At 52.4% G+C, this 57,671-nt stretch carries 48 protein-coding genes, 2 tRNA genes and 2 pseudogenes; 21 read left to right on the top strand and 31 right to left on the bottom strand.

The genetic code is table 11. From position 1 onward, the window contains the following. Nucleotides 1-242 precede the first annotated feature (242 nt). Nucleotides 243-1,178, top strand: coding sequence for a malate dehydrogenase (locus tag C5O23_RS06125; protein WP_107032066.1), 936 nt, complete (start codon nucleotides 243-245; stop codon nucleotides 1,176-1,178). A gap of 179 nt (nucleotides 1,179-1,357) precedes the next feature. Then, on the top strand, nucleotides 1,358-1,789 hold the full coding sequence (locus C5O23_RS06120) for a thioredoxin family protein (protein WP_107032065.1): 432 nt from the start codon (nucleotides 1,358-1,360) through the stop codon (nucleotides 1,787-1,789). A 170-nt stretch (nucleotides 1,790-1,959) separates the two neighbouring features. Here C5O23_RS06120 and C5O23_RS14645 read toward each other — a convergent pair whose 3' ends face one another. The 5 genes and pseudogenes from C5O23_RS14645 to rlmN form a co-directional block, all read right to left on the bottom strand. Beyond that, complete coding sequence (locus C5O23_RS14645; RefSeq protein ID WP_161553559.1) at nucleotides 1,960-2,181, bottom strand: exo-alpha-sialidase; 222 nt, start codon at nucleotides 2,179-2,181, stop codon at nucleotides 1,960-1,962. Then, nucleotides 2,157-2,678: pseudogene (locus tag C5O23_RS06110) on the bottom strand (alpha-L-rhamnosidase-related protein); the annotation flags it as partial. The pseudogene C5O23_RS06110 and the gene C5O23_RS14645, both read right to left, overlap by 25 nt. Before the next feature lie 147 nt (nucleotides 2,679-2,825). Continuing rightward, a complete protein-coding gene (locus C5O23_RS06105) occupies nucleotides 2,826-4,013 on the bottom strand; it encodes a TlpA family protein disulfide reductase (RefSeq protein WP_107032063.1) in 1,188 nt (395 codons plus the stop codon). Between the two features lie 190 nt (nucleotides 4,014-4,203). Next, nucleotides 4,204-5,802, bottom strand: a complete 1,599-nt coding sequence (gene pckA, locus C5O23_RS06100; RefSeq protein WP_107032062.1) for a phosphoenolpyruvate carboxykinase (ATP) — start codon at nucleotides 5,800-5,802, stop codon at nucleotides 4,204-4,206. Nucleotides 5,803-6,095: 293 nt separating this feature from the next. Beyond that, complete coding sequence (rlmN, locus tag C5O23_RS06095; protein WP_107032097.1) at nucleotides 6,096-7,175, bottom strand: 23S rRNA (adenine(2503)-C(2))-methyltransferase RlmN; 1,080 nt, start codon at nucleotides 7,173-7,175, stop codon at nucleotides 6,096-6,098. Nucleotides 7,176-7,450: 275 nt separating this feature from the next. Between rlmN and C5O23_RS06090 the strand changes: the two genes are divergently transcribed. Further along, nucleotides 7,451-7,527: transfer RNA gene (locus C5O23_RS06090), tRNA-Ala, on the top strand. A 455-nt stretch (nucleotides 7,528-7,982) separates the two neighbouring features. Here the strand turns inward: C5O23_RS06090 and C5O23_RS06085 are convergent. After that, a complete protein-coding gene (locus tag C5O23_RS06085) occupies nucleotides 7,983-9,395 on the bottom strand; it encodes an amidophosphoribosyltransferase (protein ID WP_107032061.1) in 1,413 nt (470 codons plus the stop codon). Between the two features lie 197 nt (nucleotides 9,396-9,592). Between C5O23_RS06085 and C5O23_RS06080 the strand changes: the two genes are divergently transcribed. From C5O23_RS06080 to C5O23_RS06070, 3 genes are all read left to right on the top strand, one after another. Continuing rightward, nucleotides 9,593-10,195, top strand: coding sequence for a Crp/Fnr family transcriptional regulator (locus C5O23_RS06080; protein ID WP_107032060.1), 603 nt, complete (start codon nucleotides 9,593-9,595; stop codon nucleotides 10,193-10,195). 116 nt (nucleotides 10,196-10,311) lie between these two features. After that, on the top strand, nucleotides 10,312-12,117 hold the full coding sequence (locus tag C5O23_RS06075; RefSeq protein WP_107032059.1) for a transglutaminase-like domain-containing protein: 1,806 nt from the start codon (nucleotides 10,312-10,314) through the stop codon (nucleotides 12,115-12,117). A 46-nt stretch (nucleotides 12,118-12,163) separates the two neighbouring features. Further along, a complete protein-coding gene (locus C5O23_RS06070) occupies nucleotides 12,164-14,362 on the top strand; it encodes a DUF3857 domain-containing protein (protein ID WP_107032058.1) in 2,199 nt (732 codons plus the stop codon). Nucleotides 14,363-14,498: 136 nt separating this feature from the next. On the opposite strand, the gene gadC is transcribed toward C5O23_RS06070, so the two are convergent. Together gadC and C5O23_RS06060 are read right to left on the bottom strand one after the other, a co-directional pair. Further along, the gene (gadC, locus tag C5O23_RS06065; protein WP_107032096.1) at nucleotides 14,499-16,118 is read right to left on the bottom strand and encodes a putative glutamine/gamma-aminobutyrate antiporter GadC; all 1,620 of its coding nucleotides are present in this window, start codon (nucleotides 16,116-16,118) and stop codon (nucleotides 14,499-14,501) included. 160 nt (nucleotides 16,119-16,278) lie between these two features. Next, a tRNA-Pro gene (locus C5O23_RS06060) sits at nucleotides 16,279-16,353 on the bottom strand. A gap of 229 nt (nucleotides 16,354-16,582) precedes the next feature. Here C5O23_RS06060 and C5O23_RS06055 point away from each other — a divergent pair. The 8 genes and pseudogenes from C5O23_RS06055 to recA form a co-directional block, all read left to right on the top strand. Continuing rightward, on the top strand, nucleotides 16,583-17,269 hold the full coding sequence (locus tag C5O23_RS06055; RefSeq protein WP_107032057.1) for a tetratricopeptide repeat protein: 687 nt from the start codon (nucleotides 16,583-16,585) through the stop codon (nucleotides 17,267-17,269). Between the two features lie 184 nt (nucleotides 17,270-17,453). Next, nucleotides 17,454-21,386, top strand: coding sequence for a pectinesterase family protein (locus C5O23_RS06050; RefSeq protein WP_161553558.1), 3,933 nt, complete (start codon nucleotides 17,454-17,456; stop codon nucleotides 21,384-21,386). Nucleotides 21,387-21,578: 192 nt separating this feature from the next. After that, complete coding sequence (locus C5O23_RS06045) at nucleotides 21,579-22,532, top strand: phosphoribosylaminoimidazolesuccinocarboxamide synthase (protein ID WP_107032055.1); 954 nt, start codon at nucleotides 21,579-21,581, stop codon at nucleotides 22,530-22,532. Continuing rightward, nucleotides 22,529-23,272 carry a bifunctional demethylmenaquinone methyltransferase/2-methoxy-6-polyprenyl-1,4-benzoquinol methylase UbiE gene (gene ubiE, locus C5O23_RS06040; protein WP_240597705.1) on the top strand — a complete coding sequence of 248 codons (744 nt, stop codon included), beginning with the start codon at nucleotides 22,529-22,531 and terminating at the stop codon, nucleotides 23,270-23,272. The genes C5O23_RS06045 and ubiE overlap by 4 nt, the downstream gene beginning before the upstream one ends. A 53-nt stretch (nucleotides 23,273-23,325) precedes the next feature. Next, on the top strand, nucleotides 23,326-23,655 hold the full coding sequence (locus C5O23_RS06035) for a DUF3467 domain-containing protein (RefSeq protein WP_107032054.1): 330 nt from the start codon (nucleotides 23,326-23,328) through the stop codon (nucleotides 23,653-23,655). Between the two features lie 34 nt (nucleotides 23,656-23,689). Beyond that, nucleotides 23,690-25,165, top strand: a complete 1,476-nt coding sequence (gene cysS, locus C5O23_RS06030; protein ID WP_107032094.1) for a cysteine--tRNA ligase — start codon at nucleotides 23,690-23,692, stop codon at nucleotides 25,163-25,165. Continuing rightward, nucleotides 25,150-26,373 carry a mechanosensitive ion channel family protein gene (locus C5O23_RS06025; protein ID WP_107032053.1) on the top strand — a complete coding sequence of 408 codons (1,224 nt, stop codon included), beginning with the start codon at nucleotides 25,150-25,152 and terminating at the stop codon, nucleotides 26,371-26,373. Before cysS ends, C5O23_RS06025 begins: the two co-directional genes overlap by 16 nt. Before the next feature lie 589 nt (nucleotides 26,374-26,962). Further along, nucleotides 26,963-27,946: pseudogene (recA, locus tag C5O23_RS06020) on the top strand (recombinase RecA); the annotation flags it as partial. A 286-nt stretch (nucleotides 27,947-28,232) separates the two neighbouring features. Here the strand turns inward: recA and metF are convergent. From metF to C5O23_RS05960, 11 genes are all read right to left on the bottom strand, one after another. Then, nucleotides 28,233-29,186 (bottom strand): methylenetetrahydrofolate reductase [NAD(P)H], encoded by a 954-nt coding sequence (gene metF, locus C5O23_RS06015; protein ID WP_107032051.1) that lies wholly within the window; start codon nucleotides 29,184-29,186, stop codon nucleotides 28,233-28,235. A gap of 88 nt (nucleotides 29,187-29,274) precedes the next feature. Further along, complete coding sequence (locus C5O23_RS06010) at nucleotides 29,275-30,552, bottom strand: tetratricopeptide repeat protein (protein ID WP_107032050.1); 1,278 nt, start codon at nucleotides 30,550-30,552, stop codon at nucleotides 29,275-29,277. Nucleotides 30,553-30,808: 256 nt separating this feature from the next. Next, nucleotides 30,809-31,225 carry a hypothetical protein gene (locus C5O23_RS06005; protein ID WP_133166512.1) on the bottom strand — a complete coding sequence of 139 codons (417 nt, stop codon included), beginning with the start codon at nucleotides 31,223-31,225 and terminating at the stop codon, nucleotides 30,809-30,811. A gap of 619 nt (nucleotides 31,226-31,844) precedes the next feature. After that, on the bottom strand, nucleotides 31,845-32,579 hold the full coding sequence (locus C5O23_RS05995) for a hypothetical protein (protein ID WP_133166511.1): 735 nt from the start codon (nucleotides 32,577-32,579) through the stop codon (nucleotides 31,845-31,847). 114 nt (nucleotides 32,580-32,693) lie between these two features. Continuing rightward, a complete protein-coding gene (locus C5O23_RS05990; protein WP_107032046.1) occupies nucleotides 32,694-33,626 on the bottom strand; it encodes a glycosyltransferase family 2 protein in 933 nt (310 codons plus the stop codon). A gap of 36 nt (nucleotides 33,627-33,662) precedes the next feature. Beyond that, nucleotides 33,663-34,652 (bottom strand): glycosyltransferase family 2 protein, encoded by a 990-nt coding sequence (locus C5O23_RS05985; RefSeq protein WP_107032045.1) that lies wholly within the window; start codon nucleotides 34,650-34,652, stop codon nucleotides 33,663-33,665. Nucleotides 34,653-34,675: 23 nt separating this feature from the next. Next, nucleotides 34,676-35,299: a WbqC family protein gene (locus tag C5O23_RS05980; protein WP_107032044.1), complete on the bottom strand. Its 624-nt coding sequence runs from the start codon at nucleotides 35,297-35,299 to the stop codon at nucleotides 34,676-34,678. Beyond that, nucleotides 35,292-36,770: a signal peptidase I gene (lepB, locus tag C5O23_RS05975; protein WP_107032043.1), complete on the bottom strand. Its 1,479-nt coding sequence runs from the start codon at nucleotides 36,768-36,770 to the stop codon at nucleotides 35,292-35,294. The genes C5O23_RS05980 and lepB overlap by 8 nt, the downstream gene beginning before the upstream one ends. 25 nt (nucleotides 36,771-36,795) lie before the next feature. After that, nucleotides 36,796-37,590, bottom strand: a complete 795-nt coding sequence (locus C5O23_RS05970) for a 4-hydroxy-tetrahydrodipicolinate reductase (protein WP_107032042.1) — start codon at nucleotides 37,588-37,590, stop codon at nucleotides 36,796-36,798. 312 nt (nucleotides 37,591-37,902) lie between these two features. Further along, entirely contained in the window at nucleotides 37,903-38,628 is a 726-nt protein-coding gene (locus C5O23_RS05965; protein WP_124075734.1) for a hypothetical protein, read from the bottom strand. An 8-nt stretch (nucleotides 38,629-38,636) separates the two neighbouring features. After that, entirely contained in the window at nucleotides 38,637-39,272 is a 636-nt protein-coding gene (locus C5O23_RS05960; RefSeq protein ID WP_133166510.1) for a hypothetical protein, read from the bottom strand. A gap of 375 nt (nucleotides 39,273-39,647) precedes the next feature. Here C5O23_RS05960 and C5O23_RS05955 point away from each other — a divergent pair, with 375 nt between their 5' ends. The 4 genes from C5O23_RS05955 (at nucleotide 39,648) to C5O23_RS05940 (ending at nucleotide 43,478) form a co-directional block, all read left to right on the top strand. Beyond that, nucleotides 39,648-40,511 (top strand): hypothetical protein, encoded by an 864-nt coding sequence (locus C5O23_RS05955; RefSeq protein WP_107032039.1) that lies wholly within the window; start codon nucleotides 39,648-39,650, stop codon nucleotides 40,509-40,511. A gap of 55 nt (nucleotides 40,512-40,566) precedes the next feature. Continuing rightward, nucleotides 40,567-41,589 carry a hypothetical protein gene (locus C5O23_RS05950; RefSeq protein WP_107032038.1) on the top strand — a complete coding sequence of 341 codons (1,023 nt, stop codon included), beginning with the start codon at nucleotides 40,567-40,569 and terminating at the stop codon, nucleotides 41,587-41,589. Nucleotides 41,590-41,637: 48 nt separating this feature from the next. Next, a complete protein-coding gene (ribH, locus tag C5O23_RS05945; RefSeq protein WP_107032037.1) occupies nucleotides 41,638-42,117 on the top strand; it encodes a 6,7-dimethyl-8-ribityllumazine synthase in 480 nt (159 codons plus the stop codon). Between the two features lie 77 nt (nucleotides 42,118-42,194). Then, nucleotides 42,195-43,478 (top strand): DUF2851 family protein, encoded by a 1,284-nt coding sequence (locus tag C5O23_RS05940; RefSeq protein WP_107032036.1) that lies wholly within the window; start codon nucleotides 42,195-42,197, stop codon nucleotides 43,476-43,478. A 68-nt stretch (nucleotides 43,479-43,546) separates the two neighbouring features. On the opposite strand, the gene C5O23_RS05935 is transcribed toward C5O23_RS05940, so the two are convergent. Then, nucleotides 43,547-44,701 carry an MFS transporter gene (locus tag C5O23_RS05935; protein ID WP_107032035.1) on the bottom strand — a complete coding sequence of 385 codons (1,155 nt, stop codon included), beginning with the start codon at nucleotides 44,699-44,701 and terminating at the stop codon, nucleotides 43,547-43,549. 144 nt (nucleotides 44,702-44,845) lie between these two features. Here C5O23_RS05935 and C5O23_RS05930 point away from each other — a divergent pair, with 144 nt between their 5' ends. Further along, nucleotides 44,846-45,613 carry an EFR1 family ferrodoxin gene (locus C5O23_RS05930; RefSeq protein WP_107032034.1) on the top strand — a complete coding sequence of 256 codons (768 nt, stop codon included), beginning with the start codon at nucleotides 44,846-44,848 and terminating at the stop codon, nucleotides 45,611-45,613. A 212-nt stretch (nucleotides 45,614-45,825) separates the two neighbouring features. Here C5O23_RS05930 and C5O23_RS05925 read toward each other — a convergent pair whose 3' ends face one another. The 9 genes from C5O23_RS05925 to pyrH form a co-directional block, all read right to left on the bottom strand. After that, on the bottom strand, nucleotides 45,826-46,251 hold the full coding sequence (locus tag C5O23_RS05925) for a hypothetical protein (RefSeq protein WP_107032033.1): 426 nt from the start codon (nucleotides 46,249-46,251) through the stop codon (nucleotides 45,826-45,828). Between the two features lie 103 nt (nucleotides 46,252-46,354). Further along, nucleotides 46,355-48,166: an excinuclease ABC subunit UvrC gene (gene uvrC, locus C5O23_RS05920; RefSeq protein ID WP_107032032.1), complete on the bottom strand. Its 1,812-nt coding sequence runs from the start codon at nucleotides 48,164-48,166 to the stop codon at nucleotides 46,355-46,357. 29 nt (nucleotides 48,167-48,195) lie between these two features. Continuing rightward, on the bottom strand, nucleotides 48,196-48,714 hold the full coding sequence (locus C5O23_RS05915; RefSeq protein ID WP_107032031.1) for an adenine phosphoribosyltransferase: 519 nt from the start codon (nucleotides 48,712-48,714) through the stop codon (nucleotides 48,196-48,198). A 65-nt stretch (nucleotides 48,715-48,779) separates the two neighbouring features. After that, nucleotides 48,780-50,660, bottom strand: coding sequence for a tRNA uridine-5-carboxymethylaminomethyl(34) synthesis enzyme MnmG (gene mnmG, locus C5O23_RS05910; protein ID WP_107032030.1), 1,881 nt, complete (start codon nucleotides 50,658-50,660; stop codon nucleotides 48,780-48,782). After that, the gene (gene ybeY / locus C5O23_RS05905) at nucleotides 50,661-51,095 is read right to left on the bottom strand and encodes an rRNA maturation RNase YbeY (RefSeq protein WP_107032029.1); all 435 of its coding nucleotides are present in this window, start codon (nucleotides 51,093-51,095) and stop codon (nucleotides 50,661-50,663) included. Nucleotides 51,096-51,342: 247 nt separating this feature from the next. Next, a complete protein-coding gene (locus C5O23_RS05900; protein WP_107032028.1) occupies nucleotides 51,343-52,260 on the bottom strand; it encodes a S66 peptidase family protein in 918 nt (305 codons plus the stop codon). Further along, nucleotides 52,257-53,036: a radical SAM protein gene (locus tag C5O23_RS05895; RefSeq protein WP_107032027.1), complete on the bottom strand. Its 780-nt coding sequence runs from the start codon at nucleotides 53,034-53,036 to the stop codon at nucleotides 52,257-52,259. The genes C5O23_RS05900 and C5O23_RS05895 overlap by 4 nt, the downstream gene beginning before the upstream one ends. A gap of 260 nt (nucleotides 53,037-53,296) precedes the next feature. Beyond that, nucleotides 53,297-53,854 (bottom strand): ribosome recycling factor, encoded by a 558-nt coding sequence (frr, locus tag C5O23_RS05890; protein ID WP_107032026.1) that lies wholly within the window; start codon nucleotides 53,852-53,854, stop codon nucleotides 53,297-53,299. 101 nt (nucleotides 53,855-53,955) lie between these two features. Beyond that, on the bottom strand, nucleotides 53,956-54,666 hold the full coding sequence (gene pyrH, locus C5O23_RS05885) for a UMP kinase (RefSeq protein ID WP_107032093.1): 711 nt from the start codon (nucleotides 54,664-54,666) through the stop codon (nucleotides 53,956-53,958). A gap of 221 nt (nucleotides 54,667-54,887) precedes the next feature. Here pyrH and C5O23_RS05880 point away from each other — a divergent pair, with 221 nt between their 5' ends. Next, on the top strand, nucleotides 54,888-55,580 hold the full coding sequence (locus C5O23_RS05880; protein WP_205743430.1) for a response regulator transcription factor: 693 nt from the start codon (nucleotides 54,888-54,890) through the stop codon (nucleotides 55,578-55,580). Further along, nucleotides 55,577-56,236: a ribonuclease HII gene (locus C5O23_RS05875; protein ID WP_107032024.1), complete on the top strand. Its 660-nt coding sequence runs from the start codon at nucleotides 55,577-55,579 to the stop codon at nucleotides 56,234-56,236. Before C5O23_RS05880 ends, C5O23_RS05875 begins: the two co-directional genes overlap by 4 nt. An 83-nt stretch (nucleotides 56,237-56,319) precedes the next feature. Here C5O23_RS05875 and C5O23_RS05870 read toward each other — a convergent pair whose 3' ends face one another. Beyond that, nucleotides 56,320-57,081: a glycosyltransferase family 2 protein gene (locus C5O23_RS05870; protein ID WP_107032023.1), complete on the bottom strand. Its 762-nt coding sequence runs from the start codon at nucleotides 57,079-57,081 to the stop codon at nucleotides 56,320-56,322. A gap of 402 nt (nucleotides 57,082-57,483) precedes the next feature. After that, nucleotides 57,484-57,671: hypothetical protein (locus tag C5O23_RS14450; protein ID WP_205743429.1), on the bottom strand; the 188-nt coding region annotated here is incomplete at its 5' end.

Genomic DNA, 57,671 nt, shown 5'->3' with positions numbered 1-57,671 from the left:
GCGGTTAACACTCTTTTAACACAAAAGAGTTAAAATTAACATTATCTCAACCATTCCGGCAAACACAAAGACACCTGGGCTGGTCCGGAATTCGCCGGCTCTCTCCCTGCCGGCATATTAAAGAAATTTTTCATCAATTTATAGCCAAGGGTCGAAATCTTTTCCGTATATTTGCAAAGGATAAATTTCCAACAGCCAATTTTTATCATTCAATTCTATAAATTTCCAAAAATCAATTTCTTATGTCAAAGGTTACAGTTGTAGGCGCCGGTAATGTGGGCGCTACTTGTGCTGACGTGCTCGTAAAGCAGGGCATTGCTGACGAAGTGGTTCTTCTCGACATCAAAGAAGGTGTTGCTGAAGGAAAGGCTATGGACATCATGCAGACCGCCAACATTCTCAACATCAACACCCGCCTGGTAGGTGTCACCAACGATTATGAAATGACTGCCGGTTCTGATGTTGTTGTCATCACCTCCGGTATTCCCCGCAAGCCCGGCATGACCCGCGAAGAACTCATCGGCGTAAACGCAGGCATTGTGAAGTCTGTTACCGATCAGCTCCTCAAGCACTCTCCCAACGCTATCATTGTCTGCATCTCGAACCCGATGGACACCATGACCTACCTCATCCACAAGGTGAGCGGTCTGCCCAAAAACCGCATCATCGGCATGGGCGGTGCTCTTGACAGTGCACGCTTCAAATATTATCTCTCTCTCGGCCTCAACGCCAATCCCAACGAAATCGAAGGCATCGTGATCGGCGGCCACGGCGACACCACAATGATCCCCCTCGTGCGCTATGCCGCTTACCGCGGTGTTCCCGCCACCAACTACCTCCCCGCAGAGCAGCTCGCCAAGATCGCTGCTGACACTATGGTGGGCGGTGCCACTCTCACCAAGCTCCTCGGAACATCTGCATGGTATGCTCCCGGTGCGGCTGGAGCACAGGTTGTCAAGGCCGTTCTCCACAACGAAAAGAAACTCATCAGCTGCTCAGCCCTTCTCGACGGCGAATACGGTGAAAAAGACCTCTGCATCGGTGTTCCCTGTATCCTCGGCAAGGACGGCATCGAAAAAATCGTTGAATTTGACCTCAACGATGAAGAAAAAGACCTCTTCCACAAAAGTGCGGAAGCTGTCCACAAGACAAACGCCGCTCTCGCCGGTGCTCTCTGATAGATTTTCCGGATGGTCTGTGGCCGCTTGAGGCCGCATGACCGGTTCAGAATAAACCGACAGCCCGCACTTCTCTGCCCGCAGGAGCCTCAGCTCTCTGCCGAGCCGCTGAAGTGCGGGCTTTTTATAAACAATTCAAAACAAATGCCACCAGGGCAACCAATCAAACTCTATTGACTATGACATTCAGGCACCTCACTCTCTCCGTCTCTCTCTGCCTTTGCCTCTGCCTTGCAGCCTGCGGGAACAGAGAAAAGTCTTCAGCTTCTCAGTCCGAAGCGACCACCACTGCAGCACCTGCCAAGGATGCTCCGCTTACCGCCATCACTCCCCACGAAACCCTCCCTACCATCATCGACTTCAACGCTGTCTGGTGTGGTCCATGCCAGCGCTTCGCACCCATTTTTGAAGAAGTAGCCAAGGAATATCATGGCAAAGCCATATTCATGTCAGTCGATGTCGACAAATCGTCCGAACTCGCCCGCATGTTTGAGGTCAGCTCCATCCCTCAGCTGACCGTACTGATGCCTGACGGCACGGTCAAATCGGCTGTCGGGTTCATGGAGAAAAGCCAGTTTATAGACTTCATCACCCCTTACCTACCGAAATAACAGGAGTTGTCCCATAGCCGGGTAGCTACGCCTGACGCACGCATGCCCGGAGCCTGACCCGGCAACCTCCATACATATATTATTATAATTCCGGCCCACAGACGCAGACCATTTTCTGCGACCTGCGGACCGGAATAATGTTTTGCAGCCAACTGTTCTGTCTGAACTCCCTACAGATCAATCTGCTTATATGCTACACGCTGACGGCGCCAGGTGTAGACGCAATGCACCTTACCGTCACGGCCCTGGATGATGGCCGGATAGGAATACTGGCTGACCGGCGAATTTTCAAGCGTCAGTTCATGACGCCATGTCTCACCATCGTCACTAACAGCTATGCACAGCGGAGTCCGTCGGCACCGGGTGCTATTCCGGCAAGATGCTCGAAACACCACGGCAGCAGATCGCCGAGCAGCATCACATGATTGCCGCTGTTCATCGACGGCGCGGCCTTGTCGCCGTTCCAGAGTTCCCAGATGGTAGTCGCCCCGTTTTCAGTCATATATCCCCATGACGGATAGCTTTTATTCGTGGCTATCAGATAGGCCACATCAGCAAATCCGTTGTCAGACAATCCCCTCAGCAGCCATGAGATACCTATCACGCCACATGGCACATGGCCATTGTTGCGGGTGATGACATTTGCCACTACCTGCCTGGCCACTTCCCCGCGCAGAGAGTCAGGCACGATGCCGAATGCCATAGGGAGCAGATTGGCGGTAGCAGTGTTGTTGCCATAGTAGACGCTGTCAGGGTAAAGCGGATGGCCGGGCACCGGCGATGTTCCGCGGTGGCATGTCAGGAAGCGGCCGTTAAAGGCCTCCACAGACTTTGAACGCAGTGCATCCCACTCGGCGGCATCTGCTTCACGCCCCTGGTGAAGGGCAAAATCTTTCGCTCAGATTTTAACTATTGTTATGAAACACCCTCTTACTGAAAATCCGCGAGATTTTCACACCGCCAGTCAGCAAACAACCATTCTCAGCATGAGAGCACGGAAGGTAACCTGCTTCCGGCTATCCCCCCACCCCACATTCTAATCGCCGAGGAGTTCTTCAAGATAATCATAAAAATCCTCTCCCTCGCCCCTGAAAGAGCGCAGAACCACTCCGTCAGGATCAATGACAACCTTGGTAGGATAGGCTTTCACATTATATGCGGCTTCGACAGTGCGGTCATCGCTGATCACCTGTGTCCAGGGCATACGGTTCTTTTTCAAGGCGCTTCGCCAGCCTTCTTCCGTGTCAGAGCAGGCTATGCTGACTATATTGAGACGGTCGGCATAGCGTTCATGACACTTTTTCATTCTCGGAATACCTCGGATGCACCATATGCACCACGATCCCCAGAAGTCAATCACGGTATATTTCCCTATCAGCGAATCTGACGAGAAGGTACCACCCTCCGGCTTGCGCAGTCTGAAAGGAGGCATCTGCCGTCCCTGCGCAAGCAGTGCCGCAGGACGGGTTTTGGCGGCCATTCTCTGAAGTGACATCAGCTGCATCACCTTAAGATCCTGCGCGATCTTGCGCCCGAACCGGCCGTCACGGACTTCCGGCTTCAGGTTCTCAATGGCCGCTATCCCCCATCTGTCATCAAGCTGCACAAGACTATAGGCTGCCTCACTTTCAGGATGAGACATGACATAAGCCTCGCGCACAGCCCGGTAACGGTCATTGATCTGCTGTTCGGATTTCTGGCGCCCGCGCAAGAGCGCCACTCTGTCACCCCCGGAGGCAAGCCCGTCATTATATTCCATGACGGCAGCCGCGAGCTCCTCCTGAAAAGGACGCACAAATTCCCTGACCTTGGCCAGATCTTCGTAATATTCACTCCCGCCCACCTTTACTTTATAAAGCTCCTGCTCACGGCGAAGATCTCCCCTTAAAACAAGAGTCTCGTCAGGCACAAAAAATATTGAAAATCCTTTGTTGTCCTTCTCCGGCACAGACTTAAGCCTTATCCGGGCAAGCCAGGCATTTTTCAGAGATGCCGAAAACTCAAAATAACCATCCCTGACCGGCACGCGCTTACGCACCATCTTCCTGTCAGGTTCAAAAGAGATGTATTCGATCAGCAGCACGTCCTTGTCCACTCCATCCAACCGGCCGGACATGACAAAATTATCCTTTCCCCACCCCCTGACAGCCGTCAGCAGCAGAGCGGCGACCACAATTATAATGCGGACCATGCGTCCGACAGTCAGTGTAAAAACTTTATCCATCGTCAGTCGGTCTTCTGTTAGCTTTCTGCAAAAATAATTATTTCCTGCATCCGGGCCAAATCCCAACGGCCATGCCGGTATAACGGATTGTTTAATACCAAGCTATAAAAAACAGTCACGGCCTGCCGGGACCGGCGGGCCGTGACCTTATCAAGTCATTGCTTTCGCGTGAAAGCAAGAGTTATGGTTTTTAGAGCTGGGGGCCAGCAGCAACGAGAGCCTTGCCTGCTTCGTGGCCTTCGAACTTTTTGAAGTTGTTGATGAACATTTCAGCGAGTTTGTCAGCCTTCTTGGTCCATTCTGCGGGATCGGTGTAGGTGTCGCGCGGATCAAGGATCTTGGGATCAACACCGGGGAGTTCGGTAGGAATGGTGAAGTCGAAGATGGGGAGCTGCTTGGTGGGAGCCTTGAGGATAGAACCGTCGAGGATAGCGTCGATGATACCACGGGTGTCGCGGATAGAGATACGCTTGCCAGTACCGTTCCAGCCGGTGTTCACGAGATATGCCTTTGCGCCGCTCTGTTCCATACGCTTAACGAGTTCTTCAGCGTATTTGGTGGGGTGGAGCGAAAGGAAGGCTGCGCCGAAGCATGCAGAGAAAGTGGGAGTAGGCTCAGTGATGCCACGTTCTGTACCGGCGAGCTTGCTGGTGAAGCCTGAGAGGAAGTAGTACTTGGTCTGTTCCGGAGTCAGGATAGAAACGGGAGGAAGCACACCGAATGCGTCAGCCGACAGGAAGATGACGTTCTTTGCGGCAGGACCGCGAGAAGGAACGATGATGTTCTTGATGTGGTTGATGGGGTAGCTTACGCGGGTGTTCTCGGTAACGCTCTTGTCAGTGAAGTCGATCTTGCCGTTAGCGTCAACAGTAACGTTTTCGAGAAGAGCGTCGCGAGTGATAGCGTTGTAGATATCGGGTTCGCTTTCCTTGTCGAGGTTGATGACCTTGGCGTAGCAGCCGCCTTCGTAGTTGAAGACACCGTTGTCGTCCCAGCCGTGTTCGTCGTCACCGATGAGCAGACGCTTCGGATCGGTTGAAAGGGTGGTCTTGCCTGTGCCTGAGAGGCCGAAGAAGATAGCGGTGTTTTCGCCCTGCTTGTCGGTGTTGGCCGAGCAGTGCATTGAAGCGATGCCGCGGAGAGGGTTGTAGTAGTTCATGAGTGAGAACATACCCTTCTTCATCTCGCCGCCATACCAGGTGTTGATGATGAGCTGCATGCGTTCGGTGAGGTTGAAGGCAACGCAGGTTTCAGAGTTGATGCCGAGTTCTTTCCAGTTTTCTACCTTAGCCTTTGATGCGTTGAGAACAACGAAGTCGGGCTTGAAGTTCTTGAGTTCTTCTTCGGTGGGACGGATGAACATGTTGGTCACGAAGTGAGCCTGCCATGCCACTTCCATTACGAAGCGTACAGAAAGACGAGTGTCGGGGTTGGTTCCGCAGAATGCGTCTACAACATAGAGAGGCTTGTCTGAAAGTTCCTTGTCGGCGATTGCCTTGAGGGCTTTCCAGGCTTCGGGAGTGATGGGCTTGTTGTCATTCTTATACTCTTCAGAAGTCCACCAGATTGAGTTTGCGCTGGTTTCGTCCTTCACGAAGAATTTGTCCTTGGGCGAACGGCCGGTGTAGATACCTGTCATCACATTGACAGCACCGAGTTCAGTTTCCTGACCTTTTTCGTAGCCGGTGAGCTCAGGGTTGGTTTCGTCGATGAAAAGCTGATCGTAGCTGGGGTTGTGGATCACCTTCGCACCGGTGATGCCGTACTGGGATAAATCAATTGTACTCATTGTCGTTAAAGTAGAGTGTTTGATATGAAATTGATAATTATTGTTCCTAAAATTGATAATCTTTTAACCTTGAGGAAGGTCCTTTTTATCCGCTTGCAAAGTTACTTACTTTTTTCGGTATAGAGCCGGCAAATTAAAGAAATTTTTCTCTATTAATAATTTTTAATTAAATTGCTGCTTTCAAGGTCTGACAGATAGTCGTTACGCTCTTGCACGCTGTCCATAAGACACAACCTGCGACACCTATGATTGGTTCAGTTATGCACTGGCCCACAAAGCCTTTTTGTTGTTTTTTAACAATTCGCAACCCCTTCTTTTTCCACGGCTCCCTCCTTACCGCTGAGCATACCGCATGCAGCCTCGATGTCCTCGCCGCGCGATGTGCGGATGGTGGCGGTCACGCCGAGCTCATTGAGACGGTCACGGAAACGCTCCATTGTTTCCGTGTCTGCCGTGACATGGTCGAAACCCGGAATAGCATGGAAGCGGATCAGGTTGACACGGCAGTCCACCCCTTTGAGCAAACGCGCCAGCGCATCAGCATGGCGAAGATCGTCGTTCACCCCCCGCCACATTATATATTCGGCCGAAAGCCTGCGCTGATGGGCAAAGTCGTAATTCTTCATCACACCCATCACTCCCGCCACCGGGAAAGCCTTCTCAACCGGCATCAGATCTTCGCGTTCCTGCTTGAACGGCGAGTGGACACTGATGGCCACATGCACCTTGGTCTCGTCAAGCAGCCGGCGCAGACCGTCAAGCTTTCCGATGCTCGACACTGTGATGCGCTTCGGACTCCAGGCCAATCCCCAAGGCGCGGTAAGCACCTCCACCGCTTTCAGAACCTCTTCTATATTGTCCATAGGCTCCCCCATCCCCATGAATACTATGTTTGTAAGCGTCCGGCTCTCCGGAATAGCCATCACCTGATTGATGATGCCTGCAGCCGTGAGATTGCCGTGGAAACCCTGGCGCCCCGTCATGCAGAAGCGGCAGCCCATACGACACCCGGCCTGCGATGACACACACAGAGTGGCCCTCTCGCGGTCGGGAATATAGACTGCCTCAACATCGCGCCCACCGGCACCCCCGTCAAGAAAATCAAAGCCCTCCCCGCGTGTAGCGAAAAGATACTTCACTGTACCGTCGGTCGACCGAGCCTCGGCTATCGGTGCCTGCAGCCCCACACAATAATGCTCTTCAAGCCACTCACGCGAAGCCTTAGGCAGTTCGGTCATCTCGGAAACAGACTGCGAGCGGTTCACATAAAGCCTCCGCGCAATCTGCTTTGCGGCAAAACGGCGGAGTCCGGCCTCAGCGGCCACAGATTCAAGTTCACCAAGAGTCATGCCGATCAACGGCTTGCGGACCATATTCTGCTTTTCCATAAATTCAGAGCATATAAGCAACTCTTTCGAGTTAAAAATTAAACGATAAAAACGTGTTTCCTTCTTGAAAAAACGAGCCGCCTCATCCGGGAAGCGTCATGGAATTGCGCTCAGACACACCATTCCGAGCATTCGAAGCAAGCAGAGACAGCCATTTCAAGGTTGCTTAAGAAGCATTTCGATGCAAAATTACAAAAAAATCCGCCAAAATTTTGCTAAACTCAAAAATACTCCCTATCTTTGCTCCCGCAAAAGTGAAAGGGGTATTAGCTCATCTGGCTAGAGCGCGACACTGGCAGTGTCGAGGTGAGCGGTTCGAGTCCGCTATACTCCACCAAAGCGAATCGAGAATATCGGTTCGCTTTTTTGTTATATCATTATAAATGATTATATTTGACTTTGAATTGAAGGAGCATAGCGAGCTATGTGACTGAGATGAAGAGCCATAGCCGCTTAAAACTTTCGGAGGCGATTGTATTGTCTTTTTGGAAATAGGATATTCCATTTGTAAAAAATTTTATGTTACCTGAGCCTTGGTGTCTCTTTTGCTAAATTGTTGAAGCTCGTCAGTCGCATAGCTCGCTATGCTTCTTCCTCCCTTCCAACAATTTATCTAAAAGATACACCACTCAGATTTTAACTCTTGTTATAAAATACCCTCTAAAAAAAATCAAATAGCGTCAATTTTGCAAAATTGACGCTATTTGATGCTATCCGGTTAAAATGTTCTTGCCCTTGCAGATGGAGAGACTGGCTGTGATCAGATGCTGATGCAGGCGCGAGAATTCTGCATCAGAAGCAGCTGCTGCCGTCGAAGCAGTGGGTGCAGAGCTGACACTTGGGCAATCCGATGGATTTGACAAGGGTTTCGATCGGGTTGAATTTCAGTGATGTCAGTCCGAAACGGTCGCGGATGATGGAGACCATCTTCTCATATTCCGGAGAGCCGGTAGTGGCATATTTGTCAAGATTTGCGTCAGGATCTCCTTCGAGTTCCTGGATCACGCGGCGTGTGATCAGCTCAAGGTCACTCTTTGACGCCGAGAAGCCTACGAAGGGACAGCTGTAGACCAGCGGCGGGCAGGCGATTCGGATGTGTACTTCTTTCGCTCCGTAGTCATAGAGGATCTTGACGTTGTCGCGCAGCTGAGTACCGCGCACAATTGAATCATCGCAAAGCAACACCCGCTTGCCTTCGAGCATGGCACGGTTGGGGATGAGTTTCATTTTGGCTACAAGATCGCGCAGTTCCTGACGGCTAGGGGTGAAACTGCGGGGCCAGGTGGGAGTATATTTGGATATTGCGCGTTTGTAGGGCACTCCCTTTCCGTCAGCATAACCGAGAGCCATTCCGACACCGGAATCGGGGATTCCGCATGCGCAGTCAACCTCCGAGTCATCGGTCTGTCCCATTTCATAGCCCGACTGATAGCGCATGTCTTCGACGTTGCGGCCCTCGTAGCTTGATGTCGGGAAGCCATAGTAGACCCATAGGAAAGAGCATATCTGCATGCGCTCGTTGGGCTTGCGCATCTGCTCAACACCGTCGGCGGTCAGGCGCACGATCTCACCGGGACCGAGATAGCGGTCAATATCGAAGTCGAGATTCGGAAAACTGCTCGACTCGCTGGTAGCGGCAAATGCGCCATCTTTACGGCCGATGACGATCGGAGTGCGGCCCCACTTGTCGCGGGCAGCGATGATGGCTCCGTCATCAGTCAGGAGAAGCATCGAGCATGAGCCCTTGATCTTGTTGAAAACGTTTTCAATACCTTCGGTAAAGTTCCTGCCCTGAATGATAAGCAGAGCTATCAGCTCGGTCTGGTTAGTATTGCCGGAGCTAAGTTCGCCGAAGTGCATATTGCCTTCAAGCAACTCTTTTTCGAGTTCTTTGATGTTGGAGATCTTGGCGACTGTCACTATCGCAAACTTGCCGAGATGTGAATTGATCACTATCGGCTGCGGGTCGGTATCGCTTATGACCCCGATGCCTGCGTTGCCACGGAATTTTCCGAGATCAGATTCGAACTTGGTCCGGAAATAGGTATTTTCCAGATTGTGAATTGACCGGCTGAACTGCCCGTCGGCAGCATCGAAAGTAGCCATACCGGCACGGCGTGTACCCAGATGCGAATTATAGTCCGTACCGTAGAAAAGATCGGTCACGCAGCTTTGTCTGCCTACCGTTCCAAAGAAACCACTCATGGTGTTACAGAGTTTGGCTAAAAATTAAGAACTGTGATAATTATTCTAGCGCAAAGGTACGCATTTTTTCTCAGAGAAACATTATATTTGCATAGTTCAAATCCGGATTCTCATTCCGGCTATGTCAAAGATATTTCACAAACATCTCATGGTATCTCCCCTGTGAGTCATCTCTGGCCGGATATGCCTTTTACCACATGGCTGATCTCAAATTATACGACATCATTGACCTGGAACCGCTGCGCCGTTACATACTGACCAACGGCGAACGCCGCAGCTACCGCCGGCGGCAACACTTCTGCACCCTCAGCCGGCCAGCGCAGGAAATAGGTCTGGTAATTTCCGGCGGATTCGCATTCTCGCGCCCTGACTACAAAGGAGACCGCCAGATACTCTCGCTTGCTTTCACAGATGAAATAATCGGAGCCTACATAACTCCTGATTTTTCACGCCGCTCAGGCTTTGACATCACCGCCATGTGCGATTCTGAAGCAGCGGTGGTCAGCCTTGATGCCATGACTGACTATATCGACCGCGAGCTTCCGGGCTTCCGCCTGCAGTTCACCACAGCCATAGCCACGAGTTTCATGTTGCGCGGCATAGCCTACCGCTGCGAATCTCCCGAATCGCGCTACCTTGAACTGCTCAGACGCCTGCCTCATATCAACGGACAGATGTCAAATACCGCCATCGCATCCTATCTCGGGATAGCCCGCGAGACATTTGTGAGAATGCGCTCCAGACTGAATGCCCAAATAAGAGATTCTGACCAAAACGATGACACAGATCAGAGTTTCTGATCAATTATTCTTCTGCAGGTGTGATTTAAGTCACACTTTTTTTATTTTCTGATGGCTAACTTTGCAGTAGACATCTTCCAGACTTTCTGCAAATAACCAATCAGAGACTCTCCGCTATGCTGAAAAAACTGCTTCCCATCGCCTTACTGCTGACATGCCACACCTTTGCGACACATGCAGCCAAACCCGACGAGAATGTGGTCATTACCTCCGGCATCGAGGAATACCGCTTCGTGCAGGGCAAAAACGGACCTGAGATAAAACACTCCACAACCCTGGAATATCAGGCCACACGACGCTCCGAGCGCATCAGGCCTCACATATTCCACAGCAACATCATCTCCCTCGACAAAGCTTCCGGAGGAAAAGCGCAATACCGCAACGCCAACTCTCCGACCGTATTTCATGATGACAGCAAAGTCTGCTATTTCGACATTCTGCTGGACCGCAAGGACCGCAAGGCCAAAGTGCAGTTCCGGCGCACATTCACTGACGGCGCCCACTTCACCGGAGTGTTTCCCTCCGAGGAATATCCGGTGCGCTCGAAGCAGATCGTTTTCCATATACCTGCATCGCTGCCTGCCATAGAACTCGTCGACCGTCACTTCCCGGCATCAGGAATCACACGCGATGACCGGACCGCACCGGACGGATCACGGACAATCACCTATAACGTCAGCTCTCTCCCTGAAATACCTGATGACACACACCAGCCCTCCGCCCTGTCTGCACTGCCCCACATAATGGTCAGAGGCTACTTCCCTGACTGCGACTCGCTCTACCGCTACCACCGCCCCATGCTCGATGTCGACACCGTGATAGCCGGAGCCAGCGCGACAGTAGCCGGTCTGACAGACGGAGCCAAAGACCGCCTCGAAGCCATAGGCCGGATCTACCGCCATGTGCAGCAAAACATCCGCTATGTGGCATTCGAAGCCGGAGAGGCCGCCTATCGGCCGGACACCCCCGCCGAAGTGATGCGCAAGCGCTACGGCGACTGCAAAGGCATGTCGCTGCTGCTTGCCACCCTTCTCAACCGCGCAGGCATCGAGGCCAGCATAGCCGCCGTGGGCACCGATGTCATACCTTTCCGCATAGCCGAAGCGCCCTCGCTTGCAGCCACAAACCACATGATCTGCATTGTCCCCGACGGCGATTCATGGCTCTTCCTCGACCCGACCCACGAACAGATCTCGGCCCGCCACATCCCGGAATGGATTCGCGGCAAAGACGCCATGATGTTTACTTCTGAGGGCTACCGTATGATAGAAATCCCCTCGACATCACCCGTAGCATCTGCCGATATACTGAATTACAACTACAGGCTGACCCCCGACGGGCTCTCAGGCATAGCCTACAGACACTACTCCGAGGACATGGCCGAACACTTCATCAAGAGCTATGCCGAAGTCCCCGGACAGCACCTCAACGAACTGCTTGCCAAAGCCCTTGTCCCCACACAGAGGGCCGCGGTTCCGGCTGACAGTATCATATACAAAAAGGATACTCCGGGCGAAATCACCTTCTGGGCACCGATACTCAACACTGCGGCGCTCACAGAGGCCGACAACACAATCTATATCGACATGAACACCTCCGGCGATCCTCTGACATCACGCATCGACACCGACGAGCGCCGCAGCGACTACCAGTTTCCCATGACAGGACTGATCAAAAGGCGCACCACAGTCATGATCCCTGAGAATGTCGATGTCACACTCCCCGACAACTACCGCCACGAAGGTCCAATTGCCGACTTCAGCTGCATTTTCAGCCGCGAAGGGCAGAAAATAAACATGACCAAGACCCTCCTGCTGCACACCGCCCGCCTCCCGCTTCAGGAGATCCCGGACTGGAACAAGGCTGTCAGCACCTGGAACGAAGCCTGCAACCAGCAGATCGAGATAAGACTCAGAAACTGATCACCACTGACCGACATATATCATCACATTGCCAATCCGAACCGATATGAAAAAAGTAATTCTCACCACAGTCGCTCTGATAAGCGCCCTACTCTCCTACGCAGACAGCAAGGAGGATTACCGCCGGTTTACCGACACGATCCGCGCGGAAGTCTATGCAATGGAACTCCCGGCCTTCAACGTAAAGGAAATACCTGACAAATACCGCAACGAATCGGCAGTCATCAAAGCCGTCTATGAAGATGTCGATGCCAAGAAAAAGACCGGCTTCGGCCGAATGAGCGGCACTCTGCGCTTCTCACGCAAAGCCCAGGTGCAGGGGTCGCATCTGACGCGTATGCTCATACACGTAAATGACAAAGCCGCGCTTGAAAAATATTCGGAATTCGATTTCAACACCGACAAGAAGACTCGAAACTGGGACGGCTACGCGAAAAACCGCCGCGCTATGGGCGTGCGCCTCATCAAGCCCGACGGCCGCACCGTTGACATCGACACCTCTGAATTCATCGAGGTGGAAGAGGGAAAGAAAGGAGAAAAAAAGAGCCGAAAACTCGCCATCCCCGGACTTGAGACCGGCGATGACATCGACGTGTTCTTCTACACCGAATCGAAACTCCAGAACGTCCACCCCGATCCGATGGTCTTCACCCTTCGCGATGAAGCTCCGATCATGAACTATCGCATCCACTGTGTGGTCGATGACAATCTCACCACACAATACCGCACCCTCAACGGAGCTCCTGATTTCACCGTCAGCCGCGACGAAGACAAGAACTATGTGCTCGACCTCGAAATGACCGACATCCCCAAGGAACCCCGCCTGTGGTACAACTCCGACCAGCAGTCGCCTATGGTCAAAATCCACATCTTCAACCGCCGTAACAGCGACGACTTCACTCCGAGAAGCGCACGCAAAGACGGACTTCACGCAAACCCTGACGCCACACTCATTCAGGAAGACGTCTGGGATGCCAGAAGCTGGTGGATGCAGCCGGGATCAGTCAGCGGCTCCATGCCCCAGGAATATATCCGCGACGGCAAGAAGATCGGCAAGACCTTGCAGAAACTCATGAAAGATGGGAAAATTACGGCGCAGCAGGCCGCTGACTACACCTACAATATATTATGTTATATCTACATCGCCAAACGTGGCGCACTCAACAATTTATCATTCTCAAAGCAGTTCAATTACGACCTTTGCTCCTTCAAAATCCCGCAAGACCCCGGAATCTCTACCCGTGATTCCTATGAACCGCTTGACCAGCTCATCAATCTTAACCACACCTTGGTTTTTGCCAGAGTCAGCGGAGATCAGCCTCGCTACTACTTCCCGCCCGTAGGTGGCATTCTGGCGCCATCTGACCTGCCGCCGTCGCTCCAGGGCCGCAAGGTGCTGATGTGGCGAAAATACAAAGAACGCAAAAAGAACCCGACCACAGATGCTGACTACATAACGCTGCCGATGACAAGCGCGGCCGACAACCGCAACGTCACCTCCGTCGAAGCAACAATTGACGGCACCTCACTCAGCATCAGGCGTGAGGAAGCATACACCGGAGCCACTAAATCCGGCGGCTTCAGAGTGCTCAGCGAAGAAGATATCAACGAGGGCTATAAAGCCTGGCTGAACCGCTACGGTCTGACCGTGGACATCAAAGAAAACAAAAAAGAGGCCGCCGACCGCCAGGAGCGCTATGCCGACGGACGCAACGAGCAAAAAAACGATTTCAAGGAGGAAATCAAAGCATATCACGGAACTGACGCCTCGGAATTCTCATCCGGAAGCGTCACCTCAATCGGCATCGACCCCTCAGATCCGGAACTCAGATACAACATCAGCTATACTATGGACAACCTCGTGAAGCGCGCAGGCAAAAACCTGATCCTCTCAGCCGGAAAACTTATGAGCGGACAGATCGAAGCCCTGCCGTCGGACCGCTGGCGCACAGACGACGTCTATCTCCGCACTCCGCGCGAATACGTCACCCGCATCAGCCTGAAACTTCCTGCCGGCTATAGCGTCAACGCCCGTTCACTCGCAGCTCTTGACACCTCGGTCAGCAACGAGACCGGAGGTTTCACGGTCTGCGCTTCAGCACCTTCGGCCGATCTCGTCAACATCGAGATCACCAAGCGTTACAATGCGCATCTCCTCTCTGCCTCTGACTGGAGCGACCTGCTCAAAGTCCTGGACGCCGCCAACACATGGCAAGGCTCCACTCTGATTCTCGATAAGAAGTAAGAGCCGGACTCCCGCAGCCTCTCCGGGCATCCAAAACTCCTCCGACAGCCCTCTGATCCGCCGCAACGCTCTTCAAGCGCGCTCCGGGTCAGAGGGCCGTTGCTTTTACCCTGACAAAACGCCATGACTGAGGCCGCTACATATGTGGCTCACTGCCGTGGCGGGCTATGGCAACGGTTTCAGCCTCCTCCACCTCCTGCTCGGTAGGCTCATAGCCCGGAACCCACTTCGACACCTGGTTAGGCTTGCGGCCCTCTATCTGCCAGTCAAAAGGATAGAAATGAGCATCAGGATTACGCCATGACGGCTTACGTCTGGCATAGACCACAAGAGGAATGGCGAGGAAAACAGCCACACCGATAATGATTATCCCCACATAAACCACAGGCGACCCAGTAGAGATCTGTGACGGCGGTAGGAAACTCAGCACAAGAGCAAGCAAGGCTCCGAGGATGCCGAGCCCACAGACAATCACCTCACCGGCTTTCCCTCCGGGGACCCTGAATCCCCGCTTGCGGCCCGGAGCCACACGGCGCAGACGGATAAAAGCTCCATAGATCAGCAGCACCATTATCAGATATATAATGGTGGCCATCTGCGACATGATCTGATAGGCCGACTCCACGGTAGGCAGCACAATCAGCACCAGGCAAAGCAGCGACACAAACACACCCTCGATCAAGAGGATCGGCTTGTTGACACCATTTTTGTTCACTGTCTGAAGTGACCGCGGAAGATATCCCGACTGCGCTACGGCCATCAGGCCTGTTGCCGGACCGGTGACAAGAGCACTGATCTGCCCTATCACACCTATCATAATAAGCAGAGCCATCACATTGCCGAGCCAGCTCAGTCCGAACGAAGCCCACAGAGACTTATAAGCCACAAGCAGCGACTGCAGCAGGTCGATGTTGTCTGACGGTATGATGATGCCTATGGCAAGAGTGCCGAGCGCATAGACAGCCACAATCACTATTATAGCGAGAAAAACCGACTTCGGGAAATCTCTCGCCGGATTGCTCATGTCATTGATATGGACAGCCTGAAGCTCCATGCCCGCATAGAACAGAAATATCGAGGCGGCAAGGACTATTGTTCCGGCATTGCCGAAATCAGGGAAAAACGAAACGTCGGTGAGATTGACCTGCTTGCCGAGGCAGACATAGAGAACGGCAAGCACAATCAGCACTGCGCCGGGAATGATGGTGCCCACCAGGCCGCCGCAGGTACTCAGCAGGTTCGCCGAACGCTGTCCGCGGAAGGCGTTGAATGTGGCAATCCAATACATCAGCATCGCTATCACAATAGTGTAGACCTTGTTCGAAGCCAGGGCAGCATCGAAACTTTCAGGCCAGAATATATAGGCTAATGAAGCTGCACCGAACATAAGCACGGTAGGGAACCATATCACTATTGTCTGCCACTCCAGATACATGGCCGTCCAACCCCATCGTGGACCGAAAGCCTCCGACACCCAACGGTAGAGACCTCCGCTCTTGGTATAGGTGGAAGCCAGCTCGGCACACACCAGCGAAAACGGCAGCAGAAACACCAAAGCCGCAAAAAGATAGTAGAATATCGACTGGACGCCATATTTCGCCTCCGACGGCAACCCGCGAAGACTCAGAATCGACGTAACGATCAGGACAGCCATAGCCGCCATAGTGACTGATCCTTTGGCCGTCGATACGATTTTCTTACGTCCTGACGCCGTTACAGGCGATTCATCAGACGTAGTGACAGATTTCTTGTTCATATTCATAAGCCTATTTTTGTATATTCATATCCAGACTTATTTTTTCAACGCACCCGCCTTGGCAAAGGTTTGCATAAGGCCAATGAATCAGCCATCTCACCTATATAAAAAAGCGCAGGCCTCGGATCTTGCGATCTGAAGCCTGCGGCTGAAATGTTCGTCGGGGTGGCGGGATTCGAACTCGCGACCCCCTGCTCCCAAAGCAGGTGCGCTAACCGGACTGCGCTACGCCCCGGAACTATGGGTGCAAAGTTAGACATTATTTTTCAATTGTGCAACCCCTGACACATGTGAACACCAAAAATCAGTGAAGAATCCGACAGACAGCGGTCAAAAATCAGGCTAAAAATTTCATTTATTGGAGAATATGTATTAATTTTGCACTTTGGAACGCGACAACGAGCTAAAAACAAGGCTTTTAGTCGCACCGGAATCTGAATAAATCAAAAACGAATCACATAACAATGGCAAATAACAAGCCCAACAACGAACAGATCCACACCTCTATCGACGAGGTAAACGACACTCTCACCGGCCTCGGCGAAAAGGTGCAGAGCAACCCTAAAATCATCGTATGGTCGTGCATCGCAGTGGCCGCAGTCGTAGCAGCTGTCCTGATCTACGTCTATGCCATCCGCCAGCCCGGACAAAACGCCGCCAACAATGCCCTCGGCCAGGCCGACATGGAACTTCTGATGGGCAACGACTCGATAGCCCTCGCCAAATACCAGCAGGTGGCAGCCGACCACGGCTACTCTGCCGGCAACCTTGCCAACCTCAACGCCGCTATCCTTCTCTACAAGCAGGGCAAATATGAGGACGCGCTCAATCACCTTAAAAATTATGATGCCACAGAATCAATCATCGGCGCCGCTGCAAAATCACTTGAAGGTGACTGCTATGTAAACCTCAAGCAGTATCCCCAGGCCATCGAATGCTACAAGAGCGCAGTGAAGATCTCTGACAACAATCCCCACTACACACCCGCGTTCCTTCTCAAGGAAGCCACAGTGCTCCGCGAACAGAAAGACTACAAGGCTGAAGCCACCGTCTACGAGCAGATCGTAAAGGAATATCCCAACTACGGAGCCGAGATCGGTGTGGACATGCAGAAATATCTCGAACGCGCCAAAGACGCCGCTGCAAAATAAAGCACATCCAGCGCATTCAATTTCAAACAACAATACAGACGCTTGCCCTGCCGACCGGCTAAACACGGTCCTGGGCAAGTGTTTTTTTCAACAGACATCAGGCAATTTATTTAATTATACATCAGACACCAATTATAATCCGACACCCTTAATTATCTTTCATATGCCTTCCAAATCATTACACATGAAACAAATTTACCGCTATTTAATGGCGGGAGCACTCCTGGCCTCCGGTCTGCAATGCCTACCGCTGCCGGCAAGTGCTGCCGTCTCAGATCCGGATGGAGCGGTTGAAAAGTGGAGCAACGCTTCAACATCACCCAAAATCATTGACATAAACTTTTCAGACACATCATGGCCCGACACATGGCCTAAGGACCCCTCCAATCCGGACAAATGGACCGGAAGAGCGTGTCCGGAATGGGCTGATGACACCTATGTCAACGCCATAATAAACGTGCCGGTCATCGGGACAGAAGGAGTGACCTATCCGGTGCTGTTCCACAACTGCACCTTTGCCACCAAAGCATCAAACGGAGGTTCTGCGGCCGCTACTGCCGCATTCAGCCGCCAGTTCTACCACAATGAATCGGCCCCTGGCAGACCCGACTATGGGTACAACGACTGGAAAAGTCCGGGCCACACGGTGATGCTCGAAGACAATGTGGTTTATGAAAACGGCCGTCCGGCCAAAGGCGAAGCAGGCTTCGTGCAGATGTGTCGTGGAGCCTCTCTTGACAAGACCTCCTCTCTCCACGGATGGATGGAGATAGACCACATACCTTATGTGGAACGCATCCAGTGGTCATGGTCATCCACTTCATGGGGCAGAGGCATAAAGTGCGACATCAAAATCGGTGACGGAGAGTGGAAGCCGCTCGTCTGGGCCGGTTCCGAAAAGCAGAAACAAGGCTGGACCGTATTCTCCGACCAGGGTTACTTCATGGAAAATGTCATTGACCGCCATGACGTGTCACTGCGCTGGCGCGTGTGGGACGGCGACGGCAAGGCTAATGCCGATGACCAGGTGCAGAAAGCGCCGTTTGACTGGCAGGCCATAGACCCGCTGGCAACAAAGCAGGCACCGAGAGTTCACAAGCTCCAGATATTCGGCGACCGCATAAGCGCCGAGCAGGCCGACTATGCCAAAGCCAATCCGGTAGGAGATGTGGGCGAACTCAGCGACCTCAGCAAATTCGGATTCACCCAGGAAGGCAACCAGAAGCCTGCGCCTGATGAAAACGCGCCCGTCACCCTGCTCTATGTCAATCCCGACGGTTCAGGCGACTACAGCACTATACAGGCCGCCATCAACGCCGTTCCTGACGGAACGAGAGGCATAATATACATAGCTCCAGGCATCTATGACGAAAACATCTACGCCGGCACCAAGGAGAATCACAATAAATTCATCTCCCTCATCGGCGCCGATGCCGCAACGACTATTCTGACATCATCAGTCAACCGCGGAGGCTCAAGCGGCAACAGTTACACCGACTGCGCGGCCCTCAACGTGTTCACCGAACGCTTCTACGCCGAAAACCTCACCATCCGCAACACCTCAGGCAATGTCGGACAGGCCGAAGCACTCTACACCGCAGCTGACGCCCATCTGTTCAAAAACTGCATCCTCGAAGGCTTCCAGGACACATATAAAGCCAACACCGGTGCCCGCGGTTACTTCACCGGCTGCAAGATCAGCGGCTCAACTGACTTCATCTATGACGGAGGCCTGGAATGGTTCGAAGGCTGCGACATCATCTGCCTCTACAACCCCAATGGCGGCTACATCACCGCTCCTGCTGAAGCCGGACTGACCCTCAACCGCACATTCTATCCCGAACTCTCTGCACAGGCATTCCGCGCAGGGCTCTTCTTCAACAGCTGCAACATTATGGCCGGCGAAGGCACAGGAGCCTCAACCTATTACCTCGGCCGTCCCTGGAAGGTGAATTCCGGAAGCATGTTCCTGAACTGCCGCCTCGGCAATCACATAAAGGCTGAAGGCTGGAAAGACTGGAACGGATCGGAAAACTCAGCGTCGCTTTACGAATACAAAAACCTCAACGCCGACGGCTCTCCGGCCGACATTTCGCGCCGCGCCGCCTTCTCCAGCCAGGCTTCAGACGCGGAAGTCGCCGCCTACATCAGTCCTGAGTTCCTGTTCAAAAAAGCATCAGAGATACCCTTTGACTTCAAAACAATACTAAGCGGCACCGCCGAACCCTGCAACTTCACCATAAGCCCTTCGTCATTTTCCTGGGAGAGCGGAGAAGATGCAGCGGGTTACATCATATACCGCAACGGCAAAATGGATTGTCTGAGCGTGGAGACAAGCTATACGCTCCCCGCCGGAGCAGAAGCCTCTGAATTCAGCGTGGCATCCATTTCACGCCACGGCGTCACCACGAAAGCCGTCAGCGCAAGCGAGGCAGCCCGTCTCATGGCCTTCCCGACAGCCGAAGGATTCGGAAAATATGCCACCGGCGGACGCGGCGGCAAGGTGGTCAAAGTCACCTCGACTGCCGATGACGGCACAGCCGGAACACTCCGCTGGGCATTCGACCAGCACAAAGGCGAGCCACTGACAATCATCTTCGAAGTCAGCGGTGACATAGCTCTGGCAAGCCCCCTGAATGTGAAAAGAGCCAACTGGACCTTGGCCGGACAGACCGCTCCCGGCGAAGGAATCGTCATCACCCGTAACAAACTCAACGTTGGCGGATCACAGAACTTCATTGTCCGCAACATGCGTTTCCGCATCGGGCAGAAAGACATGTCAGGCCAGATCATAGCCAACAACGCCCTCGGAGCCGAAAACTGCTCGAACTTTATTTTCGACCACTGCTCCTTCGGATGGTCGACAGAGGAAAACATGAACACCGCCGACTCACACTTCCTGACCGTGCAGTATTCCATGTTACACGAAGGCCTCTATAACGCCGGCCACGTCAAAGACGAGCGCGGCTATGCCTGCCAGTGGGGCGGATCGCCTGCCACCTACCACCACAATCTTCTTGCCCACAACAATTCCCGTTCGCCACGTTTCAACGGAGCCCGCGGCGAGGACCACGTGGTGTTCATGGAATATGTCAACAACGTCAACTACAACTATGGCAAACGCGGAGGCTGCTATGGTGGCGAAAACACAGCTCCGGTGTCAAACTACACCGGACTGAACTCAGTCCATGAATGCAACTTCATAAACAACTATTACAAGCCCGGACCATGGTCAGACAAGACCCGCATCGAATTCGTAAACTCAAGCTATGCCCGCAGCGGAGCCACTTCATGGGGCCCGGCCAAATGGTATATCAACGGCAATATAGCCGAAGGATTCCCCTCGGCCAACGCCGACAACTGGACTGCCATAGCCGTTGAGGGAAGCTACACGCTTGCCGACATCCGCGCCGACCGGCGCATTGTCACCGCAACCCCCTGGTATCAGCACTCCGCCCTCGGTCCGACCGGCAGATATATACCGGAAAACTATATGCTTTATGACATACAGAGCGCCGAAGAAGCCTTCAAGACCGTAGTCGAGAAAGCAGGCACCATCAACCGCGACAAAGTAGAACGCCGTGTGGCTGACGATGTGAAAAACGGCAAGGTCACATTCAGCGGTGACTTCGCAGGCGCCGGGATGGGCATGATCGACACCGAAGCCGATGCAGAAGGCTTCTTCCCCTACCGCAGCGACTACACAATTCCGGCCGACACCGACGGTGACGGAATGCCCGATGAATGGGAAAAGGCCAACAACCTCGACCCGACCACACCTGACAACAACCTGGTCAACGCTGAGGGCTACACCGCGCTTGAAGTGTGGCTCAATTCGCTGATGGGCGAACTCTCCGACAATGACTTCCGCGAAAGCTCGATCGGCAATATCAGTGTCGACAACCGAATAGACTATGATAGTGCGAGCCGCAGCCTCCGCGTGGGCGAAACCAGCATAGGCGCTCTGCTTGAGGTCTACGGTATCGACGGTCGCCGCATAGCCATGCAGACCATCTCTTCAGCCGAGACAAGCCTCGCCCATCTGCCAGAAGGAATCCTGCTGCTGCGCGTCTCGTCACGCTCCATCACTCCCGTCACACTGAAGATCAAACTCTGAGAAGCTGTCTGACAGCAATCTATCGAAAATTATAAAACCTGCCGTCAACACGGAATCATGCGATGCTCACGCCTCTTTACAGAGCGGCCTGAAAAATCATCATGTTTATTCCGGTGGCGGCAGGTTTTTTACCGCAATTTTTTGTAAATTTGCAGCAATCAACAAACACAACCATTCATTTTCCCAATCACTATGGCTACAACCCTGGTCAACACCGATTTCAACTTTCCGGGACAGACCGCTGTCTACCACGGCAAAGTACGCGACGTCTACACCATCAATGACGATCTGCTTGTCATGGTCGCAACCGACCGCATCTCGGCTTTCGACGTAATTCTACCCAAAGGAATACCCTACAAGGGGCAGGCACTCAATCAGATCGCAGCTTCGTTTCTCGACGCTACCGCTGATATCGTTCCCAACTGGAAGATTGCGGTTCCCGACCCGATGGTGACCGTGGGCTACCGCTGCGAAGGCCTGCGTCTGGAAATGATTATCCGCGGCTATCTCGCAGGAAGCGCCTGGCGTGAATACAAAAACGGCATGCGTGAACTCTGCGGCGTCAAGCTCCCCGAAGGAATGGTGGAAAACCAGCGTTTCCCCGAACCGATCATCACCCCGACCACCAAAGCCGATGCCGGACACGATGAAAACATCTCGCGCGAGGAAGCCATCGCCCAGGGCATCGTGACCGAGGAACAGTTCGACACTATGGCCGCCTACACCCGCGCCCTCTTCAAACGCGGCTCGGAAATGGCTGCTGAAAAAGGTCTGATCCTCGTCGACACCAAATATGAATTCGGCCTGCGTGACGGAAAAGTCATCCTCATCGACGAGATCCACACCCCCGACTCCTCACGCTATTTCTATGCCGAAGGCTATGAGGAACGCCTCGCCAAGGGCGAACCCCAGCGCCAGCTCTCCAAAGAATTCGTGCGCGAGTGGCTTATGGACCACGGCTTCATGGGCAAGGAAGGCCAGCAGGTGCCTGAAATGACCGATGAATTCTGCAATGAAGTCTCTGAACGCTATATCGAGCTTTACGAACACATCACCGGCGAGAAATTCGTTCCCGCTCCCGAAGAGCATCTTGACGACCGCATCGCACGCAACGTGCTCGACTGCCTCAACACTCTGAATCCTTGAAAGTAGAAGAGATCACACCTTACAACTCCGACTCCCGCCACAAGGCTGATCAGGTGCGCGAGATGTTCGACTCCATCGCCCCGGCTTATGACTTCATGAACCGGGCGATGACCTTTGGCATTGACCGCATCTGGCGGCGCAAGGCCGTTGACCTCCTGCGCCATGAACCCCACGGAGAGATCCTTGACATAGCCACCGGCACAGGCGATCTGGCCATATTGATGGCCCGCCGCCTGAACCCGTGCGGGGTCACAGGCGTTGACCTCTCGGAAGGAATGGTCGAGATAGGCCGCCGCAAAGTTGCGGAGCAGGGGCTGGAGCAATGCGTCAGCCTCGGCATAGCCGACTGCCTGGCGCTACCTTTCGCCGACGGCTCGTTTGACTCAGTCACCTGCGCCTACGGTGTCCGTAACTTTCAGGACCTCGGCGCAGGCTACCGCGAGATGTTGCGCGTCTTACGTCCCGGAGGACGGATAGTGATCCTTGAGCTTTCCACCCCCGCATCCGCGTTTGTCAGACCGTTCTACAGGCTCTACACCCGCGGAATCATTCCCGCTGTAGGGCGGCTTGTATCCAAAGATGTCCGCGCCTACAGCTATCTGCCCGAATCAATAGCCGCAGTGCCGCAGCGCGAGCGCATGTGCGCCCTTATGGCAGAAGCAGGCTTTACCGGAGCCCGCTTCATACCGATGACCTTCGGGACATGCTGTATCTACACGGCAACCAAGCCCGTAACATAGCATCCGATCTATCTTATCTTATAAACTTATACCTCAAAAAAATTAAAACGACAATGGCAAACAACAATCCCAACGAAATAAAGATCGAACTTTCACCCGAAGTAGCCAAAGGCATCTACTCGAATCTCGCAGTGATTTCACACGGTGCCAATGAATTCTTCCTCGACTTCATCACAATGGCACCCAACATGCCCCAGGCTAAAGTGCAGTCACGTGTGATCATGACTCCTGAAAACGCCAAGAACCTGCTCGGCGCACTCATGGAAAATGTGAAGAAATACGAAGCTACTTTCGGCGAAATCCGCCCCAAACGCCCGGTAAACGGCGGCGGCAACCCCGGCGGCGAGATCCCCAACCCCTTCATCATGGGCGGAAAAGCCTGATCCCCCCCTATCACGCAAGCGACTTATGAATCTGATTGAAAACAATTTTTCCATCTATAACACCCTGACGCGCACCAAGCAGCTTTTCAAACCGCTGCATGAAGGCAAAGTCGGCATGTATGTCTGCGGTCCGACAGTCTACGGCGACGGCCATCTCGGCCACGCCCGCCCGGCAATCACCTTTGACGTACTCTTCCGCTATCTGCGCCATCTGGGCTACAAAGTGCGCTACGTCCGCAACATCACCGACGTGGGCCATCTCGAACACGATGCCGACGACGGCGAGGACAAGATAGCCAAGAAAGCCCGCCTCGAACAGCTCGAACCGATGGAAGTGGTGCAGCACTATCTGACCCGCTACCATAAGGCTATGGAGGCTCTTAACGTGCTTCCGCCCTCAATCGAGCCTCACGCGTCAGGCCACATCATCGAACAGATCGAATACATCAAAAAGATCCTTGAAAGCGGCTATGCCTATATCTCGGACGGATCCGTCTATTTCGATGTGCCAAAATTCAACCGAGACCATCCCTACGGCAAACTGTCGGGCCGCAACGTTGACGAACTTCTGAGCAACACCCGCGAGCTCGACGGCCAGGATCAGAAACACCATCCCGCCGACTTCGCCCTCTGGAAGAAGGCCGCGCCCGAACATATCATGCACTGGCCATCGCCCTGGAGCGAAGGCTTCCCCGGATGGCATCTTGAATGCTCTACAATGGGCGAGAAATATCTCGGTGAGAGCTTCGACATCCACGGCGGAGGCATGGACCTCATGTTCCCACATCATGAATGCGAGATAGCCCAGTCTGTGGCCCACAACGGTCATGACACCGTGCGCTACTGGATGCACAACAACATGATCACCATCAACGGCAAGAAAATGGGCAAGTCGCTGGGCAATTTCATAACCCTCGACGAGTTCTTCAACGGCACTCATCCGCTGCTCGAACAACCCTACTCGCCGATGACCATACGCTTCTTCATACTCCAGGCCCACTATCGCGGAACCGTCGACTTCTCAAACGAGGCTCTAAAAGCCTCTGAGAAAGCCCTCGGACGCATGCTTGAAGGTTATCGCCGACTGCAGGAGCTGACGCCGTCAGAAAGCTCTACAATCGACGTGAGCGACATCCGCCGCAAATGCTATGAGGCGATGGACGATGACATGAATACTCCTATGGTCATTGCAAATCTTTTCGATGCCCTGCGTCTGGTCAATCAGGTGAAAGACGGACACGCAACCGCGACCCAGGCCGATATCGACGAACTGAAGACCGTGTTTGACACCTTCCTTGTCGACATCCTCGGTGTCCGCACCGAAATGGCAGGAGACTCAGCCGAAGCCCTCAAGCCCTTCGAGGGAGCCGTAGAGCTGCTTCTTGATGTAAGAGCCAAGGCCAAAGCATCGAAAGACTGGGCCACGTCAGATCTTATCCGTGACCGTCTCGCCGCTCTCGGCTTTACGGTCAAAGACACTAAAGACGGTGCCGAATGGAGCCTGAGCTGACAGCCGGGTTCCTTAAATGGACCTCCGAAACACTGCACGGGTGGGGAGTGGGCGACAGCCTGCTCCGCGCCTGTGCCACTTTACTGACAGCCGGGACGATACTCATATGCGCCTGGCTGCTGTTCTATGCGCTCACCCGCTACGTGATTCCGGCTATCGACCGGCTGATCAGCCACACGGAAGCCAAGTGGGACGATGTGCTCTTCAACCCGCGTCTGCTGCGCGTGGTAGCCGAACTGGCCTGTGTGCTCCTGCTCCAGACCTTCCTGCCGCCGTCACTCGCACTTTATCCGACATTGCTGACCATTACGTCGCTCACGTTCCGCATACTGATTGTCTGCGTCATAGTCCATCTGGTCAACCGCTTCCTTCTGGCTCTCTACGAGCTGATAGAAAGCTCCTCGTCAGGGCGCGCCTCTTCGCTCAAAGGCATCAGGCAGATGCTCCAGGTAATCTCCGTCTCGGTGGGTGTGATCATCATTATTTCCATCCTTGCCGACAAGAATCCGCTTACGGTTATAACCGGCCTCGGTGCCGCAGCCACGGTGCTCATGCTGGTGTTCAAGGACTCGATAATGGGAGTGGTGGCCGGTGTGCAGCTCACGCTCAACGACATGCTCCGCCCCGGCGACTGGATCACGGTGCCCGCGCGCAATATCAACGGCACTGTGCTTGAAGTAGGCCTCACCACCGTGAAAGTACAGAATTTCGACATGACCATAGTCACCGTGCCTCCCTACTCTCTGGTGAGCGAATCGTTCCAGAACTGGCGCGGCATGTCTGACTCGCGCGGACGCCGCATAAACCGCTCTGTCACAATTGATGTTGACAGCGTAAGCTTCTGCGACCGCCGGACCATCGACAGCCTGAAAGAAGAAGACTGGTGGGGCGATCTCGACCCGGAAGCGCAGCATGTCAACCTGACTCTGTTCCGACGCTACCTTGAGCACTACATCTCACGCCTGCCTGAACTGAAGACCAACGACAACATGATCTACATGGTGCGCGAGCTTGCCCCCACTCCCCAGGGCATTCCGCTGGAGCTTTACTTCTTCACCTCGCTTACATCGTGGAAGCCCTACGAGCTGTTTACAGCCTCTGTCACGGACCATGTGCTGGCAGCAGTCCACCGCTTCGGTCTGCGCGTCTATCAGGCTCCCTCAAGCCGCGATATAGCCATGCTTGCCGAGGGTTTACGGCAAAGCTGAACAGACACGGAAGGAAATCACAAAACGTATATAAACGAAGAAGGCTGTCATCCCGACAGCCTTTATTCGTTTAATAAACCAATCATTATCACATTTCTTGCAATGGAAAAAGTAATTTTTGCTATGTACTTATTAAACATATCGTCCGGAAAATAGTTCACCGCAAAGGCGAATTTTATTCGGACGGCAATATTTTTTACTCTCAGGTGGCGTAATGACATGAAAAAAGCTGTCTCCCGACAGCTTTAATTCTTTTATAAACCAATCATTATCACATTTCTTGCAATGGAAAAAGTAATTTTGCTATGTACTTATTAAACACCACGCCCGCAGAATGGTTCACTGCAAATCAAAAAAATTTTTATTTATTTCTAATTTTTTTGACAACCTCCCTAAAAATCGCTAATTTAGCAATCTGAAAAATTTTGCCGGACCGCATATTATTAACTCATTTTAGCACACCTGTGCGCCAATAAGGCACACCACCGGCCTTAACTTTGCATCATAAACAATTAGACCATAGAAATAAAAAGACATGGAAAAGAAAAAGACCACCATCAAGGCCTCGAAGGACAAAGAGCTTGACCCGATGAAAGCAAAGCTCAACGCCCTCAACCAGGCACTTGGAAATATAGAGAAAAACTACGGTCGCGGGGCCATTATGAAACTCGGCGATGAAAATATTGAAGACGTGGAAGTGATTCCCTCCGGCTCCATCGGCTTGAACTACGCTCTCGGCGTAGGAGGCTACCCCCGCGGACGAATCATCGAGATCTTCGGCCCGGAATCATCCGGTAAGACAACCCTTGCCATCCACGCCATAGCTGAAGCACAGAAAGCAGGAGGCATAGCCGCGATAATCGATGCCGAACACGCCTTTGACCGTTTCTACGCCGAAAAACTCGGAGTGGACGTCAACAACCTCTTCATGGCTCAGCCCGACAACGGCGAGCAGGCCCTCGAAATAGCCGAGCAGCTGATCCGCTCTTCGGCAATTGACATCCTCGTGATCGACTCTGTGGCCGCGCTGACCCCCAAAAGCGAAATCGACGGCGACATGGGCGACAAGAACGTGGGCGTACAGGCCCGCCTCATGTCACAGGCCATGAGAAAGCTGACCGGCACAATCTCCCGCACCAACACCACCTGCATCTTCATCAACCAGCTGCGCGAGAAGATCGGCGTGATGTTCGGTCCGTCAGAGACAACCACCGGCGGCAACGCCCTCAAATTTTACGCCTCTGTCCGAATCGACATCCGTCCGAGCACAGCTATCAAAGACGGTGACGATGTGCTCGGCAAACTCACCAAGGTCAAGGTTGTAAAAAACAAGGTTGCGCCTCCTTTCAAGCGCGCTGAATTCGACATCATGTTCGGCGAAGGCATCTCGCGCAGCGGCGAGATCATCGACCTCGGCGTAGAGCTCGGCATCATCAAGAAAAGCGGCTCCTGGTTCTCTTACAATGACACCAAGATAGCCCAGGGACGCGATGCAGCCAAGCGAGTGATCCGCGACAATCCCGAACTCGCCGATGAACTTGAAAACCTCATCATGGAAGCCCTCAAAGAAAAGGGCGGAGCCACTTCCGGCAAAAAGAGCCCGAAGCCTGCCGAAAAGAAAGCAGCCTCAAAAGCCTCGGATGATGAAGACGAGCCCAGCGCCGATGACATCAACTCAATAGCCGACGGCCTCTTTGACGACGAAGATCTGCCCGACGACTTCTCAATCGAAGAAGACATCTAAGAGAAACACACACATACCGACTTGAAAAAGCGCGGATGCTTTCCAAAAATAGAGAGCATCCGCGCTTTTTTATGTCCCGCCACCCCCTGAAAGAAGAGCCGGGAAATAGGATCTGTCAATAAATCTCTTTGGCTATGCGGCGAACCGATTCGGAAGCCATCAGAGTGTAGAAATGGATACTGGGCACACCGTGGGCTATAAGATCGCGACACTGGCCGATACACCACTCTATGCCTACTTCTCTGACTTCGGCATCATCCTTGCACTTGCGTAGCTCTGAGGCAAAGGCCTCAGGGATATCCGAGCGGAACACACGTGGCAACACATTGAGCTGGTTGGCGAAAACCACAGGCTTGATTCCGGGCACGATGGGCACCGTGATACCGGCCTTGCGGCAGCGCTCCACGAAGTCAAAATACTTGCTGTTGTCAAAAAACATCTGTGTCACCAGATAGTCCGCACCGCCATCCACCTTCTGCTTGGCATAGTAGAGATCCGAGTCCATGTTAGGGGCCTCCTCATGCTTCTCCGGATAGCAGGCCATGCCATAGCTGAACGGAGTGGCATTCGGCTCGAAAGTCTCCCCGTCGGCGTAGATTCCACGGTTGAAATCATTGACCTGAGCCTGCAGGTCTGTGGCGTGACGGTTGATTTTTGTCGGATCATCAGACTTCTCAGGGCCCTTTATGTCGCCGCGGAGCAGCAGAAGATCGTGAACACCGAGGAAATTAAGGTCGATAAGCGCATATTCTGTCTCATCGCGGGTGAAACCCTTGCAGATGATATGCGGCACGGCAGTGATGCCATACTTGTTCTGTATAGCCGATGCGATAGCCACCGATCCAGGGCGCTTGCGCATCTTCTGGGGGCGGAAACTTCCGTCAGGCATCTCCTTGAAAATCATCTCACTGTGGTGCGATGTTATATTGATATACTTCGGATCGAAATCGCGGAGTTTGTCTATGATATTGTAGACCTTCTCGATACTGTTGCCCTTCAGCGGAGGCAATATCTCAAACGAGAAAGCCGTACGGCCCGGATTGGCCTGAAGATGATCTATTACTCTCATACTTTTTCTGATATACTTGATCTTTTTTATTGTACTATACTCATATATCTGTGCGCGTTCCTCTGACGTCTGATCTTTTACCGGCCTCCTACCGCCGCGCCCATTTTCCAAGCCCGAACAGACTGCGGCGGAAACGGGCTTTGTTGGCCTTTGCCTTCTCCAGACCGAAGTCTATAGCCCGGTCGAAATAATCTATCGCAAGCTTTATATTCTCATCCGTGCCGCGCCCGAAGCCATAAGCCACGCCCAGCGCGTTGAGCACCATAGCGTCAAGCGGCTCCCAGACATCAGCAAGATATCTCTCGGCCTCAGCCAGATAGCGATAGGCCTGACAATCGTCCTGCGAGGTTCCGAGACCATCCTGAAGCAGTATGCCGAGCTCTGCCGCAGCCTGCCATGAAGTCCGCTCGTCACAGTCGGCGTTTTCATGCGCCATTGACAGCCAGCGGTAGGCCTGCGAATAATCACACGGCAGGCTCCCGCGCCCCTCGAAGTAAAAATTACCTATCTGGAACTGGGCCATCGGATGGCCGTCGCGGGCGGCTATGAGATAATATTCGAAAGCCTTGTCAGTATCCTCGTCCACACCATATCCGCGTCCGTAGCAAGTGCCCACATTGTAGGCCGACTTCTGATCGCCGAGTTCCACCGCCTTGCGGTAATATTCGAAAGCATGCGGAGCATCGTCATACTCGTCTTCAAGCCACTTGCCGTAGTCGTTACACACCAGCGCATCGCCCGTCTCGGCAAGCATCTCCATGTGCTCCTCGAAGACTTCTGTCTCCATTCCGGCAAGCCCAGACTCATAGATGGTACGGTAATTTCCGAACCCCGACCCCAGACCGGCTTCGAACGACTGCTGATAGTAATCGGCCGCTATCGGATAGGCATAGCGCTTATACTCCTCCGCCGAGGCAAATTTTTCGGCCTCTTCGGGGCAGATAAGCATATAATCGCCCCAGAACATCACATTGCCTATCATATAGAGACAGAACGCATCGCCGGCCTCGGCCTGTGAAAGTATCTCCTCATAGGCCTCAAAGAGCGAACCGAAAGGCATCTCCCCGGCCACATCCTGAGAAAGTTTGCCATTGCGCAGCGCACACAGCACCGCAGAGGCGCTGCCGAGCCTGACAGCCTTTTTCAGCAGATCAGAAGCCAGATCCTCGTCAACCGGGAAACCCGCTCCGCTCCACACATAGCTCTCGCCCAAATGGCAGCGTGCAAAGTAGCACATAGCGTCAGCATCTCCGGCCTCGGATGCCTTGCGGAGCATCTCGAAACCCTCGCGCATCTGCCGCGGGCTATGGCTGAGCCAGATCTTCTGGATAGCCCTCGCTACTTCGGTTGAATATCGTCCGTTCATTCGAGTATATGATTGTCAGTCTATAATATTTGCACTTCAGTAAAGGTATTCTATAATGAATGAATGTCGCTTTTGAAAAGCTGCATCTCGACAAAATTACGAAATTCCCTCCGAAACCACAGCATCCACACCCCGATCATGCCTGATTGTAACCGAATTTTCACAGCTGTAACCACATTGAAACATCGCCCCGCCTCGGAATACCGAGGCGGGGCGATGTTTTGAGGGGGAATCATATATGCCGGAGAGGGGCGGTTCAGAGACCGGCAAATCCGATTGAAGTCATGAAGCAGTACGTCAACACCAGCAGGACAACACCGCCGGCATAACTGATCGCTGTTCTTAACGTCTCCTTTTGGATCAGGCGTTTCATTTTGTGGTCAAAGCACATTCCGATTGGAGTGACGAGAAGGCCGACAACAACAATCGTAAAGTATTTATTATCTAAAATTCTGTCAACTCCTACGAGATATGCAACCACCAGAATGATAGCCGCTTCCACTACTGCACAGAACAAGAAAGTCATCAGCAGCAACTTATTCACGTTGATAGTTTCGCCTTGCTTTTCAATAGTCAGCTTCGCTTTTCTAAGTTCAGACCTTGCAATAGGCCCGCAGACCAAAAGCATCACTCCGACACACACTGCAACTATCACACATAGAGTACAAACCATAGTTATAAATTTAGAAATTCTTCGCTACAAAATTAGCGAATCACTCCATACCGATCATTAGTTTTTTCGATATTCCTCTTGTCTTTTCTCGTCGGTAAACCACTGATTTAAAGGCTTATTAATGTTAAATAAATTTATCATTCTGTTTTATCTAACATTTACATCGCGTCAGCCTCTGAAACTTAACAAATCAGCTATCCTAAAATAAGCGCAGCGTGCATTTTTTTGATGTATTTCATTTTGTATCCCAATCAAATATCCACAATAGGAGAATGAATATAATTGCAAAACTAATGGCCTCCACACAAAAAATGGCAGCATAACGGTGCATCCGTTTTTTATATTTCAATTTGATCTTAGGCTCTATGTAAGATGTAAGAATTTGAGCGGGAACCAAACTTAGAGCCGCGTTCATCCAAATGAAATCACTCATAGCAACAGATAGTTATATTATTCAATTAGATTCAGCCAATGAAAATTACAAAGAGTAACATCCGGCTAAATATCTCATTATTATTCTAATCAGACGCCAAGCATCTAAACGGAGCAAAATTACGATATCCGGTCCAGTCCATTCTTGGTCAAGAGCCATAACAATACTTGTGGATTTTTACAGATTCTATAGATAACTGAGATATTTTCCGGCTGTGGTTTCAGGCAACTGCCTGATCTTGGCTTTGAGACGGCGCTTGCGATTGTAGACAGACTCTATCTTTTCTGTTTTCAGAAAAACGGAGATCGCAGTGCTCGAAAATCCAAGAATCGAATAGAGAAAGAGCTTGTAATCATCGGCTTTAAGATCAGGAAGATCGTGGCGGAAACGCGCCATTATATCAGACTGATAGCGGTTGACGGTCTCCTCAAGTTCAGCCAACTGCCCGGCTGACGAAAGACGCTCTACAAGCTCGACAGCTTCATCTGAAATATTTTTCCTGGTCTGCCGGGAGGATTTTTCGTAATACTCACGACATTTTCCGTCCATCAGGCGATATTCCTTTGTCAGCAGTTCGCGCAGCAATGAATTGGTAGCCTCGTTGTCTCTCTGACGCAGCTCGGTTATCTCTTTGATATTCTGACCGATCTGAAAATAATACTCGTCACGGCGCAATTTTCTTCGATATAGAATTATACCCCACACTACTGCTCCGGAAAAGTAAATGACTTCAAGGGCTATCGTAAGCCGACGTATGATCTGCGAGTGTTTCATACGAGTCCTTACAAGTTCCTGACGCAACTGATCACAATCCATAGTAGCCTGCTCCTCGCTGAGCGTCATGGATTCTTCCGACGGACCGCAGGAGACCGCCGTGAACGAAAACAGAATGACGATAAGAACTAAACGGATAAGTTTCATCAGCTTGGTGGTGGTAGACTGTGCAGAAAATCAGGCTCCGGAATAAAGAGAAAAGCCACTGCTCACTGCAAATTTACAAAAAAGTTATATTTCTTGCCATCCTGAACCGGATATTCAGATAAGCCGCATGGCAAGGGAGAAGAGACGCAGGCGGATGAGGGTTTTGACAAGCCATTCTCCTGCCGAAGAACTGCGGTGGGCCGCGAAGCTCCTGCACACCATCTCGCGCCGTAGAGTGCCACGCGCCTTGCCCGTGTCAGAACTGCGCAGAAAACGCAGTATCAGCGCCATATACTGCGGATAGACAAAGCGGTCCACATCGCGTCCAAGAGCCGCATCGAAGCGGGAGCGCAGATACCGGTGAAAACTCTCGTAATTGTCCACAGCCTCCATATCGGCCCGTGATGTCTCCGAACCCTGACGATGGACATAATGATAGGTAGCCTTGTCTGCCATCCTCACCGACCGGCATCCTTCAAGATAACGAAAATTGAAGCTGACATCCTCCAGCAGCCTGATCTCCGGGAAACGCAAGCGCGCCTCTCTGATAAGCTTCATGGAATATAGTTTACCGACCGGGGGATTGAATGCGCCGCCGGCAAGAGCCTGAAGAAACTCTCGGTTGTCACTGAATGAAGTGAACTCCGTGTCACACAGCCGCTGAGTCTCCATCCGGCCGTCAGGATAGTGATGAACAAGCGCTGTCACTGCAAGATCTCCGCCGACCGCAAGCAGACTGCCGAGATAATCGCGGTCCACATAATCGTCGGAATCCACAAAGCACACCAGTTCCGACTCCGGCGAGCAATGGTCAAGGCCGAAATTGCGGGCCGATGCCGGGCCGCCGTTCTCCTTGGCAAGAAGTCTGATTCGCCGGTCGAAAAAGCGGCGCAATGTGGAGACGGAACCGTCCGTGGAACCGTCATCAACCAGCAGCAGTTCGAAATTCTCATAGTCCTGCCTCAGCAGGCTGTCCACACAGCGTCCGAGCGTCGCCGCACAGTTATAGACCGGGACAATTACTGATATCAGAGGAGAGGCCGTCATAGAGATGCAGGTTTAGATGTTGTTTAAAAACAACATCTAAAGGTAAATCAGTTTATACAGACGCTCGTAGAGCCGCCACCAGTGGAAACGACCGCAAAAATCAAAGAAAAAAGGGACATACGGCCTATAGGACGAAGGCAGAAGCCGCTGCCGTATCTTATCATAGCAGCCATATCTGTCATCAGCCGAAAGTGACGGCTGCGCCGACAGCCGGTCAGCCGTGATCGCCGCCAGCAGGCCGTCAAGACAGTAGACCTCCATCTTTTTTCTCACTGACAGGTTCTCAAATCCTTTCGACATAATTATTTCCCAGAAACGCTCAAGACCTGCAAGACGGACTGAAGCCGGGGCCGACATGGCCAATGAGGAATTGTCGGCGCTGCGGACATAGAAATAACCGGGATTCAGGCTGACATGACAATTTCTGACATGACGGAGATAGGAAAAGCAAAAAATCCCATCCTCGCCGAAAGTGATGTCACTTTCAAAACGCAGACAGTCCGAGTCGAGACTTTCACGGCGAAAAAGTTTGCCCCACACAAAGCCTAAGGCATCGGCTCTGAAAGCCGCCATAAGAGCCGGTAGGGCGCAATTGCCATTCCGGTCGGTCAGAAGTTCTCCGGCCAGCACATTGACAACCCTCGGACTTTCACCCGGATTTACCACGGAATAGGCCGAAATGGCAAAGTCAGTGTCTTCACACCCGCTGATCAGTCTCTCCAGATAGTCAGGTGCCACATAATCATCGGAATCCACAAAGGTAAGCCACGTGCCGCGGGCGGTATCTATCCCGCAGTTGCGGGCAGCGGAAACTCCGCCATGTCCCGGAGTAAGCAGCCTGACCCTATTGTCATCGGCAGCATAGGCACTGACAATCCCGGCCGATCGGTCAGAACTGCCGTCATCCACGGCTATCAGCTCGAAATCGCCGAAGCTCTGGGCGAGCAGACTGTCAATGCAGCGCCGCAGAGAGGCTTCTGCATTATATACAGGTATAATTATGGATATTGCAGGTGATTGTGGCATCAGAAATCAGGTAAGAGAGATGTTCAGAGCCTGTCAAGATAGATGACGGCTTCAGGACCAAGATTGAAAATCAGATCGAGCACCGAAAGTCCGGAGATAAAACCCAGCTTGTCGGCACGGATCTGCCAGTACTGCGGCAGCACGATCTCACGGTCGGCGGGACCGGCCTCACAGACTGTCAGCGGAGCAGATTCCGCATCTGTGGCGGCAGGAAGTTCAAGAGTTTTTCTTATCCATGAATCCCAGGCACCGGCAAGATCCCTGAGCAGGGGATAGCGCACGCAGACTCCGTCAGTAAGCATAGGGAGCAGACGGTCAATGTAGAATTCAAAATACGGAGTGCGTCCATAGGCGCTTTCGAGCGCCACACGGTGCACGTCCCACCACTGGCCATGATCCGAAATGCGGATCTCATCCCAGCGGCAATGCGAAGACTGAGGCTTGGCTATCGGAACCGTCAGTTCCAGACGTCCGCGGGTATCGGCTATGGCAAAACGGTGACTGTCCTTGAACCGCTTGTCGAATCGGCGGCTCCAGTCAAAACGCGCCTCCCCGCCCAACGCCGCGATGCGGGCATAGACCTCCGCCGGAGCACACAGCATCGGCGGAAGCAACAGCACGGTGACAGCTCTTCCGGCCTCACTCATATTTCGGTTTGTCAGGGTTGGCGTTCATGAAAATGCGGTCCCAACGGATGCCGCCGTTGAAGAGCGAGCGGTCTTTGTCAAAGGAGATCAGCACTCGCTCCGGCCGGCCTACTATGTGATCTTCAGGCACAAGGCCCCAGAAACGCGAGTCGAGCGAATTGTCGCGGTTATCGCCCATCATGAAATAATAGTCCATCTTGAACGTATAGCTGTCTTGCGGCTCACCGCCTATATAGAGCTTGCCGTCACGGAACTCGGCGTCAGAATTACCTTCATAGACACGGATCACACGTCCGTAGATGTCCCAGGCGCGCGGCCCCATCTTGAGAGTGGCACCCTTGCGCGGAATCCAGATTTCGCCATAGTCGGCCGGAGTCCAGCCCTGGCTCACAGCCTCAGGGAAAAGAGGTTCGGGGGAAAATGAAGGCACCTTCATCACCTTGGTCACAGCCGGATCTGATTCAAGAGTCTTGACCATAGCGGGTGTCAGAGGAGAGATGTAGACCGGAGGCACAGTGCCGTCAGGGTTGACAGTGAATCCAAGTATCTGAAGACCTGAGATATCGTCAGGAGTAATATTGACCGAGTGACGGTCATCGGCGGCAATGCCGAGTTCATCCCACTTCGCCTCTGTCATAGCACCCTGGCGGAGCTGGAAGTAATAGTTAAACTGAACGTTTTCAGGCTGCTCGACAGGCTCTCCGTTGATATGAATCACGCCGTCTACAATCTTAAGCCACTCACCGGGCAGGCCTAAAGCGCGCTTCACATAATTCTCACGGCGGTCAACCGGACGATAGACAACCTCGCCGAAAGTCTGTGGATTACGGAGAATGTTCTCACGTCCGTAAGCCCGCACCAGCGAATAATAGTCGGGATTGGTGACTTTAGTGGCCACTGTGTCACCGGCAGGGAAGTTGAACACCACAATGTCACCCCGCTCCACCTGTCCGAGCCCTTTGAGGCGGTGGTAGGTCCACTGCGGAGTCTCCAGATAAGACTTGGTGTTGATGATCGGAAACGTGTTCTGCACCAGCGGGAAGTGGACCGGAGTCATCGGCACCCTTGGTCCGTAGGCCATCTTGTTGACCCACAGATAATCGCCTACAAGCAACGATTTTTCAAGCGATGACGACGGTATCTGATAATTCTGCCCTATGAAGGTGAATACAAAGTAGACAAGAATAAGCGCGTAGACAATGGCATCCACCCAGCTCATCACAGCCCTCACGGCAGCGCTTTTCGATTTCTTCCACCAGGTCAGAGGTATATATCCGGTAATGTAGATATCAAAAAGAAGAAACCAGAACAGAGCCACCCACCAGTTGCCGAGCCATGCCACCCAAAGGAAAAAGATCAGCGAGACGATGGCAAAGCGCACCCAGCGAGAAGTGCGGTTGTCGGCCACGCGGCGCCGGAAATCCTCAGCGAAACTTCCGCTTCCGGCAGTCTTGTCGTTATTTGTTGTCATATATCAGTTTTAGGAGAAATTCTTATTAAAGGAGGTCGTGCATCATTTCATCAATCGAGAAAACACCCTTTTTTCCCGCAATCCATTCGGCAGCCATCACGGCACCAAGGGCAAATCCGTCGCGGCTCTTGGCACGGTGAGTGATCTCGATAGTGTCAACCGGCGAGTCCCACTCGATGATGTGCGTGCCCGGCACCTCGCCTTCACGCAGACTCAGCACCGGAAGAGCCCCTTCGGCCATCACAGGCTTCGGATCAAGACCGGCGGCGATCTGCGCCGGAGTCAGAGAAGCGTTCGAGCTGTCTACGCTGACCATTCCCTCGTCGGCCCAGGAGCTGACACGGTCATTCTCGGCTATGATACCCTCGGCGAGAGTGATGGCCGTGCCTGACGGATGGTCGAGTTTATGGACATGGTGAGTCTCATACATATGAGGCTTATATTGTGGCAGATGGCTCATCAGACGGGCCAGTTTGCGGTTGATGATGTTAAACACATTGACCCCGATGCTGAAATTGCTCGAAGCCAGAAGAGCGCCACCGACTTCGCTGACGCGCTTCTCAACCTCATCGCGGCGGGCGCCCCAGCCGGTCGATCCGCATACCACAGGCACTCCGGCTGCTGCGGCGCGCATCACATTGTCAGGCGCGGTCGAAGGGGTTGTGAACTCGATGGCGGCTTCAGCCGAAGCAAAGGCCTCGCCGTCAATATCTGCATTATTATCAACATCAATTATTGCGACAATCTCATGGCCGCGTTCACGGGCGATGCGCTCGATGGCGTGACCCATCTTCCCGTAACCTATAAGGGCTATTTTCATAAATCTGTAATTCTTCTGAAGCGTGGAACCGGTGGCCCGCAGCGGGCCATAGATGTTGCAAATTTACACAAATTCTCCAATTTCAGCAATTTTCTTTCCAGGTAGGCATACAAAAACCGCTCAGAGCCATCCACAGCGGAAAGACAGAAGTCCGCACCATGTCAGGCTCATTCAACATCTCAGACATCACCGGCATATAATCCCACCGCCACATATATATATAAGACAGATAGACCAAAGAGAGACAGAAGCGCCCCACAAAGCATCTGTCTCTCTTGATTTTATACCTGTTCCCGCATCATTAGGGCTCTATCAATGTACCCATTCATCATAAGCACCCATGAGAAATTTTTTGCGCCACTTTTTCCACTCCCGTCTATATGTTTTCCATTCAGCCTCATCTTCCCACATCCATTTGGCATCTTTCACCCCAAGAAAACGCTCATTCATAAATATGGATGCAGGAACAAAACGAAAAAACCGATCCCCGCAAAATTTTTCTCTTATCTCATCTTGGAGGCAACAACTGTCAGGACTGATTTCCATTAGAAAGAGTCCGTCATCAATTATTTTATACTTCTTTTTTTCCATTGTCCAATAGTCATGCCACCACGAATTATCATCTTTAAAATAACGGTCAATTATTAATGTATCACCCTCTACTTTGTAGATTCCGCCCATTGAATAACCATAGTTTCCGTCCTTAAATAAAACACCTCCAGTTTCAATGACCGCATCCATAAACTCACCGGACAGCAACTCTTCAGATACGCCTCTCAACCAGAAATAAATATTCGAAACAGCTCCGTCATCCCAAAGTCTGAAACCGTCTCCCTCCAGATAATTTGCACAATCTACATCAAAAAGGAGATAATAGCCGGATGTTTTCAAGAGTCCTGTCTCATTTGGCTTAAATCCTGAACTGAATAAGGCTCCCTGTCGGCTCCTGTCAAATTTGATCTCAGGCCCTTTAACTATCACACAGGCCGAACAGATAAACAACAGTAATATATTGACGATTAACTTATAACGTTTCATAGCCATCCCTATTTATTTCTAATTTCTTCTGATTTTTTATATATCTTCCACTCCGATCCTGATTCCCACATCCACTTTTTATTCTTGATGCTTTGTTTCGATGGAAAAGACAAAGACGAGAACATCGCTATGCGCCGATAGAGCTTACGGACTTTACAAATACGGTTAATTTCATTTTCAGTCGGCAAAGTCTCCACTGTATTCTCATCAATAATGATATATTCTTCTTTGCTCAGTTCCCATATTTTATACATCGGATTGTAGTAAATGTCTGTAAGCAGCTTTTCTCCTTTCACAAAGTAAATACCCTCACTGCCGAATGTCAGAAAATGTGCATCAATCAATTTCTCCATATTTTCCGAAGTCGCATCTTTAAGACATAAAAAATCCAAACTCAAAAAAGCCGATTCAATACATCCATCCTCAAAGAGTATAAAACCTCCACCTTTCAAAAATTTTGAACAGGATTCATCATATAATAAATAAAGGCCGGTGTTAAGAGTCCCGTCCGGATCAGCAGCATAGTGCGTAGTGAATAATGCTCTCTGATCCGCCTTTTTAAACTCTTTGTGAGGAAACAACATCACACATCCGGAAACAGATATCCCAATCAAGATAAATATCAAAAATCTAATGCTTTTCATGTCTTACTTTATTTATTACCATAAGCTATAAGGAGAATCCAGAGTAAACATAGAGTGCTAAAATATTAAGTTCCTACAAAACTAAGTCATTTTGTTTTAATTTCAAAATAAACAGCCGCAAAATATTTATAATCACAACATTTATAACCTAAACAAATAAAATATTTAATTAACCGTCTTCTGTCCTTAAGTCTATTGATAAAGGAGATAATTATTTCTTGGGAATGGTGGTGCGAAAAGTCATGATTTTTGCTTAATTTTGCCGTGAGGTTGAAGAGTCTGCCGAGTGAACTTACACGGTTTACAGACGTTACTCTTCTGACGGACCACGCCAAAGGCTTGTCCGCTCCTCTTTGACAACAGAATCATCAGTTTATGAAAAAGGCAATCTATATCGGAGAGCTGTCGCTCATCGTGGCTCTGAGCCCCGACGGCTCAGCTCAGACAGGAGTGGGCGACTGGGCCGTGAACGCGGCGATGCTTGACGGACGCATGGAACTCCCGACTCTCTGGGTCGGAGAGGCGGCTGCCGGAACTGTCGGCGACCATATAGTCAGAACGCTTGAAGAAGCCCGTGTCGACGTGACATCCGTTGACCGCTTCACCGAAGGTGTAAGCCCGGTCAGAATATTCTCCGATGGTGCCGACAGCCGGAAAGTGGACCACAGCCGCTTCCCCGCAGAGCCGGTCAATGCCGTCTGGCCGAGAATAGATGAAGGCGACGTAGTCGTCTACGGATCATACATGGCCCTCGAAGACCGCAACCATGCCCGGCTGCTCGAACTCCTGCGCCATGCCAAGGCCCGCAAAGCCTTCCTTATATATCTGCCATATTTCGAAGCCCATCAGGTGCCGAGAATCACACGGGTGATGCCGTCGGTGTTCGACTGCCTTGAACTGGCCGACCTCATAGTGGCCCGCGATGCCGACATCCGAGCTATCTTCGAAGGCAAAGAAACCGAAGCAATCTTCAAGGACCACATACTTTTCTACTGCCCGCGTTTCCTCCACATGGACCCCGTGGCAAAGAAACTCCGCTTCTTTGACGGCGACCGCTCATGGAGCCTGCTCTGCCACCCGACTGACAACACAGAACTGCAGTGGACCGCAGGAGCTCTCGCAGGCGCCGTCAGAGCGCTCACCGAAGGCATGCGCGATCCTGACGAGATAATGAACCTCGCCAACGAGACAGCCCACAGCGAACTCGCTTCAGAGATCAACCATCCATGCTCACGCTGACCGAAACCACTCAAAACATCATCAAACATCCCCACACCCACCAAAGAGCCGACAGATGAAAGCCATATCCTTAGAGCCGGTATTCGCACAGACTACCACCGATATAGCCTCTCTCAGAAACTTGCTGAGACGCAACCGCTCCATGTCGGAAGTCAGCCATGCGATCGGTGACGCTGACTTCAACACAGCCTATGACTTTCTGCGCTCCACTGCTATGGAGATGGTTGAAAAAGGGGAGATCGACCGTGCCATCCACGGAGTCTGCGAAATTGACGAGCTGATCAGCCGCAACGGTGAGGAAGAACGCAATCTGCTCAACATCCACGCCGCCCTGATGCAGATTCTCACCGCTCTCTATATCGAGAAAGCCGACAGCGAGGCCGCCATGACCACCGCCGCATCGGCCCTCTCGCTTCTGGCCCAGGAACCGAAGCGCAAAGACGAGCCATTTCTGGCCATACTCGGCGCGCTGCTCTATGACATAGCCTATCTCCACACCGAACGCAAGGAGTACAAGCAGGCCGAGCGCGAACTGGCCAAATCGCTCAAAATCTTCGAGCGCCTGGCCAAGAACGATCCGGCCCGCTATGCCTCGCCTCACGTAATGGCCCTCAACGCCGCTACAGCCACCTACCGCAACCGCGTCAGCCAGGCCGAACTCCTGGCCCACTACCAGGCCGTAACCTCTACCTATCTGCAAATGGTCAGTGCCGGAGTGGAAGTGGAGGAAGCCACAAGCCGCCTGATCGACTCGATAACAGCCGAGGGCGACACCCTCGTACAGATGGGACGCCACCGCGAAGCCGTGCAGTACTATACCCGCGCGCTGAAATATCTGACCAAGATCGAACCTCAGTTCACCCTGCGCCATCTGCGCCTGTCAATAGCCCTCGGTGAATCCATGCTCCGCATAAGCGCCATGAAGGACAAGGGCATCCACCTGCTCAACACAATGCTCCATAAAGCCACAAAGATCAACGCCACCGACGAGCACCGCCGCATTGTCGACATACTCTACAATGCCAAAAGCTCATCGCTCGACATACTCGGCCTCTGGCACAAGGTTTTCCCGAAATAAAAAGCCCGGAGACTGAAATTAAAACCAATCAAAACAAGGAACTTCACAATGTCACAGCACACCCCTACCAGCTCACTCCCCCGAATCAAAGACTTCAGAATAGCGATAGCAGTAGCCGAATGGAACGGCCACATCACCGGAGCCCTCCGCGACGGCGCTCTTGACACTCTGCGCAGCTACGGAATGCCCGAAAAAGACGTGACAGTGGTCAGCGTACCCGGAGCCGTAGAACTGACATTCGCAGCCTCTAAGCTCATCGAAACCGGATCATATGACGCCATCATAATCATTGGATGCGTGATAAAGGGCGACACTCCCCACTTCGACTACGTATGTCAAAGCGTAACCCAGGGCATGACCGCACTCAACGCCGACTGTGACATCCCGGTGATTTTCGGAGTGCTCACCGTCAACGAAGAGCAGCAGGCTCTTGACCGCGCAGGCGGCTCGCTCGGCAACAAGGGTGCCGAAGCAGCCGAGACAGCAATCAAAATGGTAGCTCTCAACCGCCATATCGACGAGCTTTAAGCCCTCCCGTTGGCTCAACGCCACCTCCTCATTCCCATATTCTCTCACCTCCCCGACTCTCCACTGCAAACCTCTGAATGGAACGCCTGATGCAATACGTGTGGCAGCACCGTCTGTTGGAAACAACGGACATGGTCACTGTGGACGGGCGTAAAGTCACAGTCATAGACCCCGGTCGGCTCAACACCGATGCGGGGCCTGACTTTTTCAATGCCAAAATAAAACTTGGCGAAGCCATGTGGGCCGGTGACATCGAGATCCATGTCAGAGCAAGTGACTGGCACCGCCACCGCCACGACGGCGACCGCGCATATGACTCCGTGGTGCTCCATGTGGTCGACCGTGACGACACCGCCGTCAGACGCCACAACGGAGAGATAATTCCGCAGATGGTGATGAAATGCGAGCCGGAATTCCATATCCGCTATCATGAGCTGGTTGACCGCGCCGACATAGACCTGCCCTGTGCCGAGGAAATAAAGACCCTCGACTCGCTCCGCCTCACAGACTGGCTGACATCACTTGCCTATGAGCGCATATATTCCAAGGCCGCACACATCGAGGAACTCCTCGCCCGTTACACCGGTGACTGGGAACAGACCTGCTACGTGATCCTCGCCCGCGCCCTCGGATTCAGCACCAATTCCGAACCGATGGAGCGGCTGGCAATGTCACTGCCTCTGCATTTCCTGCGCAAGCACAGCGACTCGCAGCTGACTATGGAAGCCCTGTTTTTCGGTCAGGGAGGCTTCCTCGACAACGCTCCAAAAACCGATCCATATGTAGAAGAACTGATCAGGGAGCACAAATTCTTCGCCCACAAATTCTCTCTGCGCCCCCTTCAGCCTTTAGGCTGGAAAATGGCCCGTATGCGCCCCCACAATTTCCCCCACCGCCGCATAGCCCTTCTTGCGCAGCTCGTAGCCTCCGATTTCAGGCTCGTCAGAAAAATAACCAGTACCGAAAGCATCGACTCCCTGCGCGAACTCTTCCGCCAGCCGCTCACAGGCTACTGGGCCTGCCATTTCACTTTCGGGCCAGGCAGCGAACGCAACTTCGACACCCTCAGCCGGAACTCGGCCGACATTCTTATTATCAACGTGGCCATCCCGCTCCTGATGGCCTATGGCAACATGCACGGCGATGAAGAGATGACCCGTCGGGCAGTTGAATGGCTTCAGGAACTTCCGCCGGAAAGCAATTCGATTGTGACTCTTTTCTCAAACGCAGGCATCGGCTGCAAGGATGCCTTCACATCTCAGGCTCTCATCCAGCTGCGCCGCCGCTACTGCGAAGAGCGCAAATGTCTTTACTGCCGTCTCGGCCACAGTCTGCTTGCCAGACACGCCCGCCGCCGCTGAAAGACCTTCTCCGGCCCCGCGATTTGTTTCGCAGAAAATATCGCAAAGAAAAAGCCACGGAAACGCCCTTAAAATCGACGCAAAGGCAGATAACGGAAGATTGCGTAGATCGCGGCCACAAGAGCGATAGAACCGCCCACAAAACCGATGTCGGCCATCATTCCGTGGTCACAGACAATGCCGCCTACAAAAGCGCCTCCGCCAATGCCGAGATTGAAGATTCCGGAGTAGAGACTCATGGCCACTGCCGAGTTGTGGGGCGCAAGCACTATGATCTCGTTCTGGAAAGCGATATTGTAGATCGTCATGGCAAGTCCCCACAGAATGCAGAGCAGCGCGAGCAGGCTCACCGACAGCGAGGCTACCGGGAGCAGAAGCAGAAGCATCACCGGAAGACCGATGCAGGCCATGCTGATGATCCGGCGCGGATAGCGGAAAAAATAACGGGTCATGACAGCGCTGCCGAGCAGACCGGCTATGCCGAAAAGAGCAAGCGTAAGAGTGATGGCCCTGGCTTGCATGTGGACAATACGGTCCATGAACGGCTCGACGTAGCTGTAGCCCGTGTAGTGTCCGGTCACAATCACGGCCGTGATGAAATAGACCATCAGCAGCGGGCGACTGGTGATCACATCGCGGAGCATGTCGCGCCGCGATTCGCCCTCTCCGCTGCGGGGCAGTGTGGGGAAGAAACGGAAAAGCCCTATAAGGATCAGTCCCGCCAGAAGACCGAGTGCGCCGAACGTGACACGCCATCCGGCAAGAAGACCGAGCATACGGCCGAGGGGCAGACCGGCTATAAGAGCGATGCCGCCGCCGGCTACAAGCGCACTCAAGGCTGTAGACCGCTTGCCGTCGGGGGTGACCGCAACTGCCATCGGCGGAGCTATGGACCAGAAAAGCGAATGGGCGCAGGCCACTCCGATACGCGATGCGAGGAGTGTCCAATAACCGGTGGCGAGTACCGATCCGATGTGGCTGACAAAAAAGACTCCGACTATTATCAGCAGCAGTTTACGGAAATCCATGCGCGCACACCAGAGCATCAGCGGCAGAGAAAGCAGGGCCACAACCCAGGCATAGATAGAAATCAGCAGGCCGGCACGGGCTTCGCTGACTCCGAAGTCAGCGGCTATGTCGCTGAGAAGTCCGATAGGGGTTATCTCGGAGGTGTTGAATGTGAATCCCGCAACCGTGAGCAGGATCAAGGGCATCCATTTCATAAAACAATCTTTAAACTATTGAGAACCAACATAATGCATCATTTCACTGACATTTTGGCCTGCAAAATTAGCTAAAATCCCTTAGCTGACAAATTTTTATTGCTACTTTTGCAGAAAGACCCAACGCCGTTAACAGAAATCTGCATGACAGTAATTTATTTCACCGCCACCGGCAATTCGCTTGCCGTGGCCAGGCATATTGGCGGACGCTGCATAAGCGCCGTGACACTCCTGCGGCAAACCGGCTCCGTCGAGCTCAGCGACCCTGAAGGGATAGGTCTTGTGATGCCTGTCTATTTCGGGCAGATACCCGCTGTGGTCACTCAGCTGATGCGCCGCCTCAGCCTACGGGCGCCATATCTCTTCGCCGTTCTGACCTACGGTGAGCTTGCCGGACGCGCGGCCACTCACATGTGCCGCTTAGGGAAGGAGACAGGCATCATATTCGACTACATCCGCACTATAAAGATGGTCGACAACAATTTCATAATCGTCAGTGTCAGCCGTCAGGTCAGAGACTGCGGACGCAAAAAAATCTCCGTCTGCATGGATGCGATAGCAGGGGAGATCAGGGAGCGGAAATGCTTTGTCGAGAAACCCGGAGTGGTTAGCAGGCTGATCGGAATTATTGAAGAACGGATGCCGCAGGGCCCGAAATTCGACAGCGGATTCAGCGTCGAGGCTGACAAGTGTAACGGCTGCGGAACCTGCGTCAAGGTTTGTCCGAATGCCAACGTGCAACTCGCCGGCGGCCATCCGCAATGGCAGGGCGACTGCCTGAAATGCACCGCCTGTTACCACAACTGTCCGCAGGGTGCCGTCAGATACCGCAATGAGCGCAGCCGCTACTGCTTCAGGAATCCGGCCGTCACGCTGCAGGATATAATCCATGCCAACAACCGGACCCGCTGAAACGGATCGGCACAGAACTTGTTAAATCACCCTCTGAAAAGAGGGATCAGTATCTAAAAAATTTAGTCTGCTCAGTATGGCTTATGCGGCCATGCAGATCAGACTAATTTTTTAGTTTTAGAATAATGCCAATGAGGAGACGGTTCAAACGGAAGCAGCCAGGATTGCTACAGGAGCGCTACAGGATCGCTCCGGAATCACGACCAAGACCGCTATTTCAGACGGCTTAGAAATCCGGCCGGAATGCGGGAAAGAATATCGGAAAGCAGCCCTGCGGCACGGCGCAGATCGCCCTTGTCTTCCGACTTCTCGCAGATGCTTTTGACTTCGATCAGCGCCAGTGACAAAGCCCCGAATGTGGTCAGAAAAGGAAACTCAGGTATGGCCACAGAGCCGGAGTCACGGAGCAGGATAAAGGCGGCGATGGCCATGAAATCGACAAGCGAGAGAGCCATCAGAGCGAGATAGTAGCGCAGCAGTTTGTCGACGGAGCGGCGCAGTCCCCAGGAAGTACATTTCTCTCCTCTGGAGCGAGATTTCCGAAGGCCGCTGACAAGGTCGGCAATGACGGCGATGAAGACCCCAGAGTATTCCACACTCAGCAGAAGAAGGATCGGAAAGATACGTGTGAGATTCATGTCTGTTTCTTTGCAATTGGTTCTTGATAATGAAAATTTCATTGCAAAGATAAGGCCCCGCCACGGCCTTTAAGTGCGATGATGCGGAAGGGCTGACAATAACTCACTCCTCGGCATGGAGGGCTCCGAAAACAATCGAAGCCTTGGCCGGACCGACCACTTCGGCAATGGCATCGAGGTCGGCTTCGCGCAGACGTCTGACGCTCTTGAAATGGGTCAGCAGTGCCGTGCGGGTTTTCTCTCCGACTCCCTTTATTCCGTCAAGTTCCGAGACAGCCTGCGACTTGCTGCGGCGGTCGCGGTGGTGGGTTATTCCGAAGCGGTGGGCCTCGTCGCGCAGGTGCTGTACCACCCGCAGAGTCTCGCTGTTTTTGTCGATATAGAGCGGAATGCTGTCACCCGGAAAATAGATTTCCTCAAGGCGCTTCGCAATGCCGACCACAGCTATTTTGCCCCTCAGCCCCATCTCGTCAAGAGCCTCCACAGCCGCCGACAGCTGACCTTTGCCACCGTCAACCACGATGAGCTGCGGCAGCTCCCGTCCCTCGTTGACAAGGCGTGTGTAGCGCCTGGTCAGCACCTCTTTCATGGAAGCGAAATCGTCAGGTCCGACCACCGTCTTTATGTTGAAATGACGATAGTCCTTTTTGCTCGGACGCGCATCTTTGAAGACCACACATGAGGCCACGGGATTCGTGCCCTGGATGTTCGAATTGTCAAAACACTCTATGTGGCGCGGCAGTTCCGAGAGATGAAAATCAGACTGCATCCGCATCAGAATCCTGTCGGCTCTCGTCTCCGGATTCCGTTTCTCCATTGTTTTGATCTTGTCCACCCGATGCTGGCGCGCGTTCTTCTGCGAGACCTCCAGCAGTTTGGCTTTGTCGCCGCGCTGAGGCATTATGAAGCGGACATCGGGCATCTCCACATCCGGCATTTCCGCCACTATCACATCGTCGAATTTCACTCCGAGACTCTCTGAAATCTCAGACATGGCATAGCCCAGAAGCTGTGCTTTCGACTCGTCAAGACGGCGCTTGAATTCGAGTGTGACCGACTTGACAACGGCACCGTGGCGCACGTGCATATAGTTAATATAGACATCGCTGTCTTCATCGTCTATACCAAACACGTCAATGTCCTCGATGGTCTGCGAGACTATGACACTCTTGGCCTGATAGCGTCTGATCAGATCATACTGTTCCTTGAGTTCCTGAGCTTCTTCAAAGCGCATTTCAAGCGAGAGTTTCTCCATTTCTCCCCGCAGATACGTCAGGAGTTCCCCGATGTCGCCACGCAGAATAGTGCGCACCTTTTCAATATCACGGCCATATTCCTCGGCCGACACAAGCCCCGTGCAGCACCCCTTGCAACGCTTGAGATGATAGTCGAGACAGAGACGGCCCTTGCCGGCCCGGACCCAGTCGAGAGTCATCGGCTGACGGCACGAACGGATGGAATAGAGCTTTCTGAGAAGATCAAGAGTGGCGCGCGCGCTGCCCGTGTCGGTATATGGGCCGTAGTATTTCGACCCGTCCTTTATGCGCTGGCGCGTCATGAAAACCCTCGGATAAGGCTCGTTTGTCACCACTATCCAGGGATAGGATTTGTCATCCTTCAGCAACACATTGTAGCGCGGCTGATACTCCTTGATCATCGAGGCTTCAAGGTTGAGTGCATCCTGCTCCGTAGGCACAACTATATAGCTCATGTCAGTGATGGCGCGCACCAGCAGATTGGTGCGGAGACTGTCATGCGTACGGTTGAAATAAGAACTTACACGCCGTTTGAGGTTCTTAGCCTTACCTACATAAATCACCGTACCCTCGGCGTCATAATACATATAGACGCCGGGGGTATCGGGAAGAATTGATATTTTTTCGGTCAGAGAGGCCGATTTTTTATGTTTGGCCAATGATATCGAAGGTATTTATCAGAGGTTGTTTAATATGTGATCAGCGAAGTCACTTCAGCATCGGCCGGAAGCACCGCACGTCCGTTGAGCGCCGAAAGCTCGATGATGAAGTTAATGTAAATCTTCTTAGGATTCATAGATTTTACAAGCTCGTAGGCGGCAGCCATTGTTCCGCCGGTGGCAAGCACATCGTCATGAAGCACCACGATGTCATCAGGAGTGATAGCATCGCGGTGGATCTCGATCACATCCTTTCCATACTCCTTGTCATATGAAGCCTGGATTGTGTCGGCAGGAAGTTTGCCGGGCTTGCGGACGGGCACAAAGCCTGCTCCGAGTTCGAATGCAAGGATCGAACCGCCGATGAAGCCGCGTGACTCGATGCCTACAACTTTAGTAACACCTTTGTCGCGGTAAAGTTGGGAAAGGTCCCAGCCGATGATATGCAGACCGCGTGGATCTTTGAAAAGTGTGGTGAGATCCTTAAAAACTATACCCTTCTTAGGGAAGTCATAGACGTCGCGGATGCGCTGTTTCAGATATTCCATGATGTATTTGAATTTAGATTTATGATTCTTTTTAGTAAAATTGTTCCACGTGAAACAATGATTTTTCATCGTCCCATGAGCAACAGCAGTATGTTTATATCAGCCGGAGAGATGCCAGGAATGCGTGATGCCTGGGCTATGGTTTCGGGGTTGATGCGTTCGAGTTTCTGCCTGGCTTCAGTAGAGAGTGCGGTGAGCGACGCATAGTCGATCTTGCCGCGGATGGTCAGATTTTCCAGTCGGCGGAGCTTGTCGGCTATCTGCTGCTCGCGCTGTATGTAACCCTGATATTTCATCAGAATTTCGGCTGCCTCTATGATCTCCTGACGTCGCGCTTCTTCTATATTTTCTTTTATGAATTCGGCAAACGGCCCGATGCCTTTGGCAAGAATTTCAACCGTCAGGCCGGGGCGCAGAATCAGGTCATGGAGTTTAACGCCCTGCTTCAACGGCTGCTCTCCGATGCTTTCAAGATAGGAATTGATCAGCGATGCCTTCACTGAAAATTCGCGGCAAAATTCAATGAGCGAGTCGCGCTGACGGCGTTTGCTTTCCATTTCATTGAAGCGGTAGTCGGTGGCGAGTCCGATGGCATGACCGCGTGGTGTGAGGCGCATGTCGGCATCGTCCTGGCGCAGAAGTATGCGGTATTCAGCGCGCGAGGTAAACATGCGGTAAGGCTCATCGACGCCCTTGGTGACGAGATCGTCGATCAGCACTCCTATATATGCCTCATCGCGCGCGAGGGTAAACGGCTCGGCGCCCTTGACCTTGAGAGCGGCGTTGATTCCCGCTATCAGGCCCTGTCCGGCGGCTTCCTCATAACCGGTGGTACCGTTGACCTGACCGGCGAAATAGAGGCCGCTGACGAGCTTCGTCTCAAGTGTGTGATAGAGCTGCGTAGGGTCAAAAAAGTCATATTCGATAGCATAGCCGGGGCGGAAAATATGCACGTTGCGCAGAGCCGGAACTGTTTCCAGAGCCCGGATCTGGACATCGATCGGCAGCGATGACGAGAAGCCGTTAAGGTAATATTCATTGGTCACCTCGCCTTCAGGTTCGAGGAAAAGCTGATGTTCGTCTTTGTCGGCAAAGGTTACGATTTTGGTTTCTATACTGGGGCAGTAACGCGGTCCGATGCTCTGGATCTGTCCGTTGTAGAGGGGAGAGAACGGCAGTCCTTCCCGAAGAATTCTGTGGGTTTCGGGATTGGTGTAGACCGTGTGGCATGGACGCTGACGTAGCTTGCGGTGAATGTTCGGCAGATAGCTGAACTTGTGGAAATCATTGTCACCGTCCTGGAGATTGGTCTGACTCCAGTCAACCGACCGGCCGTCGATACGCACCGGAGTTCCGGTCTTCATGCGGTCAGTAGTGAAGCCCAGTTCGCGCAACTGCTCGGTAAGACCATGCGAAGCCGGCTCTGAAACGCGTCCTCCCGGCAGTTTCACCGGCCCGGTGTGCATCAGTCCGTTCAGGAATGTGCCTGCGGTCAGCACCACGCATCTGGCCTTGAAAGTCACGCCGAGGCAGGTTGTCACGCCCGTCACACGTCCGTCCTCAATCAGCAGGCCGTTGGCCGAATCCTGCCAGATGGAGAGATTCGAGGTATTTTCAAGGATATTTCTCCACAGGCGCGAAAATTCCATACGGTCGCTCTGTGAGCGCGGGCTCCATACGGCCGGACCTTTGGAGCGGTTGAGCATACGAAACTGTATGGCACTCTCGTCGGTGACAACACCCATCATGCCTCCGAGAGCGTCTATTTCCCTAACTATCTGCCCCTTGGCAATTCCACCTACGGCAGGATTGCAGCTCATCTGGGCAATTTTGTTCATGTCAATAGTCATCAGCAGAGTAGACACACCAAGACGCGCGGCCGCATGAGCAGCCTCGCACCCGGCATGACCGGCGCCGATGACAATGACGTCATAGTCGAAGTTCATTTATGATTTTATTTCGTCAAGCAATACAAGTGCTTGGTTTTCAAAATTTTCCATTATCTCACGCTCACCCGGTCCCTTGTCGTTGATGCCACAGAGATGCAAGACTCCGTGGATGATCACTCTCAGAAGCTCACGCTGATAAGTGGCTCCCACGAGTTCGGAGTTCGAAAGCACCGTATCAAGGGAAATAAACATGTCGCCTGACACCATTCGCCCGCGCGAATAGTCAAAGGTGATGATATCGGTAAAATAATCGTGATTCAGAAACCGGCGGTTGACCTCTATGATCTTCGGGTCATCGCAGAATATATAGGTGAGAGGCCCGACGATACGGTTGTGTGTTTTGGCCACCGCCGCTATCCACTTTTCCAAAAGCGGGGCGTCGATGTCAGGCATAAGGGTCACGCCGTCGGTCAGCCACTCAATTTTGTTCATGTTACAAAGTTAAGTATTTTTTCTATCTCGGTCAAATTTTATTTGACTCAATCGTCGAAAAGCCAAAATCGGACTTAATTCACTAAATCAAAACAGATTACCCGAATTTTAAGGCTCTGAGAATTAAAAATTCATTTTGGCCTGCACGGGTGGGCGTGAATTTTCAAAGGATTTTGCCTGAAACAGACCGGCCGCAGCACTGATGCCGATGCCGGAGCCTAAGCTGACGGAACAGTCCTCCTCTCCCCTACCCTATCGGTGTGATGACAGCTGAATTTCGTGTCACCTCAAGTCTGACAAGCGATGAACAGACGAGCGGCACATTGTGGTCCACGTGGCCCACCGGAATTCCATAGGCCACCGGATAAGAATAGTCAGCCACAATGCGGCTGATCATCTCCTCCATTGACGCCGACCCGCGGTCTGGAGCATAATCCGTAAAACGGCCCACCACCAGTCCGGCCAGCTGACCGAGCACTCCGCTCAGGCGCAAAGTGTAGAGAATCCGCTCCACCTTATATATAGGTTCGGCAATGTCTTCGATGAAGAGAATGCGTCCGGGCCTTATGACATCAAACGGAGTGCTGAGCAGTCCGGCTATCACAGCGAGATTGCCACCCACCAGAAGACCTTCGGCTTCGCCGGGCCGGTTGAGCGGATGGCCGCCCGCACGCAGATCAGGCGTGGCGCCTGAAAGAATTTCGAAAAGCCGGCGGGAATCCGTGTCGCGTCCGCGGTTCTCCGAAATGTGTTTCGTCATCGGAGCGTGGAATGACTTTATGCCGTGACGGGTCATCAGGGCATGAAGAGCCGAGATGTCACTGTAGCCCACTATCCATTTCGGATCATCGCGCAGCGGCAGGCGGTCGAGCCGGTCGAGAAGATGGACCGCGCCGTAGCCTCCGCGCGAGCAGATGATGGCGCGGGTGTCAGGATCGAGCAAAGCCGCTTCAAGGTCGGCATAACGCTCGTCATCCGTTCCGGCAAAAGTGCCGAAGCGGCCGAAAGTATTTTTGCCTACATAGGGCACCCACCCGCAGTCGGCAAGCACCGGAAGAGAATTGTAGACCACCTGCGGCTTGATGATTCCGGCGGGCGAGACTATTGCCACACGGTCGCCGTGGCGCAGCGGTCGCGGAGTCAGTATCGGGCGTTCCTCTGTCATGCTACCTGTACTTTTATGTCTGTGGCCAGGCTTATGCGCCGGGCAATTTCTTCGAGTTCCTCGCGCGACACCTTCTCAAGTCCCTGGGCCGGAGTCTGACGGTCGATCGAATAGATCATTATCTCGCGGGGCTGAATTCGCCGATAAGCCTCGATGAGCGCATCGACCTCTTCCGGAGTTGTATTATCAATCCTGACACCCTCGTATTCGCCACGCAGAAACATGGTCTGGACTATGCACTGCCCTTTGAAACGGCAGAGCAGGTCGATGGCCTTTTCCGAGGTAAACGACGGCTGTGTAGGGCGGTCAATGGCGCGCATTGTCGCCGTAAGGGCCGAATCGAGTTTCAGAATATTGTTGTCGACTTTCCGCAGAGCCTCCTCCACATCGTGGCGGTCAAGGCGCGTGGAGTTGCTCAGTACACTGACTCTGGCCGACGGACAATAGCGGTCGCGCAGGCGCAGAGTGTCATCAATCACCCCTCCGAAATCAGGGTGGAGAGTAGGCTCGCCGTTGCCTGAGAAAGTGATCACATCAAGCGGTTCGCCGGCCTCGTTCATGTTTCTGAGGCGCGATTCGAGCAGGTGTGCCACCCGTTCGCGTGGCGCGAAACCGGTGGTTCCGGGGCCCTGGGCATTGAAACCGGCCTCGCAGTAGAGGCAGTCGAATGTGCATATCTTTCCATCGTCAGGAGTCAGATTGACCCCCAACGAAACGCCGAGCCGCCGCGATCTGATCGGCCCGAAAATAGTAGAGTGAAAGAGTACGGTCTGCATATCTTTTCTTAGAGATTATTCAGAAACTGAAATCATATTGACTTCATGTTTCTTTAAAAACAAAATTAAGCAATTTTCGCCTCCTTTCCGAAGAATTCAGCCTAAAAATCGCCATGCACCCCTGCAAAATGCAACAGAGAAGGCACACCATCCGGAGCGGTAAATCGGCAGCTGACCCTGGAAAAACCAGCCCTGTCATCAAAAAAACAAGCCGGCAGAGAATCTCCACCGGCTCTTTTATCGAGAAAAACTCCGTCAGATCAGACGGTCAGAATTTCTTTTTCCTTAGCAGCAAAAAGATCGTCAATCTTTTTGAGATACTTGTCATGAAGCTTCTGCACATCATTTTCAGCATCCTTCTCGACATCCTCGCTCATGCCCTGCTTCACGGCCTTTTTCAGACCTTCTATAGCATCGCGGCGGGCGTTGCGCACGCTCACTTTGGCATTCTCAGCCTCGCCTTTCGACTGCTTCACCAGCGCACGGCGGCGTTCTTCAGTCAGCGGGGGGATGGAAAGACGGATGACTTCTCCGTTGTTTTCAGGCATGATGCCGATCTCAGAGTTGATGATAGCTTTCTCAATCTCCTTGAACATGGCCTTTTCCCAGGGAGTGATGGTGATTGTACGGGCGTCAGGAACAGCCACGTTTGCAACCTGCGACACGGGCACATTGCTGCCGTAGTAGCTCACACGCACTGCGTCAAGAATCTTCGGATTGGCTTTGCCGGCACGGATATGGGCCAGCGATTCGTCAAGATAAGCCACGGCCATCTCCATTTTTTCTTCGGCCGGATTAAGGTAATCAGAGGGTTCCATAAAAGGGATGTATTTATTGGTTATTTCTGTTTCTAAAAACAATCGGTTTCACGGGGCCGGTCAGCTCTCATAAGGCAGACTCAGACCATCACAGGCGCGGGTCAGTAGACAAGAGTGCCGATGTTCTCGCCGCTGATGACCTTGAGAAGATTGCCCGGAGTGTCCATATCGAACACCACGATGGGCAGATGGTTCTCCTTGCAGAGAGCGGTTGCCGTGAGGTCCATGACCTTGAGACCGCGGTTATAGACCTCGTCATAGGAAATCTTGTCAAACTTGACGGCAGCAGGATCTTTTTCGGGATCGGCCGTATAGATTCCGTCCACGCGGGTGCCTTTGAGCATCACATCGGCCTCAACCTCGATGCCGCGCAGGGCGCTTCCGGTGTCAGTGGTGAAAAACGGATTGCCTGTGCCGCCGGCTATGATGGCCACTTCGCCGCGCTGAAGAGCCTCGATGGCCACACGGTTTGAATAGTAGTCGCCGATAGGATACATGTTAAGGGCTGTAAGCACTTTTGCAGGCTGTCCGATAGATTCAAGAGCCGATGAAAGTGCCAGCGAATTGATCACCGTGGCGAGCATTCCCATCTGGTCGCCCTTGACACGGTTGAAACCTTTGGCAGCTCCCGAAAGACCGCGGAAAATATTGCCGCCGCCTATGACGATGGCCACCTGAACACCCATAGAGCAGATCTCCATGATCTGTGACGCATATTCCGAAAGACGCTCGGTGTCTATCCCGTAGCCCTGCTTTCCCATGAGCGACTCGCCGCTGAGTTTAAGCAGCACTCTTTTGTATTTTGCTTCCATTTCCTTGTGCTTATATATAATATATGTGTCTGATGATCTTGTTTCAACAAAGGTAAGGATTATTCCTTTAAAAAATGACAATTCCATTTCAAAAGTCACACAATTCTGTTACAAATTTCTCAAATTTTGCAAAATCTCAGTATATTTGCTCCCGGATTTCATATCACTATCCTTCTCTCCGCATAACTATTTTGCAATCGTAAGCACAACAGAAACAAAGAGTGACCCCTTCTATATTAATTGTGGACAATGACAGCGGCATCACCTCTCTGCTGATGGAAAATCTTCAGAGCGAGGGTTATGATGTCACGTCCGTAGGGCAGGCAGAAGAAGCTTTGATTCTTCCGCTTGACACCTTTCAGCTTGTCATTTCAGAAGTGGTGCTTCCGGGAGAAATAGACGGTCTTGAACTGCTCGAACGCATGAAAGAAGACCGTATGACCCAACACGTTCCACTGATGTTCTGCACCGTCCGCGACGGCGAGCGCGACATCATAGCAGGGCTGAACGCCGGTGCCGACGATTACATCATCAAACCCTTCTCGCTGCGCGAGTTCATGGCCAGAATCCGCTCAGTGCTCCGCCGCCACCGCAATTTCGCACCCGCCGCCACCCAGCGCACCATTGAATACCGCACCCTGATCCTCAACATCGACTCGCGCACACTGATAATCGACGGCGAAACCCTGGCCCTCTCACCTACCGAATTTTCCATTCTGACACTGCTCATGCGCTCGCGCAACAAGCTCTTCCCGCGCGAAGACATCTTCTCATCCACCTGGCCCAACGAAGAGATGACCAACCCGCGCCTTGTCGATGTCAACATCTCACGCCTGCGCAAAAAACTCGGATCCTACGGACAGCACATAGTCAACCGTTCGGGGCTCGGCTACGGTTTCATGGATTCGATATGAAAAAACTTTCATCACCACTGCCCTCCTCCACCACTCCGTTCATTCTCGAAGCAGGCTGCGATGAAGCCGGGCGCGGATGCCTGGCCGGACCAGTTTTCGCAGCTGCCGTAATTCTTCCCGACGGATATTCAAACCCGCTGCTCAACGATTCGAAAAAACTCACCGAAAAGCAGCGCGAGGAACTGCGTCCCATCATAGAACGCGATGCCATAGCCTGGGCCGTTGCCTCGGTTGACCATGAGGAAATAGACCGCATCAACATTCTCAACGCCTCGATCCTCGCCATGCACCGCGCCCTGGATTCGCTTGAGGTTATACCGGGCGGAATCGCCGTTGACGGCAACCGTTTCAAACCATACCGCGACATAGCCCACGTGACCGTGGTCAAAGGCGATGCGAAATACGGCAACATAGCCGCGGCCTCAATCCTCGCCAAGACCCACCGCGACGAATTCATGCGTGATGCCGCCGCCTGCTATCCGGGCTATAACTGGGAAATCAACAAAGGTTATCCGACACGTGACCATCGCGAGGCCATCGCCGCCATTGGCCCGTCGCCCATCCACCGCATGACCTTCCGCCTGCTCCCCGACTCTGAGGAAAAGCCTACGAAGTCACCGAAAGCCGTCAGAGCGAAAAAATCAGGAAAGGCCTGACACAATAGCCGATCTTCAGAGATAGAGTTCCACTCCTAAAGGTGGTTTAAAAACAACCTCTTATAAAACACAAAAGCCATCCTTCAGCAGGATGACTTTTTTATTTTTCTTGCAGCCGTGTAGGCAAGCAGTTCAGCTCTGTATGACTGGCGGGATATCTCTCTCCCGACTTTTCCTTCAAAAATACCCCCGCAGTTCACAAACGTTTTCAAGAAAGCCTTCATCCCGTGAAGAAACGGAGAGAGAAACCCGATTTCCTCATCTTTGGCAGCAAGCACCTTGGCCTTCATCTTGGCATGGGAATTTATGACGGCCTCATACTGCTGCGGGGTGTCGCAGCGATAATGGAGAATATCTCCGTCAAGGAGCGCCGGACGCACCGAATCGCGGAAAATCACCGCCTCTGAAACATCGCGCAGGTTCCAGTTTGCATAACGCTTGTCAAACAGACGTATCTGCCTGTCGGGATACCAGCCGCAGTGTCTTACCGGAAAACCGCAGTAGAAATTCAGGCGCGCCACACTGTAGACCCTGTGGCTGAAGCCTTCTTCTTTCAGACGCAGAATTGACTCCTGGAGGGCAGGCGAGAGCACCTCATCTGCATCAATCGAAAGCACATACTGGTGAGTGGTCAGCGATGTGGCATACTGGCGCTGCGCACCGAAACCATCAAATTTCCTGACACTGATCCGGCATCCGTAGCGGCTGCATATGTCGACCGTGCGGTCTGTCGAGCCGGAATCCACCACTATTATCTCATCAGCTATCCCGCGCAACGATTCCAGACAAGCTCCAATGCGCTTCTCCTCATTAAAGGCAAGAATAGTAGCTGAAATTTTTTTCATTGTGTATAATAATATGACAATGTCTGACGTTTGCTAATACTGAGACAGCAAAAGTCTTGACACACGACGTTACAAATGTAGAACAAATAATTTATTTATTCAAAACTCTTTTTTTCAACTTGGTTCAAAGAATCTGAAAAAGGAGCAAAAAGTTACCCAAAATGCCTCCATTAACAATAATTAACTATTGGGGGGGGTAGTTTTAATAGATTATTTGTAATTTTGTTACTACTATAACGTCAGAAGGCTTATAGCTACTATCAAAGCAACGCATAACACAAAGTCAACTAAAAAAGTTAGGTTAAGGGAATAGAGAGACCGTGAGGTTTCTCTATTTTCTTTATATCCCTGCATGAGGCTTATTGCAATTTTGGAAAATTTGCCCGCGATTTTTCGGAAATCTCAGGTCACCCCGGCAAGCATACGGCCTGTAAAGATACTAAAGAAGGTTAAAAATAAAATAAGAGCTTGTTTAAAAACGATTGTTAACAGAAGTGAGTTTTCGGAGAGAAATAACAACAGCTGCGACCATGAGCATTTCGTTGGCTGATTCTGTCGTTTCCTCGTAATTCCTGCACAGCCTTCTGAAG

The sequence above is a fragment of the Duncaniella muris genome (genome assembly GCF_003024805.1).
GTDB lineage: Bacteria > Bacteroidota > Bacteroidia > Bacteroidales > Muribaculaceae > Duncaniella > Duncaniella muris.
This window is presented reverse-complemented; position numbering and strand designations above follow the sequence as displayed.

Coding starts and splice junctions, on each gene's coding strand:
- C5O23_RS06125 (WP_107032066.1), top strand. CDS start 243: ATGTCAAAGGTTACAGTTGTAGGCGCCGGTAATGTGGGCGCTACTTGT.
- C5O23_RS06120 (WP_107032065.1), top strand. CDS start 1,358: ATGACATTCAGGCACCTCACTCTCTCCGTCTCTCTCTGCCTTTGCCTC.
- C5O23_RS06105 (WP_107032063.1), bottom strand. CDS start 4,013: ATGGATAAAGTTTTTACACTGACTGTCGGACGCATGGTCCGCATTATA.
- pckA (WP_107032062.1), bottom strand. CDS start 5,802: ATGAGTACAATTGATTTATCCCAGTACGGCATCACCGGTGCGAAGGTG.
- rlmN (WP_107032097.1), bottom strand. CDS start 7,175: ATGGTCCGCAAGCCGTTGATCGGCATGACTCTTGGTGAACTTGAATCT.
- C5O23_RS06085 (WP_107032061.1), bottom strand. CDS start 9,395: ATGAGTGGTTTCTTTGGAACGGTAGGCAGACAAAGCTGCGTGACCGAT.
- C5O23_RS06080 (WP_107032060.1), top strand. CDS start 9,593: ATGGCTGATCTCAAATTATACGACATCATTGACCTGGAACCGCTGCGC.
- C5O23_RS06075 (WP_107032059.1), top strand. CDS start 10,312: ATGCTGAAAAAACTGCTTCCCATCGCCTTACTGCTGACATGCCACACC.
- C5O23_RS06070 (WP_107032058.1), top strand. CDS start 12,164: ATGAAAAAAGTAATTCTCACCACAGTCGCTCTGATAAGCGCCCTACTC.
- gadC (WP_107032096.1), bottom strand. CDS start 16,118: ATGAACAAGAAATCTGTCACTACGTCTGATGAATCGCCTGTAACGGCG.
- C5O23_RS06055 (WP_107032057.1), top strand. CDS start 16,583: ATGGCAAATAACAAGCCCAACAACGAACAGATCCACACCTCTATCGAC.
- C5O23_RS06050 (WP_161553558.1), top strand. CDS start 17,454: ATGAAACAAATTTACCGCTATTTAATGGCGGGAGCACTCCTGGCCTCC.
- C5O23_RS06045 (WP_107032055.1), top strand. CDS start 21,579: ATGGCTACAACCCTGGTCAACACCGATTTCAACTTTCCGGGACAGACC.
- C5O23_RS06035 (WP_107032054.1), top strand. CDS start 23,326: ATGGCAAACAACAATCCCAACGAAATAAAGATCGAACTTTCACCCGAA.
- C5O23_RS06025 (WP_107032053.1), top strand. CDS start 25,150: ATGGAGCCTGAGCTGACAGCCGGGTTCCTTAAATGGACCTCCGAAACA.
- metF (WP_107032051.1), bottom strand. CDS start 29,186: ATGAGAGTAATAGATCATCTTCAGGCCAATCCGGGCCGTACGGCTTTC.
- C5O23_RS06010 (WP_107032050.1), bottom strand. CDS start 30,552: ATGAACGGACGATATTCAACCGAAGTAGCGAGGGCTATCCAGAAGATC.
- C5O23_RS06005 (WP_133166512.1), bottom strand. CDS start 31,225: ATGGTTTGTACTCTATGTGTGATAGTTGCAGTGTGTGTCGGAGTGATG.
- C5O23_RS05995 (WP_133166511.1), bottom strand. CDS start 32,579: ATGAAACTTATCCGTTTAGTTCTTATCGTCATTCTGTTTTCGTTCACG.
- C5O23_RS05990 (WP_107032046.1), bottom strand. CDS start 33,626: ATGACGGCCTCTCCTCTGATATCAGTAATTGTCCCGGTCTATAACTGT.
- C5O23_RS05985 (WP_107032045.1), bottom strand. CDS start 34,652: ATGCCACAATCACCTGCAATATCCATAATTATACCTGTATATAATGCA.
- C5O23_RS05980 (WP_107032044.1), bottom strand. CDS start 35,299: ATGAGTGAGGCCGGAAGAGCTGTCACCGTGCTGTTGCTTCCGCCGATG.
- lepB (WP_107032043.1), bottom strand. CDS start 36,770: ATGACAACAAATAACGACAAGACTGCCGGAAGCGGAAGTTTCGCTGAG.
- C5O23_RS05970 (WP_107032042.1), bottom strand. CDS start 37,590: ATGAAAATAGCCCTTATAGGTTACGGGAAGATGGGTCACGCCATCGAG.
- C5O23_RS05965 (WP_124075734.1), bottom strand. CDS start 38,628: ATGAAACGTTATAAGTTAATCGTCAATATATTACTGTTGTTTATCTGT.
- C5O23_RS05960 (WP_133166510.1), bottom strand. CDS start 39,272: ATGAAAAGCATTAGATTTTTGATATTTATCTTGATTGGGATATCTGTT.
- C5O23_RS05955 (WP_107032039.1), top strand. CDS start 39,648: ATGAAAAAGGCAATCTATATCGGAGAGCTGTCGCTCATCGTGGCTCTG.
- C5O23_RS05950 (WP_107032038.1), top strand. CDS start 40,567: ATGAAAGCCATATCCTTAGAGCCGGTATTCGCACAGACTACCACCGAT.
- ribH (WP_107032037.1), top strand. CDS start 41,638: ATGTCACAGCACACCCCTACCAGCTCACTCCCCCGAATCAAAGACTTC.
- C5O23_RS05940 (WP_107032036.1), top strand. CDS start 42,195: ATGGAACGCCTGATGCAATACGTGTGGCAGCACCGTCTGTTGGAAACA.
- C5O23_RS05935 (WP_107032035.1), bottom strand. CDS start 44,701: ATGAAATGGATGCCCTTGATCCTGCTCACGGTTGCGGGATTCACATTC.
- C5O23_RS05930 (WP_107032034.1), top strand. CDS start 44,846: ATGACAGTAATTTATTTCACCGCCACCGGCAATTCGCTTGCCGTGGCC.
- C5O23_RS05925 (WP_107032033.1), bottom strand. CDS start 46,251: ATGAATCTCACACGTATCTTTCCGATCCTTCTTCTGCTGAGTGTGGAA.
- C5O23_RS05915 (WP_107032031.1), bottom strand. CDS start 48,714: ATGGAATATCTGAAACAGCGCATCCGCGACGTCTATGACTTCCCTAAG.
- mnmG (WP_107032030.1), bottom strand. CDS start 50,660: ATGAACTTCGACTATGACGTCATTGTCATCGGCGCCGGTCATGCCGGG.
- ybeY (WP_107032029.1), bottom strand. CDS start 51,095: ATGAACAAAATTGAGTGGCTGACCGACGGCGTGACCCTTATGCCTGAC.
- C5O23_RS05900 (WP_107032028.1), bottom strand. CDS start 52,260: ATGACAGAGGAACGCCCGATACTGACTCCGCGACCGCTGCGCCACGGC.
- C5O23_RS05895 (WP_107032027.1), bottom strand. CDS start 53,036: ATGCAGACCGTACTCTTTCACTCTACTATTTTCGGGCCGATCAGATCG.
- frr (WP_107032026.1), bottom strand. CDS start 53,854: ATGGAACCCTCTGATTACCTTAATCCGGCCGAAGAAAAAATGGAGATG.
- pyrH (WP_107032093.1), bottom strand. CDS start 54,666: ATGGAAGCAAAATACAAAAGAGTGCTGCTTAAACTCAGCGGCGAGTCG.
- C5O23_RS05875 (WP_107032024.1), top strand. CDS start 55,577: ATGAAAAAACTTTCATCACCACTGCCCTCCTCCACCACTCCGTTCATT.
- C5O23_RS05870 (WP_107032023.1), bottom strand. CDS start 57,081: ATGAAAAAAATTTCAGCTACTATTCTTGCCTTTAATGAGGAGAAGCGC.